Annotated in this window: 53 protein-coding genes and 1 other RNA gene (2 of these 54 cut by a window edge); 29 read left to right on the top strand and 25 right to left on the bottom strand. The window is 39.6% G+C overall.

The window, feature by feature from the left end; genetic code table 11:
• The 3 genes from LU635_RS16660 to recR form a co-directional block, all read right to left on the bottom strand.
• Positions 1-293 carry the beginning of a 3'-5' exonuclease gene (locus LU635_RS16660; RefSeq protein WP_240100722.1) on the bottom strand. 484 nt of this gene lie to the left of the window's left edge, so 293 of the gene's 777 nt are visible here — the first part of the coding sequence; it begins with the start codon at positions 291-293; its stop codon lies off the left edge, out of view.
• Between the two features lie 137 nt (positions 294-430).
• Positions 431-1,750 carry a dihydrolipoamide acetyltransferase family protein gene (locus LU635_RS16655; protein WP_240100720.1) on the bottom strand — a complete coding sequence of 440 codons (1,320 nt, stop codon included), beginning with the start codon at positions 1,748-1,750 and terminating at the stop codon, positions 431-433.
• 216 nt (positions 1,751-1,966) lie between these two features.
• Positions 1,967-2,584 (bottom strand): recombination mediator RecR, encoded by a 618-nt coding sequence (recR, locus tag LU635_RS16650; protein ID WP_240100718.1) that lies wholly within the window; start codon positions 2,582-2,584, stop codon positions 1,967-1,969.
• Positions 2,585-2,661: 77 nt separating this feature from the next.
• Between recR and LU635_RS16645 the strand changes: the two genes are divergently transcribed.
• Positions 2,662-4,107, top strand: coding sequence for a sodium:solute symporter (locus LU635_RS16645; RefSeq protein WP_240100716.1), 1,446 nt, complete (start codon positions 2,662-2,664; stop codon positions 4,105-4,107).
• On the opposite strand, the gene LU635_RS16640 is transcribed toward LU635_RS16645, so the two are convergent.
• Positions 4,078-4,440: a CoA-binding protein gene (locus LU635_RS16640; RefSeq protein WP_240100714.1), complete on the bottom strand. Its 363-nt coding sequence runs from the start codon at positions 4,438-4,440 to the stop codon at positions 4,078-4,080. The genes LU635_RS16645 and LU635_RS16640 overlap by 30 nt on opposite strands.
• A gap of 296 nt (positions 4,441-4,736) precedes the next feature.
• Here LU635_RS16640 and LU635_RS16635 point away from each other — a divergent pair, with 296 nt between their 5' ends.
• Positions 4,737-7,097, top strand: coding sequence for a TonB-dependent receptor (locus LU635_RS16635; protein WP_240100712.1), 2,361 nt, complete (start codon positions 4,737-4,739; stop codon positions 7,095-7,097).
• A 76-nt stretch (positions 7,098-7,173) separates the two neighbouring features.
• Here the strand turns inward: LU635_RS16635 and LU635_RS16630 are convergent, their stop codons facing one another.
• Positions 7,174-8,799 (bottom strand): ABC-F family ATP-binding cassette domain-containing protein, encoded by a 1,626-nt coding sequence (locus tag LU635_RS16630; protein ID WP_240100710.1) that lies wholly within the window; start codon positions 8,797-8,799, stop codon positions 7,174-7,176.
• A gap of 167 nt (positions 8,800-8,966) precedes the next feature.
• Here LU635_RS16630 and LU635_RS16625 point away from each other — a divergent pair, with 167 nt between their 5' ends.
• Positions 8,967-10,379, top strand: a complete 1,413-nt coding sequence (locus tag LU635_RS16625; RefSeq protein WP_240100708.1) for a TlpA family protein disulfide reductase — start codon at positions 8,967-8,969, stop codon at positions 10,377-10,379.
• A gap of 50 nt (positions 10,380-10,429) precedes the next feature.
• Here the strand turns inward: LU635_RS16625 and fsa are convergent, their stop codons facing one another.
• The 3 genes from fsa to ffs form a co-directional block, all read right to left on the bottom strand.
• Positions 10,430-11,086 carry a fructose-6-phosphate aldolase gene (gene fsa, locus LU635_RS16620; RefSeq protein ID WP_240100706.1) on the bottom strand — a complete coding sequence of 219 codons (657 nt, stop codon included), beginning with the start codon at positions 11,084-11,086 and terminating at the stop codon, positions 10,430-10,432.
• 67 nt (positions 11,087-11,153) lie between these two features.
• Complete coding sequence (locus LU635_RS16615; RefSeq protein ID WP_240100704.1) at positions 11,154-11,975, bottom strand: SDR family oxidoreductase; 822 nt, start codon at positions 11,973-11,975, stop codon at positions 11,154-11,156.
• Between the two features lie 43 nt (positions 11,976-12,018).
• An RNA gene (ffs, locus tag LU635_RS16610) (signal recognition particle sRNA small type) lies at positions 12,019-12,117 on the bottom strand.
• A gap of 87 nt (positions 12,118-12,204) precedes the next feature.
• On the opposite strand from ffs, the gene LU635_RS16605 reads away from it, so the two are divergent.
• The 3 genes from LU635_RS16605 (at position 12,205) to LU635_RS16595 (ending at position 14,828) form a co-directional block, all read left to right on the top strand.
• Positions 12,205-13,260: a glutaminyl-peptide cyclotransferase gene (locus tag LU635_RS16605; protein ID WP_240100702.1), complete on the top strand. Its 1,056-nt coding sequence runs from the start codon at positions 12,205-12,207 to the stop codon at positions 13,258-13,260.
• Entirely contained in the window at positions 13,260-13,664 is a 405-nt protein-coding gene (locus LU635_RS16600; protein WP_240100701.1) for an acyl-CoA thioesterase, read from the top strand. The genes LU635_RS16605 and LU635_RS16600 overlap by 1 nt, the downstream gene beginning before the upstream one ends.
• A 138-nt stretch (positions 13,665-13,802) precedes the next feature.
• Positions 13,803-14,828 carry an amidohydrolase family protein gene (locus LU635_RS16595; protein ID WP_240100699.1) on the top strand — a complete coding sequence of 342 codons (1,026 nt, stop codon included), beginning with the start codon at positions 13,803-13,805 and terminating at the stop codon, positions 14,826-14,828.
• 64 nt (positions 14,829-14,892) lie between these two features.
• Here LU635_RS16595 and glyA read toward each other — a convergent pair whose 3' ends face one another.
• Complete coding sequence (gene glyA, locus LU635_RS16590; RefSeq protein WP_240100697.1) at positions 14,893-16,167, bottom strand: serine hydroxymethyltransferase; 1,275 nt, start codon at positions 16,165-16,167, stop codon at positions 14,893-14,895.
• Positions 16,168-16,277: 110 nt separating this feature from the next.
• On the opposite strand from glyA, the gene fahA reads away from it, so the two are divergent.
• Complete coding sequence (gene fahA, locus LU635_RS16585; RefSeq protein WP_240100695.1) at positions 16,278-17,567, top strand: fumarylacetoacetase; 1,290 nt, start codon at positions 16,278-16,280, stop codon at positions 17,565-17,567.
• 45 nt (positions 17,568-17,612) lie between these two features.
• Here fahA and LU635_RS16580 read toward each other — a convergent pair whose 3' ends face one another.
• Entirely contained in the window at positions 17,613-17,804 is a 192-nt protein-coding gene (locus tag LU635_RS16580; protein WP_240100693.1) for a hypothetical protein, read from the bottom strand.
• A gap of 99 nt (positions 17,805-17,903) precedes the next feature.
• Positions 17,904-18,302 carry a bacillithiol system redox-active protein YtxJ gene (ytxJ, locus tag LU635_RS16575; RefSeq protein ID WP_240100692.1) on the bottom strand — a complete coding sequence of 133 codons (399 nt, stop codon included), beginning with the start codon at positions 18,300-18,302 and terminating at the stop codon, positions 17,904-17,906.
• A gap of 178 nt (positions 18,303-18,480) precedes the next feature.
• On the opposite strand from ytxJ, the gene clpB reads away from it, so the two are divergent.
• A complete protein-coding gene (gene clpB, locus LU635_RS16570) occupies positions 18,481-21,096 on the top strand; it encodes an ATP-dependent chaperone ClpB (protein WP_240100690.1) in 2,616 nt (871 codons plus the stop codon).
• Between the two features lie 60 nt (positions 21,097-21,156).
• On the opposite strand, the gene LU635_RS16565 is transcribed toward clpB, so the two are convergent.
• Complete coding sequence (locus LU635_RS16565) at positions 21,157-21,342, bottom strand: CsbD family protein (protein ID WP_240100688.1); 186 nt, start codon at positions 21,340-21,342, stop codon at positions 21,157-21,159.
• Between the two features lie 119 nt (positions 21,343-21,461).
• Between LU635_RS16565 and LU635_RS16560 the strand changes: the two genes are divergently transcribed.
• The gene (locus LU635_RS16560) at positions 21,462-22,574 is read left to right on the top strand and encodes an esterase-like activity of phytase family protein (RefSeq protein WP_240100686.1); all 1,113 of its coding nucleotides are present in this window, start codon (positions 21,462-21,464) and stop codon (positions 22,572-22,574) included.
• A 34-nt stretch (positions 22,575-22,608) separates the two neighbouring features.
• The gene (locus LU635_RS16555; protein WP_240100685.1) at positions 22,609-23,133 is read left to right on the top strand and encodes a SixA phosphatase family protein; all 525 of its coding nucleotides are present in this window, start codon (positions 22,609-22,611) and stop codon (positions 23,131-23,133) included.
• Positions 23,134-23,146: 13 nt separating this feature from the next.
• Here LU635_RS16555 and LU635_RS16550 read toward each other — a convergent pair whose 3' ends face one another.
• On the bottom strand, positions 23,147-23,893 hold the full coding sequence (locus LU635_RS16550) for a DUF6503 family protein (RefSeq protein WP_240100683.1): 747 nt from the start codon (positions 23,891-23,893) through the stop codon (positions 23,147-23,149).
• A gap of 113 nt (positions 23,894-24,006) precedes the next feature.
• Between LU635_RS16550 and smpB the strand changes: the two genes are divergently transcribed.
• The gene (gene smpB / locus LU635_RS16545) at positions 24,007-24,462 is read left to right on the top strand and encodes an SsrA-binding protein SmpB (protein ID WP_240100681.1); all 456 of its coding nucleotides are present in this window, start codon (positions 24,007-24,009) and stop codon (positions 24,460-24,462) included.
• A gap of 40 nt (positions 24,463-24,502) precedes the next feature.
• Positions 24,503-26,968 carry a DUF5686 and carboxypeptidase regulatory-like domain-containing protein gene (locus LU635_RS16540; protein ID WP_240100679.1) on the top strand — a complete coding sequence of 822 codons (2,466 nt, stop codon included), beginning with the start codon at positions 24,503-24,505 and terminating at the stop codon, positions 26,966-26,968.
• Between the two features lie 143 nt (positions 26,969-27,111).
• Here LU635_RS16540 and LU635_RS16535 read toward each other — a convergent pair whose 3' ends face one another.
• The 3 genes from LU635_RS16535 to ruvX are packed head-to-tail and all read right to left on the bottom strand — an operon-like array spanning position 27,112 to position 28,636.
• Positions 27,112-27,534, bottom strand: a complete 423-nt coding sequence (locus LU635_RS16535) for a DUF5606 family protein (protein ID WP_240100678.1) — start codon at positions 27,532-27,534, stop codon at positions 27,112-27,114.
• Positions 27,535-27,591: 57 nt separating this feature from the next.
• Complete coding sequence (gene def, locus LU635_RS16530; protein WP_240100676.1) at positions 27,592-28,182, bottom strand: peptide deformylase; 591 nt, start codon at positions 28,180-28,182, stop codon at positions 27,592-27,594.
• A gap of 46 nt (positions 28,183-28,228) precedes the next feature.
• Positions 28,229-28,636, bottom strand: a complete 408-nt coding sequence (gene ruvX / locus LU635_RS16525; RefSeq protein WP_240100674.1) for a Holliday junction resolvase RuvX — start codon at positions 28,634-28,636, stop codon at positions 28,229-28,231.
• 87 nt (positions 28,637-28,723) lie between these two features.
• Here ruvX and LU635_RS16520 point away from each other — a divergent pair, with 87 nt between their 5' ends.
• The 3 genes from LU635_RS16520 to LU635_RS16510 are packed head-to-tail and all read left to right on the top strand — an operon-like array spanning position 28,724 to position 31,601.
• Positions 28,724-29,539, top strand: a complete 816-nt coding sequence (locus LU635_RS16520) for a 2,3,4,5-tetrahydropyridine-2,6-dicarboxylate N-succinyltransferase (protein ID WP_240100673.1) — start codon at positions 28,724-28,726, stop codon at positions 29,537-29,539.
• 18 nt (positions 29,540-29,557) lie between these two features.
• On the top strand, positions 29,558-30,529 hold the full coding sequence (locus LU635_RS16515; protein WP_240100671.1) for a glycosyltransferase family 2 protein: 972 nt from the start codon (positions 29,558-29,560) through the stop codon (positions 30,527-30,529).
• Positions 30,530-30,533: 4 nt separating this feature from the next.
• Positions 30,534-31,601: a glycosyltransferase family 9 protein gene (locus LU635_RS16510; protein WP_240100670.1), complete on the top strand. Its 1,068-nt coding sequence runs from the start codon at positions 30,534-30,536 to the stop codon at positions 31,599-31,601.
• Here LU635_RS16510 and LU635_RS16505 read toward each other — a convergent pair.
• On the bottom strand, positions 31,598-32,353 hold the full coding sequence (locus LU635_RS16505; RefSeq protein WP_240100668.1) for a lipopolysaccharide kinase InaA family protein: 756 nt from the start codon (positions 32,351-32,353) through the stop codon (positions 31,598-31,600). The genes LU635_RS16510 and LU635_RS16505 overlap by 4 nt on opposite strands.
• Before the next feature lie 117 nt (positions 32,354-32,470).
• Here LU635_RS16505 and LU635_RS16500 point away from each other — a divergent pair, with 117 nt between their 5' ends.
• On the top strand, positions 32,471-33,604 hold the full coding sequence (locus LU635_RS16500) for a CDP-glycerol glycerophosphotransferase family protein (RefSeq protein ID WP_240100667.1): 1,134 nt from the start codon (positions 32,471-32,473) through the stop codon (positions 33,602-33,604).
• Here the strand turns inward: LU635_RS16500 and LU635_RS16495 are convergent.
• Positions 33,595-34,392 (bottom strand): glycosyltransferase family 2 protein, encoded by a 798-nt coding sequence (locus LU635_RS16495; RefSeq protein WP_240100665.1) that lies wholly within the window; start codon positions 34,390-34,392, stop codon positions 33,595-33,597. The genes LU635_RS16500 and LU635_RS16495 overlap by 10 nt on opposite strands.
• Before the next feature lie 178 nt (positions 34,393-34,570).
• Here LU635_RS16495 and LU635_RS16490 point away from each other — a divergent pair, with 178 nt between their 5' ends.
• The 6 genes from LU635_RS16490 (at position 34,571) to LU635_RS16465 (ending at position 40,414) form a co-directional block, all read left to right on the top strand.
• Positions 34,571-35,677, top strand: coding sequence for a glycosyltransferase (locus LU635_RS16490; protein WP_240100663.1), 1,107 nt, complete (start codon positions 34,571-34,573; stop codon positions 35,675-35,677).
• Positions 35,664-36,233, top strand: coding sequence for an L-threonylcarbamoyladenylate synthase (locus LU635_RS16485; protein ID WP_240100661.1), 570 nt, complete (start codon positions 35,664-35,666; stop codon positions 36,231-36,233). The genes LU635_RS16490 and LU635_RS16485 overlap by 14 nt, the downstream gene beginning before the upstream one ends.
• A 4-nt stretch (positions 36,234-36,237) precedes the next feature.
• Positions 36,238-37,683, top strand: a complete 1,446-nt coding sequence (locus tag LU635_RS16480) for a CCA tRNA nucleotidyltransferase (RefSeq protein WP_240100660.1) — start codon at positions 36,238-36,240, stop codon at positions 37,681-37,683.
• A 31-nt stretch (positions 37,684-37,714) separates the two neighbouring features.
• Positions 37,715-38,728 (top strand): COX15/CtaA family protein, encoded by a 1,014-nt coding sequence (locus LU635_RS16475; protein ID WP_240100659.1) that lies wholly within the window; start codon positions 37,715-37,717, stop codon positions 38,726-38,728.
• A gap of 50 nt (positions 38,729-38,778) precedes the next feature.
• Complete coding sequence (locus tag LU635_RS16470; protein WP_240100657.1) at positions 38,779-39,291, top strand: plasmid pRiA4b ORF-3 family protein; 513 nt, start codon at positions 38,779-38,781, stop codon at positions 39,289-39,291.
• 64 nt (positions 39,292-39,355) lie between these two features.
• On the top strand, positions 39,356-40,414 hold the full coding sequence (locus tag LU635_RS16465; protein ID WP_240100655.1) for a nucleoid-associated protein: 1,059 nt from the start codon (positions 39,356-39,358) through the stop codon (positions 40,412-40,414).
• Positions 40,415-40,567: 153 nt separating this feature from the next.
• On the opposite strand, the gene LU635_RS16460 is transcribed toward LU635_RS16465, so the two are convergent.
• The gene (locus LU635_RS16460; RefSeq protein ID WP_240100654.1) at positions 40,568-41,632 is read right to left on the bottom strand and encodes a hypothetical protein; all 1,065 of its coding nucleotides are present in this window, start codon (positions 41,630-41,632) and stop codon (positions 40,568-40,570) included.
• Positions 41,633-41,727: 95 nt separating this feature from the next.
• Between LU635_RS16460 and LU635_RS16455 the strand changes: the two genes are divergently transcribed.
• The 4 genes from LU635_RS16455 to LU635_RS16440 all read left to right on the top strand — a co-directional run bounded on the left by LU635_RS16455 (position 41,728) and on the right by LU635_RS16440 (position 46,937).
• The gene (locus LU635_RS16455) at positions 41,728-42,633 is read left to right on the top strand and encodes an ABC transporter ATP-binding protein (protein ID WP_240100653.1); all 906 of its coding nucleotides are present in this window, start codon (positions 41,728-41,730) and stop codon (positions 42,631-42,633) included.
• On the top strand, positions 42,633-43,469 hold the full coding sequence (locus LU635_RS16450) for an ABC transporter permease (protein WP_240100651.1): 837 nt from the start codon (positions 42,633-42,635) through the stop codon (positions 43,467-43,469). Before LU635_RS16455 ends, LU635_RS16450 begins: the two co-directional genes overlap by 1 nt.
• Positions 43,470-43,622: 153 nt before the next feature.
• A complete protein-coding gene (uvrB, locus tag LU635_RS16445) occupies positions 43,623-45,626 on the top strand; it encodes an excinuclease ABC subunit UvrB (protein WP_240100649.1) in 2,004 nt (667 codons plus the stop codon).
• 93 nt (positions 45,627-45,719) lie between these two features.
• Entirely contained in the window at positions 45,720-46,937 is a 1,218-nt protein-coding gene (locus LU635_RS16440) for a hypothetical protein (RefSeq protein ID WP_240100648.1), read from the top strand.
• A gap of 84 nt (positions 46,938-47,021) precedes the next feature.
• Here the strand turns inward: LU635_RS16440 and LU635_RS16435 are convergent, their stop codons facing one another.
• Positions 47,022-49,079 (bottom strand): acetate--CoA ligase family protein, encoded by a 2,058-nt coding sequence (locus tag LU635_RS16435; protein ID WP_240100647.1) that lies wholly within the window; start codon positions 49,077-49,079, stop codon positions 47,022-47,024.
• Positions 49,080-49,202: 123 nt separating this feature from the next.
• On the opposite strand from LU635_RS16435, the gene LU635_RS16430 reads away from it, so the two are divergent.
• On the top strand, positions 49,203-50,420 hold the full coding sequence (locus LU635_RS16430; protein WP_240100646.1) for an aminotransferase-like domain-containing protein: 1,218 nt from the start codon (positions 49,203-49,205) through the stop codon (positions 50,418-50,420).
• A gap of 75 nt (positions 50,421-50,495) precedes the next feature.
• Here LU635_RS16430 and LU635_RS16425 read toward each other — a convergent pair whose 3' ends face one another.
• The 3 genes from LU635_RS16425 to LU635_RS16415 all read right to left on the bottom strand — a co-directional run bounded on the left by LU635_RS16425 (position 50,496) and on the right by LU635_RS16415 (position 53,585).
• Positions 50,496-51,095 (bottom strand): indolepyruvate oxidoreductase subunit beta, encoded by a 600-nt coding sequence (locus LU635_RS16425; RefSeq protein WP_240100644.1) that lies wholly within the window; start codon positions 51,093-51,095, stop codon positions 50,496-50,498.
• Positions 51,096-51,123: 28 nt separating this feature from the next.
• Positions 51,124-52,746: a thiamine pyrophosphate-dependent enzyme gene (locus LU635_RS16420; protein ID WP_240100643.1), complete on the bottom strand. Its 1,623-nt coding sequence runs from the start codon at positions 52,744-52,746 to the stop codon at positions 51,124-51,126.
• Positions 52,747-53,141: 395 nt separating this feature from the next.
• The gene (locus LU635_RS16415) at positions 53,142-53,585 is read right to left on the bottom strand and encodes an Hsp20/alpha crystallin family protein (protein WP_240100641.1); all 444 of its coding nucleotides are present in this window, start codon (positions 53,583-53,585) and stop codon (positions 53,142-53,144) included.
• A gap of 188 nt (positions 53,586-53,773) precedes the next feature.
• Here LU635_RS16415 and LU635_RS16410 point away from each other — a divergent pair, with 188 nt between their 5' ends.
• Positions 53,774-55,081, top strand: coding sequence for a DUF2254 domain-containing protein (locus tag LU635_RS16410; RefSeq protein WP_240100640.1), 1,308 nt, complete (start codon positions 53,774-53,776; stop codon positions 55,079-55,081).
• Positions 55,082-55,095: 14 nt separating this feature from the next.
• Entirely contained in the window at positions 55,096-55,347 is a 252-nt protein-coding gene (locus LU635_RS16405; protein WP_240100638.1) for a DUF1456 family protein, read from the top strand.
• A gap of 92 nt (positions 55,348-55,439) precedes the next feature.
• On the opposite strand, the gene ettA is transcribed toward LU635_RS16405, so the two are convergent.
• Both ettA and LU635_RS16395 read right to left on the bottom strand, forming a co-directional pair.
• Positions 55,440-57,131, bottom strand: a complete 1,692-nt coding sequence (gene ettA, locus LU635_RS16400) for an energy-dependent translational throttle protein EttA (RefSeq protein WP_240100636.1) — start codon at positions 57,129-57,131, stop codon at positions 55,440-55,442.
• Positions 57,132-57,194: 63 nt separating this feature from the next.
• Positions 57,195-57,671, bottom strand: the 3' portion of a protein-coding gene (locus tag LU635_RS16395; protein ID WP_240100634.1) for a DinB family protein. 3 nt of this gene lie beyond the right edge of the window; the window shows 477 of its 480 coding nt (coding positions 4-480); the start codon falls outside the window, past its right edge; the stop codon is at positions 57,195-57,197.

Raw genomic sequence — 57,671 nt, 5'->3', positions numbered from 1 at the left:
AACCTATTGGAGTTATATCCAGCTAGGTCACAGCCTTTTATGAGATCATATACCCTGGATGCCAGTTCTTTGAAAGTGGGCTCGTTTGCCACCTTTTCATCTGAAATACCATGTATGGCAACCACTTCAGCGGGAATAGGCCGCTCAGGGTTCACCAGCCAGGTATGACTTTCTTTATTTCCGTTAGGAAAAACTTTTAGGATGGCAATTTCAACGATTCTGTCATTAGTAATATTGGTTCCCGTAGTTTCAAGATCAAAAAAACAAATTGGCTTGGTAAGCTTGAGGTCCATTTTTAAAAAATTTTTGTAAAGTTAGTATAATTTAATAGTCCGGATATGACAAGGCTCAGGATTTAAGGAGAATTTTGGAACCGGAAATAAAAAAAGCCACGCATAACGTGGCTTTCAGAATATTATTAAAAAGGCAGTTAAATCTCCCTGTCTTTATCAAAACCTTCAAGGTATTGTGCCACTCGCTGTACAAACTGCCCGCCAAGAGCTCCGTTCACCACCCTGTGATCATAGCTGTGTGAAAGGATCATTTTATAACGTATTCCTATAAAATCACCTTCAGGAGTTTCTATCACCGATGGCATCTTTCTTATGGCTCCAAGAGCAAGGATACCAACCTGTGGCTGATTGATGATCGGAGTTCCCATAATACTACCAAATGTTCCCACATTAGTAACGGTATAGGTTCCTCCCTGGATCTCATCAGGCTTTAATTTATTTTTTCTTGCACGGGCGGCAAGATCGTTTACCGCTTTAGCCATACCTACCAAATTCAGCCTGTCTGCATTCCTGATCACAGGAACGATAAGGTTCCCGTCGGGAAGTGCTGCTGCCATTCCAAGATTGATATCTTTCTTTTTAATGACTTTGGTCACATCTTCATTCACCGAAATATTGACCATAGGAAAATCACGTATCGCCTTGGCAACCGCTTCCATAAATATAGGTGTAAAGGTTAGCTTTTCCCCCTCTTGTTTCTGAAAAGCATCCTTATGTTTATTTCTCCAGTTCCAGATATTTGTAACATCCACTTCTATAAATGACTGTACGTGGGCTGAAGTTTGTATACTCTGCACCATATGATGAGCGATCATTTTACCCATTCTGCTCATCTCAATGATCTGATCTTCACCACTGACCACAGGTTCTGGCTGTTGAGAAACTTTTGACTCCAGGTCACTGGTTTCAACAGATTTTCCAGAGGCAGATGCCGCCTGGTCCTTCTTGTCCCGATTCTCTACATAATCAAGGATATCATTCTTCGTGACACGACCTTCTTTCCCGGTACCTTCTATTTTTTCAAGTTCTTCAAGAGAGATCCCTTCCTCTTTGGCTATATTCTTAACCAGCGGAGAATAAAATCTGGAAGAATCTGAATAATCTTCACTGGCAGAAGTTGAAACCGTGGCTTTAGCCTGCTCTACTGTTTCCTCCACTTCTGTCACTTCTGCCGGTTCATCTTCAATATCAAGAGCGGCAGGTTCCTCAACCTCACTATCTGTCTCAATAATAGCTATGGTTTGTCCCACCTGAACCACATCATCGGTCTCAAAAAGCTTTTCAACAAGTTTCCCATCTACCTCGCTGGGTACTTCACTATCTACCTTATCGGTAGCAATTTCAAGTACCGGTTCATCCATTTCTATCGTATCCCCAACTTCCTTTAGCCAACTAGTAATGGTCGCTTCAGCAACGCTTTCGCCCATTTTGGGCAACTTTAGTTCAAATTTTGCCATATCTTTAAATCGGATGTGATTTTAGTTATTTCTGTTGCGAATTTAATCAAAACACCGCTTAATAAATATTAAAAAATCAATAAAATTGATTTATTCTGAATTTTTTATAGTCAGAGCCTCTATAATAAATCAGGCTAAAATTACGATTTCAGGCACGGAATTGAAAAACTTTGAGACTTTTTAAAAGAAAAAGAAGACCCCGGACCTAAAAAAATCCTATCCTTTCATTGAATTTTCGAAAGGAATCCTGTTAGTGATACTTCTTCCCAGCGTGACCTCATCGGCATATTCCAGTTCATCACCCACCGAAATTCCACGGGCTATGGTAGAAGTTTTAATATTAGTGCCTTCAAGTTGTTTGAATATATAGAAATTGGTAGTGTCTCCTTCCAGAGTACTGCTTAATGCAAAAATGATCTCTTCCACCTTTCCCTGCAAGACTTTTTCGATAAGTGGCTTTATGTTCAACTGAGAAGGCCCTACTCCATCCATCGGACTTATCTTACCTCCCAGAACATGGTAATGCCCCCTGTACTGGCCCGTATTCTCTATGGCCATCACGTCGCGAATATCCTCAACAACACAAACTATTTCCGAAGATCTTGAAGCATTAGCGCATATTTCACATAGTTCAGTATCACTGATATTGTAGCAGTTTCTGCAGAGTTTTATATTCTTCCGAAGGTTTTTAAGAGCATCTGCAAGCTGAATGGTTTGTTCCTCCGGCTGCCTGAGTAAATGCAGTACCAGCCTAAGTGCAGTGCGCTTTCCGATTCCCGGCATTTGTGACATTTCATCGACCGCCTGCTCCAGTAATTTTGAAGAAAAATCCATACGCAAATTTATGATTTTTTTGACTGATGAGATTACTTAAAGCTTAATTTGTAAATTGCCCCGCATAATACCTGCTTATGCAACCATACCAAGTCCTCATTCTTGTAGCCGCCTATTTTGCAGTGCTCATTCTAATCTCTTATTTTACAGGAAGGGGAGGCAGTAATGCCGAATTCTTTAAAGCGAACAAACAGGCGCCTTGGTATCTTGTAGCATTCGGAATGATAGGTGCCTCATTAAGCGGAATTACCTTTATCTCCATTCCGGGAACGGTAGAGGCAGATTCTTTCAGTTATTTCCAGGTAGTTCTGGGATATACTGTGGGTTATGCCGTTATAGGTCAGGTCTTACTCCCGCTTTATTATAAAATGAACCTTACTTCCATTTATACATATTTGGAAAGCAGGTTTGGGAATGCATCTTATAAAACCGGTGCCTCTTTTTTCCTGTTATCAAGAGTGGTGGGAGCAAGTTTCAGGCTGTTCCTCGTGGCAAATGTGCTTCAGCTTATCGTCTTCGATTCAATGGGTGTGCCTTATTACGTAACCGTATCCATTACAATCCTTCTCATATGGCTTTACACTTTTAGAAGCGGAATAAAAACGATTGTCTGGACAGACACACTTCAAACCTTTTTTATGCTGCTGGCCCTGGGCATAACCATCTATTTTATTTCTGAAGATCTCGGGTTCTCCGTAAGCAATCTGCTGGGCTATTTATCGGAAAGTGAGCACTCACAAATATTCTTTTTTGAAGATTGGAAAAGCAAGGATCATTTTGTGAAACAGTTTTTATCCGGGGCTTTTATAGCCATTGTGATGACAGGCCTGGATCAGGATATGATGCAGAAGAACCTTACCTGTCGCAACCTTAAGGATGCCCAAAAGAACATGTTCTGGTTCACGATAGTTCTGGTTTTTGTGAATTTCCTATTCCTAGCCCTTGGGGTATTACTTACCGATTATGCCGATCTGAATGGAATTACCGAACAGAAAGACGATCTGTTCCCGGCCATTGCAACCAGCGGTGACCTGGGCTTTGCCGTGGCAGTCTTCTTTATACTGGGATTGATCGCCGCAGCATATTCAAGTGCAGACAGCGCTTTGACCTCACTTACTACCTCCTTTAGCATTGATATTCTGGATATTGAAAAGAAGTATGACGAACAAAAACAGGTTCGTATAAGAAAGCAGATACATGTGGCAATCTCGGTATTGCTGGTCCTGGTGATGCTGGCTTTCAAATATGCGATCGCAGACAAGAGTGTTATCAATAAACTTTTCCAGTTTGCAGGTTATACCTATGGACCTTTACTGGGGCTATATGCGTTTGGATTATTTACAAAATGGAGTGTAAAAGATAAACTGGTACCTGTAATTGCAATTGCGGCCCCCGTCCTCTCCTACATTATAAGCGTTAATAGCCTGGTATGGTTCGGATTCGAATTTGGTTTCTTTATTCTGATACTTAATGGTTTCTTAACCTTTTTAGGTCTAGTACTGGTGAGTGGAAAGCATGACTAAAGTACAGGCATTCTCAAAACGGATCCCATTTTTTCTAAGAAGATCGTATAATTCAGGATTTTCGGTTCCCGGATTGAAGATTACCCTTTTCGGCTGCAGGGAAAGTATATAATCATAATACTCTTTTTGCCGTTTTGCATTAAGATACAGAGTTATGGTATCCACACTTTTAAAAGGAAGTTTTTCTGTCTCTATATCAACACCATTCACACTTCCTTTTCTCAATCCTATCGCAACTGTGGGTTGCCCGTGCTTAACAAGCCTGTTAATGGCAAGATTTGAATAGCGGGCAGGATTCAAAGAGGCACCAAGCACAAGGGTTTTTTTCTTCATATTTCAAAGTTACATAAAATATAGTGTAACATTCTTAAACAAGAATAGTCTTTAGACTGAGGACCGGCCCTTGCAGAATCATCCTATTAAAATTTGATGGTTAGTGTTAATACCGATGATTTTGCCATGCCTGCATTTCCTCACCGAGATGCAGGCTTTTTTTCTTAAAAATGTAACGAAATTTATTTTTGGTCGTCTTTATAGTACAGGCATTTGCTTTTTTTGCCTTATTGTATTCATCTATTATGTATTGCAAAGTAACTTGTTAAACATATTAATCATCAAATCAATCAAAAATGAAACAGTTAATCTTAAGTTTTTTACTTTTTACATCGACCCTAAGTATGGCATTTAACGATCCTGTGGGCAAAATCTCCGGCTCCGTGATCGATCAGCAGTTAAATGAACCTATCCCTTATGCTACTATTATTATTAATGATATGGAAGGCAACCTCGTTACCGGGATCACTTCTTCTGAAGACGGAAGCTTTCTTATAGACAATATAAAAGCCGGGGATTATATTTTTAAAATCCAGTTTATAGGCTATAAGACCTATTCCAAAGAGGTTCATATAGACAGGAATAATGAAAAGATCGAAATTGGAGTCATCAAACTTGAACCCGATGTAGCCATGCTTGATGAGACCGTGGTGGTAGCCGAAAGAACAACCATCGAACAGCGCGTTGACCGGAAAGTAATCAATATCGGAAAGGATCTTATGACCACCGGAGCGAGTGCTTCAGAGATCATGGTGAACATACCATCTGTGAATGTGGACCAGGACGGGAATATTTCCTTGCGTGGAAATTCCAATGTTCGCATACTCGTAGATGGAAAGCCAACCAACATGGATCCGGCTCAAATATTAAAACAAATCCCTTCAACCTCAATAAAAAGCATCGAATTGATCACCAACCCTTCAGCAAAGTATAATCCTGAAGGAATGAGCGGGATCATCAATATTGTTCTTCACAAGAATGCCAATCAGGGCTTTAACGGAGACCTTAATACAGGACTTACCGTAGGAGAACATACGAGGTTCAATGGTACTGTGAATATGAATTACCGTACCGGGAAATTCAATTTTTACACGAACCTGGGCAGTAACTTTGGAAAAAATGGATTTGGAGGAAGAATTTACCTTCCCGAACAAAACACAAGACAGCAGTTTGATGTAGTTAATCAGAGAGAATCTTACCTGTATAAAATAGGAGTTGATTTCTATCTTGATGAAAAAAACACCTTCTCATTTTACACCAATCAGAATGATTTTGAAGGTGGCCCATACGGTTACATCTCTGTTATGGATGAAAATGATCCATCCAGAAACCTCACTCAATTACTCGACCTGAACTTTAACAATACCAATTCAAGTTATAATTTTCTTTACGATCATGATTTTGAAAAAGAAGGACATGATATTCAGTTTGAGTTGGACTATAATACGTTCGACGAAGAAGAAAACACTTCTGTAAGCTTCAGAAACACCGAACTTGACTTTAATCCTTATGAAGACCTTGTTACAGAATCCCGGGAGAATATCAACGCTAATATCGATTATGTGAATCCTCTAAGCGAAAAATCGAAACTGGAAATGGGTGCTGAAGCCAGACTTTTAGATACTGATAATGACTATAATTCTACTAACCCGGATTTTTCAGATTCAGATTATCAGTATAATCGAGATATCTATAGTTTTTATACCACCTTTGGCCAGAACTTCGAAAAATGGTCATATCAACTTGGAGCCAGGTTGGAAAACTTTAATGTAGATGCAACCTACGATGGAGAAAAAGTCTATGAAGACGATTACTTTACCGTATATCCGTCAGGTTTTCTTAATTATACTCCCGGCGAAAGGAACACATATCAGTTCAGTTACAGTCGAAGGGTGGACAGACCAGGATTTGGTCAGGTGAACCCTATAAGAGAAGTAAGCTCTCCAAGGCTTACTGTTGCCGGTAATCCCGAATTAAGGCCCCAGTTCACAAATTCATTCGAGCTTAATTACACAAGAAATTTTAAGAAAAAAGGAAGTGCCACCGCCGGAGTTTTCTTCCGCAGAACGGTAGATCAGATCAACCAGGTTTTCAATGCGGTTGAAGGTGAGCCCGGGTCTCTCTTACTAACCTTCGCTAACTTTGATACTAATGATTCTTACGGAGTGGAATTCTCAACAAATTATAAATTCACCGACTGGTGGAGCACTAACACCTCTCTGGAACTTTATGGTCAGACTTTAAAGGGAGTTGCCGGAACTGAGTTTATTGAAATTGATAATAAGGCCTATACATTCCGAACCAACCATAATTTTAAGGCTACAGAATCTTTGAGTTTTTCCTTATTCGCATTTTACCGAAGTAAAAATCGCGATCTACAGTTAGATATGGATCCAATGTACTTCACGAATCTTGGCGCCAGATACTCCTTCCTAAAAGATGACAAAGCAACCCTTAGCCTGAATTTTAATGATGTATTCAATACACAGGAATTCAGTGTATATGATGGAAGACCTTTTAAACAGGAAGGAAGGTTCAAAGGGGAAACACAGAACGTATATCTCGGATTTTCTTACAGATTCGGGGGAGGAAAAAACAGAGCTTTTAAGCGTAAAAACCGCGACGAAAATGAAACCGGAGGCGGTGGGATATTCTAGAACATTTGTTTGATAGCCAGAAAAAAGCCCCAGGCTGCAATGCGTGGGGCTTTTTCATTTATATTATTTAATAATATTAAGCTTCAATCGAGTACATTTTCTCTCTCTGAGCCTTGATATTCTTGTCGCTCATATAATCGTCAAATGTTAGATATCTGTCTATCACTCCTCCCGGAGTAAGTTCGATTACGCGATTCGCCACGGTTTGTGCAAACTCATGATCGTGGGTTGTGAAAAGTACAGTTCCTTTAAAGTTCTTCAGTGAGTTGTTGAATGCCGTGATAGATTCAAGGTCCAGGTGGTTGGTAGGCTCATCTAACATCAAAACATTAGCACGAAGCATCATCATCCGGCTAAGCATACAACGAACCTTTTCTCCTCCTGAAAGAACCCTGCAGGTTTTTAATGCCTCTTCACCACTGAATAGCATTTTACCAAGAAATCCGCGGATGTAAACTTCCTCTCTTTCCTCTTCCGTCTTGGCCCATTGGCGCAGCCAGTCAACCAGGGTAAGGTCATTATCAAAGAATTCTGAATTATCTGCAGGAAGGTAAGATTGAGAAGTGGTAACTCCCCATTGAAATTTGCCGTTTACAGGTTCCTGCTTTCCATTAATGATCTCATAAAATGCAGTAGTTGCTCTTGAATCTTTTGAAAAAACAACAACCTTATCTCCTTTTGCAAGGTTGATATCCACATTCCTGAAAAGTGTCTCCCCTTCCAAGCTTGCTTCAAGATTTTCTATATTGAGTATCTGATCTCCCGCCTCACGCTCTCTTTCAAAAATGATGGCAGGATATCTCCGGCTTGAAGGCTTGATCTCATCGATATTCAGCTTCTCGATCATCTTCTTTCTGGACGTAGCCTGCTTACTTTTAGCCACGTTCGCACTAAATCGCTGAATGAACTCCTGAAGCTCTTTTTTCTTCTCTTCAGCCTTCTTATTCTGTTGTGCGCGTTGCCTTGCGGCAAGCTGTGAGGATTCATACCAGAAAGTATAGTTACCACTAAAATGATTGATCTTCCCAAAATCTATATCAGAAATATGCGTACAAACCGCATCAAGGAAGTGACGGTCGTGGGAAACCACGATCACCGTATTCTCATAATTCGCCAGGAAATTCTCCAGCCAGCTGATAGTTTCATAATCCAGATCGTTAGTAGGTTCATCCATAATAAGCACATCCGGATTACCAAATAAAGCCTGAGCCAGAAGCACCCTTACTTTCTGTTTTCCGTCAAGGTCTTTCATCTGAGAATAATGAAGCTCTTCTTTAATCCCGAGATTTGAAAGTAAGGCAGCAGCATTACTCTCGGCATTCCATCCATCCATCTCTTCAAAAGCAGTTTGCAGCTCTCCAATACGTTCGGCATTCTCATCAGAATAATCAGCATACAATGCATCTATTTCTGTTTTCACATCAAACATCGGCTTATTACCTCTCATAACGGTTTCCAACACCGGGTAATCATCATAAAGGTTGTGGTTCTGTTCAAGTACCGACATTCTTTTTCCCGGCTCAAGATGAACATGACCTGAAGTAGGATCTGATTTACCAGATAATATCTTTAAGAATGTAGATTTTCCGGCCCCATTGGCACCGATGATCCCATAGCAATTACCCTGAGTAAAGGCTGTATTAACCTCATCAAACAAAACACGTTTTCCAAACTGTACAGAAAGGTTTGATACTGAAAGCATAAATTGAATTAATTTTTTGCAAAAGTAGTTATAATCAGCATTACTAAGAAAGATTAACGTTTTAAATATTTGATTTAACGCCCGCTTAACATCGCTGACATGAGGGAGCATCTATATTTGTTAAAAATTGGGGCAATCGAAGAGGCCCTTTAGGCCCAATACACCGAATGAAGAATCTATTTTACTTTTTATTATGCTGTGGACTATTATTCACGGGATGCAAGGATAATTCCGTAGAATCCAGTAATATTTTTCTTGGCGGGCAGATCAATAACCCTGAAACCGATTACGTTGTACTTTCCAAAGAAAATGAAACCATAGATACACTTTTTCTCGATGAAGAAAACCAGTTCGGCAAGGATTTTCAGGATCTCGAAAGCGGGATTTACACCTTCAGACACCCACCCGAAAGCCAGATCATGTACATTGAACCAGGTGACAGCATTATCATCTGGCTAAATACCCTCTCTTTCGACGAATCACTCAATTTTAGCGGGGACGGTTCAGAAAAGAGTAATTTCCTTTTGGAAATGTTCCTGAAAAATCAGAAGAATAACGATTATGTTATTAATAACTACAATATAGAGCCAGAAAAATTCGCTAGAATAACCGATTCCATCAGAGAACAACGGCTTCAAAAACTGGAAGATTTAAAAGACAGGAATGAATTCTCTGAGGAGTTTCTTAAAATTGCCAGGGCAAGTATATATTATGAATATTATGACCTTAGAGAACGTTACGCTTTTTTGGTAAAAAAATACAACAGAGGGGTTGCTAATAAAATGCCTGCAGATTTCACTGCCTACAGGGAGAACATCGATTTTAATAATGAGGAGATGCAGGACTATTACGTCTACACCAATCTCATCGATGATTATCTCAGAACGAAGTCTATTGAACATTGCCGGGAATTTCATAAGGATAAAAGAAAATGCTACAACATCAACACTTTCCAAAATATTAAACGCAGGATCATTCTTATAGATTCCCTTTCAAATATTAAGTCATTAAAGAATGAATTTATAGACCGGCTGGCTGCGCAGGCCATCACGATGGCAGAGAACGAAAGCCGTATAGACTCTATACTCAACCTCCTCAATAACATAGATTACAGCAATATTGAAAGCGCCAAGCACCTCGCAGGGATACAAAAGGATTATTTTGTAGGCAATTCAATGCAGGATGTTATGGCTGAAAATACAGACGGAAAGGTTATAAGATATGGCGAGGTTATAAATGGTCCCACCATCACCTATGCCTGGTCCCTGTATGCCCCGGCCCATCATAGATGGCAACACAACATCATTGGTGACCTTAAGGAAAAATATCCTGAACTTGACTTTATAGGGGTTAATATAGACATGGGTGAAAGAGAAGAATGGTTAAGGACAATTGAGACTTATGGCTACGATAAGGATCAGGAGTATCAGATCGCGCGTAGGAAAGCCAGCAAAGAGACTTATAAAAAATACCTTAACAAGGTTTTATTTATCTCCCCCGACGGAACCATAGTTCGTGGAGATATACAACTGGGAAGCCCCGAGTTTGAAGAAGATCTTCTTGAATTTCTGAATAAATAAAAAAGGCTGCAAATGCAGCCTTTTTTAATGTCTGGCAGCAATCCTTAAGATTACTGATTACCTTTCTTATAATCTGCCAGGAACTTTTCCAGCCCAATATCTGTTAATGGATGTTTCAATAGCCCCTCTATAGAAGAAAGCGGGCCCGTCATGACATCGGAACCTATCTTGGCACATTCAAGTACATGTATGGTATGTCTAATCGAAGCAGCAAGGATTTCTGTTTCATACCCATAGTTGTCATATATCAACCTGATATCTGCAATCAGGTCCAGACCATTTGTAGAAATATCATCCAATCTTCCAATAAAAGGAGAAACATAGGTAGCCCCGGCTTTTGCAGCCAGGATCGCCTGCCCTGCAGAAAAAACAAGGGTACAGTTTGTCTTGATTCCTTTATCGCTGAAATATTTCAAGGCCTTCACTCCGTCCTTTATCATCGGAACCTTAACCACAATCTGGTCATGCAGTTCAGCAAGTTCCTCCCCTTCTCTAACAATACCATCGAAATCTGTTGCGATCACCTCGGCACTTACATCACCATCAACAAGATCACAGATCTTTTTGTAGTGTTTGAATATATTATCCTTGCCGGTGATCCCTTCTTTGGCCATCAACGAAGGATTGGTAGTTACTCCATCCAGGACACCCAGATCCTGAGCTTCTTTTATCTGGTCAAGATTGGCGGTATCAATAAAAAATTTCATAGTTGTGTTTTAATTAAAATTTATAATATCGAGATTATAATAATCTATTTTTTTCTGAGTAGTAAAATTACAATTTATAATGCTTCATCAGCATTTTCTCGTAAAGTTTATCTGGTAATAAGGCCTTTAGCTTCACAGATATCTTCTGCAGCCTCTCCCCTACTTTATAATGCACCTTGGGATCTGGCGTATTTATGATCTCATAGATTTTCCTGGCAATAGACTGCGGATCCTTTCCGGCATCTACGTGCTCATCCATTAACTTAAGAGTATTGCCGTAAACTTCTTCGTAAGGGGACCCCGTTTTAACAGGTGCATGATACCTTCCAGAGGCAATATTAGTAGCAAAATCTCCCGGAGCCACATTGGTCATTTTAATTCCAAATTGCTTCAGCTCCATTCGATAGGCCTCAGCTGTGATCTCCAGAGCTCCTTTGGTAGCAGAATAAATTCCACGATATGGAAGCCCCATATAGCCTGCAATTGAAGTGATATTTATAATCAATCCTGATTTTTGGTTACGCATGATGGGCAAAACTCTCTTGATCATATTAAGAGGACCAAAATAATTGGTTTCAAAAACCCTTTTCATTTCCTCTTCCGGGATCTCCTCTATTGGCCCGGTAATTCCCATACCGGCATTGTTTATAAGAATATCTATGCGTCCTTCCTTTTCATAAACTTCTGAAACGGCATTTTCAATACTGTTCTTATCAACAACATCAAGCTGAACAAAATTGAAGGTATGTTCTGATGAATTCTGGGGTTTCCTGCTGGTTCCATAGACCTTGTATCCATTATCACTTAAATAGGTCGCGGTGGATTTTCCAATTCCGGAAGAAGCGCCGGTGATAAGCACCACCTTTTCTGAAGAATTCCCGTTTTTCATATCGCACAAATATGCAATAAATTTAGGACTTTGTAGAAACAAAAAATGGCAAGTGACCCACATCACACCGCTACGACCGCCTACCCTTGCTGCGTTCCCGCCCTGGGGGATTCAGCAGGAGCTGGTTGTGTGGGACTTGCCGGTGCAAATATACAATCTTTGTATCTTTTGGCAAGCTTTTTTTAATGTGAATTGGTTAATTTAGCCCTGTATTTAAGCCTGTTTAACAATGAACAAATTTAACTTACTGTTAATCTTTATTTTAAGCTTTTTGATTTTCTCCTGTGGAAGTAATAATGGCAAAAAAAAATCTGATTTTTCCATTCAGATCCCTAATAACAAGTCTGAATTTACAATAAACGATGACCTGCAGGCAACTATAGTAAACAGTAAAAACAGAACCATAGATTCCATATCCTACTTTTTTGGTGACCGGCATTTAAAAAGTTCACGGAATGAAACCGAACTCCAGCTTCAACTAAAAGATGTACTGTTAGGAAACCAGACTTTGAAAGCCATAGTTTACAGCGAGGAAAACAGCGATACACTCACAAAAACAATCAAAATTCTCAATAATAAGGCTCCCGTGGTCTACACTTATGAGATTGTAAATTCATATCCGCATGATATGACTTCCTACACTCAGGGTCTGGAGTTCCATGATGGTATTCTTTATGAAAGCGCAGGCCAGTACGGAAAATCAAAGCTGAGAAAATTAGACCTTGAATCTGGTGAAGTACTTAAAGAAATAGAACTTGATGATCAGTATTTTGCTGAAGGACTTACTATTTTAAATGGGAATATCTACCAGCTTACCTGGCAGGAAGATGAAGGTTTTATCTATGACCTGGAAAGTTTTGAAAAGACCGGCAGTTTTGCTTACAATCAAAGTAAAGAAGGCTGGGGGCTCTGCAATAACGGAGAGAAAATTTTCAAAAGCGACGGCACCGAAAAGATCTGGATTCTGGACCCTGAAACCCTTGCTGAAAAAACCTATATTCAGCCTACTCACCATAAATCTATCTCTACAAGACTAAATGAACTGGAATGGGTAAATGGAAAAATATACGCGAACACTTATCAAAAAGACGGGGTTGCTATCATCAATCCTGAAAATGGAGCAATAGAAGGCCTTATCAATTTCAGTGGTCTGCGGGATAAAGTCACTCAGCATGATAAACTGGATGTACTTAATGGAATTGCTTACGACCCGGAAACCGATAAATTATATGTAACTGGTAAGAACTGGGATCAAATTTTTGAGGTGAAAATCATCAAAAAATAATGGCACTAAATCCTTATATCTACGAAAAAAAGCTCATTGTACAGAAGCAACATCTCGACAAGCAAGATCATGTGAACAATGTACAGTATGTCCAGTGGGTTCAGGATGTGGCAGAAGAGCACTGGAAAAAAAGAGCTACTCAGGAACAGCTTAAAAAGTATATCTGGGTAGTTGTGAGACATGAGATAAACTACAAAAAAGAAGCATTTTTAGGTGATAATATCTCCTTACAGACTTATGTTGGTAAAGCCACTCATGTTACGTCCATAAGACATGTATTGATCAAAAATTCAGACACAGACAAATTACTGGCAGAAGCAAAGACCAGCTGGTGCCTTCTTGATGCTTCCACGAAAAAACCTTCGAAAATTTCAGAAGAATTAAAAAGGGTATTTCTACAATAACCACTATCGTAAGCTTTTTTTAGCATACGGCTCCTTAATATGTATATATCTAATTATCAGTGAGATAAATTTTATAAATTAGCAGTAAGCTAAATATCTTATTTACCAATCTGAACTTACTTCATAAAAATATTTTCTATGAAGAAATATATCCCTCTTTTAATGAGCCTATTATTCTCGATAGGCATTTATCCCCAGGAGCAACCCTTACCGGTAATAGATATGCATTTACATGCCATCCCGGTTGATATGAATGGACCTCCTCCGGTTGCTATCTGCGCACCACCTACCGAAATGCCAGTCTGGGACCAGTCAAAACCATGGGGAGAAACATTTGTTGGGCTTGCCAAGCAACCTAACTGTGAGAATGCTATATGGAGTCCGGAAACAAATGAAGAACTCTTAAAACAGACCCTCGAGAGAATGGAAGAGAATAATGTGTATGGGGTAACAAGCGGACCTTTTCTTGACCAGTATTTAAACAGGGAAAACAAAAGAACCATTCCTTCCCTTTTCTTTGAAATAAAAGAGGGCGTAACTCCGGAAAACATAAAAAGAGAATTAGCCTCGGGCAAATACAGGGTTTTGGGAGAGGTTGTTATACAGTATAATGGGATCTCCCCTGGAGATTCCATATTTGAACCTTACGCATCCATCGCTGAGGAACTTGACATACCCATGGGAATCCACATGGGACCTGGACCTCCGGGAGCTTCTTACCTGCCTCCCTTTAAAAATTACAGGGCTCAACTGGACAGTCCACTGCTTATTGAAGATCTTCTTATTAAGCACCCTGACCTGCGTGTTTATATTATGCATGCCGGCTGGCCAATGATTGATGATATGATTGCCTTGCTTTATAGTCATCCACAAGTATATGTTGGAATTGGGGTTATAAACTATGCAATTCCCAGAAAGGAATTCTACAGATATCTGCAACGAATTGTAGAAGCAGGCTTTGCCAAACGAATCATGTTCGGTTCAGACCAGATGGTATGGCCGGATGCCATAAAACGAGGGATTGATGCGATAGAAAATGCTGATTTCCTCACGGAAGTACAAAAAAGGGATATCCTGTATAACAATGCAGCAAGATTCCTTCGATTAAATGAAGATGAAATGAAGAACCATTTTGAAGGCACTGCCCTGCAGGTAGATGACTAGAGTTCAGTATAAAAAAAAGGCCATTCGTACGAATGGCCTTTTTAAATATCAAAAACTTCTTTAATTAAGCCTTGAACAGCGGAAGTCCGTGCATCATGGAATTCACCTCTTTCTTTACAGCTTTCAGTTCAGATTCGTTACCGATATTTGTGATCACGCGATCTATCAGCTCCACAATCTTAGCCATATCCTCTTCCTGAAGACCACGGGTTGTAACCGCCGGCGTTCCTATCCTTATACCTGAAGTAACAAAAGGTGATTTGTCATCGAAAGGAACCATATTCTTATTTACAGTGATATCAGCTTTCCCTAAGGCTTCTTCAGCTTCTTTCCCGCTTACGTCCTTATTCCTAAGATCTATAAGCATCATATGATTATCGGTTCCACCGGAAATAACGCCATAACCTTTTTCAACAAAAGCCTGAGCCATTTTTTCAGCATTCTTCTTAACTCTTACCATATAATGTAAGAACTCGTCTGTAAGTGCTTCTCCAAATGCTACAGCCTTGGCTGCAATTATATGCTCCAATGGTCCGCCCTGGTTGCCGGGGAAGATACCTGAATTAAGCATAGCCGACATTTTCTTCAACTTGCCATTCTTAAGTTTTTCACCAAATGGGTTATCAAAATCTTTCCCCATAATAATGATACCACCTCTTGGTCCTCTCAGAGTCTTATGAGTGGTAGAAGTCACAATATGACAGTGAGGTACCGGATCGCTTATCAATCCTTTAGCGATAAGTCCAGCGGGGTGCGCAATATCAGCAAACAGGATAGCGCCTACACTATCGGCAATCTCTCTGAAACGTTTATAGTCAAATTCCCTTGAATAGGCAGAAGCTCCTGCAATGATCATTTTAGGTTTCTCCTTTTCTGCAATTTCGGCTACTTTATCATAATCGATACGACCTGTTTCCTTATCCACTCCATAAAAAACCGGTTGATATAATCTACCGGAAAAGTTTACGGGAGAACCATGGGTTAAATGCCCGCCGTGTGCCAGATCAAATCCAAGGAATTTATCGCCCGGCTTCATGCAGGTATGGTAAACCGCCGTATTTGCCTGCGAACCTGAGTGAGGTTGCACGTTGGCATATTCAGCATTAAACAGTTCCTTTAGGCGATCTATCGCAAGCTGCTCAACCTGGTCTACCACCTCACATCCTCCATAGTATCTCTTTCCGGGGTATCCTTCAGCATATTTATTTGTCAGCACAGATCCTGCTGCTTCCAGCACTGCCTCGCTCACAAAATTTTCACTTGCAATAAGTTCCAAACCGTTTAACTGTCGCTCTTTTTCTTTTGCTATTAAATCAAATAGTTGGGTGTCTCGTTGCATCACAAATGTTTACGTTAAATATTCGGTAAAAGTAACAAATACATTCGGTTAATTACAGGAAAATAATATATTTGAATCAACTAGATTTTAACAAAAAACCAACATTTTTTATGTCAATTAGCGCTAACGATCCAAAAAGAAAAACCTGGCTGGATATCCCTGGCGATACCGATTTTCCTATTCAGAATATCCCTTTCGGAGTGTTCCTTACACGTGACGATGTTATCACTATTGGAACAAGAATAGGAGATTATGCGATAGACCTCGGAGCCTTACACCAACTGGGTTATTTTGAAGGGATCCCATTAACTGACGATATATTCTTACAGGACACTTTAAACGATTTCATATCTGATGGCAAGAAGACCTGGCGACTGGTGAGAAACCGCATTGCTGATATCTTTGATGCCAATAACACCAAATTAAAAGACAACCAGGACCACCGAAACACGGTACTTTTCACGCTTGATGAAATTGAGATGCAAATGCCCGTGCAGGTTGGAGATTATACCGATTTCTATTCATCAAAAGAACACGCAACAAATGTAGGGACCATGTTCAGGGATCCTGATAACGCCCTGCTTCCAAACTGGCTGCATATTCCTGTGGGGTATCACGGAAGAAGTTCTTCCATTATCCCAAGCGGGATTCCGGTACACAGACCACAGGGACAAACCATGCCTGCCGGAGCTGATGAACCAGTCTTCGGACCTTCCAAACTGGTGGATTTTGAGCTTGAAATGGCCTTTATCACCACCGATGCCAATCATCTGGGAGAACCTATCCCGGTAGATGAGGCTGAAGATTATATTTTCGGGATGGTAGTTTTCAACGACTGGAGTGCACGGGATATCCAAAAATGGGAATATGTCCCGCTAGGCCCATTCCTGGCAAAGAATTTTGCATCTTCGATCTCTCCCTGGATCGTAACTATGGATGCTCTGGAACCTTTCAGAACCGAAAGCCCGAAACCTGAAAAGGAACTACTTCCCTATCTTAAATATAGCGGAAAGAAGAGCTTTGATATTAAACTTGAGGTAGCCATCCAACCGGAAGGCGCAGAAGAGACCACTGTTACAAGGTCAAATTTCAAGTATATGTACTGGAATATGAGTCAGCAACTGGCTCACCACACCATCAATGGATGCCCGGTGAACTCAGGAGATATGATGGCTTCAGGAACTATTTCAGGATCAACTCCGGATTCCTACGGAAGTATGCTGGAGCTTTCCTGGAGAGGTGAAAAACCGGTGAAACTTAAGAATGGAGAGGAACGAAAATTTATTGAAGATAATGACACCGTAATCATGCGGGGTTATTGCGAAAATGGAGGTTCCCGTATAGGTTTTGGAGAAGTAAGAACAAAACTTCTTCCGGTCTATCAACCAAAAAAGAAGTAATAATATAAACGAAAAAGCCCCATGCAGTCTGCATGGGGCTTTTTTTTATCTGTCTTTTTTCTTTTTACCTGTTTCTTCTCTTGGCTCGAGCCCTTTAATGGGCTTCTCCTTTTTCAGAGCTTCCGGATCATTCTTATGTTTCTGCTCGCTATCCATGAATTCCCTCTTCTGCCTGTCAGGATCTGGATGCTGAATATCCTTTTTTAATCTTTCCTTTTCTTTATCGCTCAACTTCATAATTCCTGCTTTTATAATTAATATTTAAATTTATAAAGAGCCAGCAGGAATTTCAATTTCTTAATAGAGTTTAACAGCAGTCCTTAAAAAGTATATAAATCACACCATTTCCTTCAGCTTTCCGGCCGAAATACCCTGATGTGAAGCATGATGAACCACTTCCCTGTTCTTTAAGACTATAAGTTGCGGACTTTCATGTCTCACCTTAAATCTATCTGCGATCTCGTTAGAAATTTCGCGGTAGCTTATCAGGTCCAGAAAATACAGTTCTACTGGCTCGTTCTCTTCCAGGTCATAATCAGATTCAAACATTCTCAATACCATACGGCTTACTCCACACCTGGTAGAATGTTTTAAGATGGCAACTGTTTTATCTTCAGAAATCTCTTCGATCTTATCCAACTGTTCCATCGCATTCAGATTGATCCAGGGTGTTTTCGGCTTTTCGGTTTTGGAGTCCTTTTTATCTGATGTAAATAATTTATTCAATATTCCCATAACATGCTTTTCCGCAAAAGTAATTCTAAGTAAATTTAATAGAGAAAATAAGCAATAAATTTTTAAAATCATCCAATAAGACTGCCGTTTTGTCTTTTAAATATCCGTAATACATGTCATTTTGACGTTTATTTTTAATGGTACATGTATTGACATATGAATCTAAAAAACGAAAAAGATGAACTTTAATAATTTTACGATAAAATCACAGGAGGCCATTCAGCAGGCACAGCAGCTTGCTCAGGAAATGGGCCACCAGCAGATCGAAAATGAGCATATTTTTAAGGCCATCACTATGGTGGATGAAAATGTGACTCCGTTTTTGCTGAAAAAACTGAATATCAATGTAAACCTGTTCACCCAGATACTGGATAAAAGCCTCGAAAGCTTTCCTAAAGTCAGCGGGGGAGATATTATACTTTCCAGGGAAGCCGGAAAAACGGTTAATGAAGCTTCTTCTCTGGCAAAGAAAATGAACGATGAATATGTTTCTATTGAACACCTTATTCTGGCAATATTCAAGTCTTCCAGTAAAGTTGCACAAATACTAAAAGATCAGGGCGCGACTGAAAAAGGCCTGAAAGCTGCTATCAATGAGTTACGCCAGGGAGACCGGGTAACTTCCCAGAGTGCGGAAGACACCTATAATTCTCTGGATAAATACGCGAGAAACCTTAACCAGCTGGCTGAAGAAGGAAAGCTGGATCCCGTGATTGGCCGGGATGAAGAGATTAGAAGAATACTTCAGATCCTTTCCCGAAGAACCAAGAACAACCCTATGCTTGTGGGAGAACCGGGTACCGGTAAGACCGCAATAGCCGAAGGTCTTGCTCACCGTATAGTTGATGGGGATATTCCTGACAATCTTAAAGATAAACGTATTTATTCTCTGGACATGGGTGCCCTGATCGCCGGAGCAAAATATAAAGGTGAGTTTGAAGAAAGATTAAAATCAGTTATTAAGGAGGTTACTTCCAGCGATGGAAATATTGTCCTGTTTATTGATGAGATCCACACCCTTGTGGGCGCAGGTGGCGGCCAGGGAGCCATGGATGCGGCAAATATTCTAAAACCTGCTCTTGCCCGCGGGGAATTAAGAGCTATTGGAGCCACTACTCTGGATGAATACCAGAAATATTTTGAAAAGGACAAAGCCCTTGAACGTAGGTTCCAGAAGGTGACGGTTGAAGAACCAGATACTGAAAGTGCGATTTCCATCCTACGGGGGATCAAGGAAAAATATGAGACCCACCATAAAGTCAGGATCAAAGATGAGGCGATTATCGCCGCTGTGGAATTATCCCAGCGATATATCACCAACCGTTTTCTTCCGGATAAGGCCATTGACCTTATGGACGAAGCAGCTTCTAAACTGAGAATGGAGATCAACTCCAAACCTGAAGAACTGGATGTTCTTGATAGAAAGATCATGCAGCTGGAGATTGAGATCGAAGCCATTAAACGGGAAAAGGATGAGGCCAAGCTGAAATCGCTCAGATCAGATCTGGCCAATCTCAAGGAAGAACGCAACGATCTTAATGCCAGATGGATGAGTGAGAAAGAGATGGTGGATAACATCCAGAACCTGAAATCGGATATTGAGAATTTTAAGCTGGAAGCTGAAAAAGCGGAACGCGAAGGCGATTATGGAAAGGTAGCTGAGATTCGCTATGGAAAAATTAAGGAAGCGCAGGAAAAACTGGAGCGACTGCAGGAAAAAGTAGCAGAGAACCAGAACGAAAAATCCCTGATCCAGGAAGAAGTGACCAATGAAGATATTGCCGAGGTTGTTGCTAAATGGACAGGAATTCCTGTAACCAAAATGCTGCAAAGTGAGCGGGAAAAGTTATTAAAGCTGGAAGATGATCTTCACAAGCGTGTAGTTGGTCAGGATGAAGCCATAGTTGCCGTAAGTGATGCCATTCGAAGAAGCCGGGCCGGACTGCAGGACCAGAACAGGCCTGTGGGCTCATTCCTCTTCCTGGGTACAACCGGAGTTGGTAAGACCGAATTGGCTAAGGCCCTGGCCGAATATCTGTTCGATGATGAATCGGCTATGACCCGAATCGATATGAGTGAGTACCAGGAAAGACATTCTGTAAGCCGACTTGTAGGTGCACCTCCTGGATATATAGGATATGATGAAGGAGGACAACTGACCGAGGCTGTTAGAAGAAAACCTTATTCCGTTGTCTTGCTTGATGAGATAGAAAAAGCTCATCCCGATACCTTCAACATACTATTACAGGTACTCGATGAAGGTAGGCTAACAGATAATAAAGGCCGCCTTGCCGATTTCAAGAATACGATCATCATTATGACCTCCAATATGGGGAGCCATATAATCCAGGAGAAATTTGAAAACATCCAGGATCTTGATACTGCGATGGAAACAGCAAAAACAGAAGTACTTGGATTGCTAAAACAAAGTGTAAGACCTGAGTTCCTTAACAGGATAGATGACATCGTAATGTTCAGTCCGCTTACACAAAAAGATATCAAACAGATCGTAGGCCTTCAGTTAAAAGGAGTGAAGAAAATGCTGGCCAAACAAAATATCGTACTGGATGCAACCGAGGAAGCCATCAAATACCTTGCTGCCAAAGGCTTTGACCCGCAGTATGGTGCAAGACCGGTAAAAAGGGTTGTTCAAAGGGAAGTACTTAATAAACTTTCAAAAGAAATACTTGCAGGCAGGATAAGTACAGATAGCATTATTCTCCTTGATGAGTTTGACGAGCAGCTGGTTTTCAGGAACCAGGAACAAATGGCCGAAAACGATCAAAAAGAATAATAGGGCACAAAAAAGGCGGTAGAAATTCTACCGCCTTTTTCATTCTTAATTCATCAATCATCACCATCTATCTATTTCTTTCTTCAATTCTTCTTTGGATCTACCGGTCTTCTCTTGCATTCGGCCAAGCATTTCATCAAACTTGCCTTCTGAAAAAGTAACATCGTCATCGGTGAGTCTTCCATACTTTTGTTTAAACTCTCCTCTTATCTGCTTCCATTTTCCTTCTAACTGATCCTCATTCATAATATATTGGTTTTAGGTGTTAATAATTTAAAGGTATTTATTACACATTTTTTGCTGTCCCAATGAATTCACATATTTATCTTAAACATTTGTTATTTTTGGCTATCTAAACCAAATCCATGAAGAAGCCACTCGTTCTGGGCCTTATTTTCATTTTAACCAGTTGTGCGGTTACCAGAAAAATAGAAAATGAGAATATAGAGATCTCTTTCCTGGATGAATATGTTCTGGATAAAAACCTCCAGTTTAAAAATACACAGGTAGGCGGGCTTTCGGGTATAGATTTCAAAAATGGCAAATATTACCTGGTAAGTGATCAAGCTTCAAAGCCCAGGATCTATGAGGCGGAAATCGAGATTCAGGGAAATTCGATAGATACTATATTTATAAAAGAGCTTCTAAGGATCCATAAAACATCAGAATTTTTAAATAATGTGCTTGACCTCGAAGCCATAAGGTATGATACTGTAAGAAATGAGATAATGGTAACCAGCGAGGGATTGATAGATGATAAAAGGGATCCAGGTGTTTTTCGGCTTAGTGCGGATGGGAATATTATAAATTCCTTCAGCATTCCTGAATATTTTAAGGCTTCAGGTAAGCAAAAGCCCCGGAATAATGGTGTCTTCGAAGGCTTAACCGAAAGCGTGGACCAGCAGGGATACTGGGTTGCAATGGAACTTCCTCTTGAAGAAGACGGGGCAAAACCAAAACTTTATCCTACCAGATCCCATGTTAGAATCACCAAATTCAACGCACACACAGGTGATGCTGTAAAACAATTTGCTTACAAGTTAGATGGGATTTCCAAACTCCCTATAAATTATTTCGCTGTAAACGGCCTTACCGAAATTCTGGAATATGCCGAAAACAAATTCCTAATACTGGAAAGAGCTTATTCTGCTGGTTATGGATCTCATGGAAATACAATAAAAATATTCGATGTTGATGCCAGCAATGCCAGTAATACTTTAGGACTAAAAAGCCTAAAAAATGAGGATTACCAAAAAGCTGAAAAAAAGCTCGTATTTAACTTTAAAACCGTAAAGGATCAACTTACAGACGGGATTATAGATAATATTGAAGGAATGTGCTTCGGACCTGAACTTTCCAATGGGAAACAATCTCTTATCCTCGTTTCAGACAACAATTTCAACAGTTTTGGCGAGCAACTCAATCAGTTTATTTTACTTGAAATAGATATAAAAAGTAAAGGATTTGTAACAGACTGATTAAAAGCACGTCAAACCTGGAAAAATAAAGATAATGGCAAATATCCTAATCCTTTTAACTTCGTTAATTTTAAGCATTGGCAATCCTTCAGATAAAATGAAAGAAGAGCACCAGGAAAATAAAGTCACTACCTATTATCTTATCAGGCACGCAGAAAAGGACAGGACCGAAGTAGGGAACCGCGACCCGGAACTGAATACTGCAGGTCGGGAAAGAGCTCGAAAATGGGCAGAAGTCCTAAAAGAGGTAGACTTCGATGCGATATATAGTACCAACTTTAAAAGAACCACACAAACGGCTCAACCCATAGCAGAACAAAATGAACTTGAAATTCTGAACTACGACCCAAGGAATCTATATAGCGATAATTTTAAAAAAGCTACTGCTGGTAATACCGTTCTGGTAGTTGGTCATAGTAATACCACACCTCATTTGGCAAACGCAATACTTGGCCAAAAGAAATACCACGATATTGACGACAAGGAAAATGGAGCTTTATTCATCGTACAAGTACAGCCAGATGGTTCAGCTTCCTGTCAGGTTCTTTATATAAACTGATTGAACCGGAATGCTAGGAGTTTGAATCCACCTCTACATTCTCCGTCTCTATTAACGAAAGCAGTTCCAGCTCCCGGGCCTCATATAAACTATCCAGTTGAGACAACGGAGTGGAAAGGTCGTCATATTTGTAGTTCTGGTAATCCACAAATCTTATTCCCTTAATGATCCTGGGATTATATGCCTTTCTGAAACGTATTCCTCCATCGTTGGTCTCAAAATTATAAGCCAGGTAATCTACTTTATAGGTTTGGGTATCTATCCAGTAAAGATATTCGTCTTCATGATCGGTTCCTCCTCCGTTTTGAGAAAAAGTTACTTTCACCTCGTAATATTCCCTGCCATCGATGCTATCCTTTCCTATTAATTTCTTATTAGCGGCCGGAGCATTAAGGCCGAATGGAAGATGAACAAAATAATGAACGGAATTTACCGAATTACTAATTTGAGTCTTTAAAGTATCGGCCAGTTGAACGGCAGAATCATTCACGTACCTCTCCAGGCCTTCATTATCCAGAACGTCATGGATCTTATTTCCCGAAGAATCTGTCATGATCCTTTCCAGCTGAAATCTTCCTCCTTCCCGTTTGCTACTATATTTCCTTTTCCTGAAAACGAAATCTATTTCAGCACTTTTATAGCGCTCACCTCCTGCATTCTCAATAGCCTTATCCACAATTTCATTGGCAGTTAGATCTTCACTTTCATTAACGCAGGACGCAAATAGAAAGACAATAAATATTAACCGAACATATTTCATAAGAGGTTATTTAAATGGGGCACAAATATAAATATTTACTCAGTAATACCACAGAAGGAATTTTAAAATCGCTTTAGTATGAAATTAGCTTAAAGCTTGTATTTTTGTGCTATATGAAGAATTCTATCAACATTAAGAACCGTAAGGCAAAATTCAATTATGAATTTCTGGACAAGTATGTCGCCGGGATTAAACTGGCCGGCACCGAGATCAAGGCCATACGGGAAGGAAAAGCGAGTATCGCTGAAAGTTTTTGTGAATTCAATAACCATGAGCTTTTTGTGATAAACATGCACGTTGAAGAATATTCTCATGCCACCCATTTTAACCACAATCCGAAAAGTGAGCGCAAACTTTTGCTTCAGAAAAGAGAGTTGAGAAAGCTGGAAAAAGAAGTAACGAATTCCGGATTAACAATAATTCCGCTTAGGTTATTCATCAATGACCGCGGACTGGCAAAGCTGCAGATAGCCCTTGCCAAGGGGAAAAAGCTTTATGACAAAAGGGAAACCATCAAAGACCGTGAAAGCAAACGTCGCCTGGACCGGATTCAGAAAGAATACCGATAATTTATTTTATCTTCTCATTCATTCTAAAAACCGTATCTGAATGCTAAAAAAGCTATTTAGCCTGATGCTGTTTTTTGTGGTTTCACAGCTGAGCTCACAAATAACAGGTCTGGTGAAAGATGAGAATGGCACACCCCTGCCCTATGTGAATATCTATACTGAAAATGGGTCTACGGGAACAACGACCAACGAAGAAGGCCTCTATGAACTGAAAATAAAAGAACAGGGAAACTACACTATCACATTTCAGTTCCTGGGCTACAAAACCCGGAAGAAAAATATTGAATTCAAGGGCACTCCCCTAAAAGTTGACATAAACCTAAGCCCGGAAAGTACTACACTTGATGAAGTAAGTGTAAATAGCGGAGAAAATCCCGCAAACCGCATCATCAGGAAGGCAATAGAATTACGAAAGAACAATTCTAACAAACTTGAGTCCTTTACAGCCGATTTCTATTCCCGGGGTTTGTGGAGAATCAAAAACGCTCCGGAAAAAATACTCGGTCAGGACGTGGGCGATCTTGGCGGAGGACTGGATTCCACCCGTAGCGGGATTGTCTATTTAAGCGAAACCATCTCGAAAATAGCTTATCAGAAGCCAGACGATTTTAAGGAAAAGATCATTGCCTCTAAGGTAAGTGGAGATGATAATGGTTTTAGTTTGAATTCGGCGCAGGAGGCTTACTTCTCTTTTTATGAAAATACACTGGAGATCAACAGCGAGATCATTTCCCCGATTGCCGAATATGCCTTTAACTACTATCGTTACGAACTTGAAGGAACTTTCTTCGATGACAATGGAAATATGATCAACAAGATACTGGTCGTCCCGAAAAGGAAGAAAGATCGCGTATTTTCAGGTAATATCTATATCGTTGAGGACCTGTGGCAGATCTATGGAGTTGATCTCACAACCACCGGGCAGGCGGTACAGGTTCCCCCAATCGAGGAACTTATCTTCAGGCAGAATTATAAATATTCTGAACAGAATAAGCTCTATATACAAATATCCCAGAGTGTAGATTTCAGTTTTAAGATTTTTGGCTTTGGTGGTGACGGAAGGTTTACCGCTGTTTACAGCAACTATGATTTCTCACCCGAATTTGACAGAAATACTTTTGGACCGGAGATCTTAAGTTTTGCCAGTGAAGCCAATAAGAAAGATTCATTATACTGGGAAGAAGTAAGACCTGTGCCTCTCACCACCGAAGAAATAAGCGACTATGTAAGGAAAGATAGTATTCAGGCAGTAAGAGACACCAAAAAATACCAGGATTCGGTAGATGCTGTAAACAACAAATTCGGGCTTACCGATATTATGTTCGGTTACACCTATACGAATTCCTGGAAAGACCGAAGTTTCAGCTTAAGTGCTCCGGTTTCTGGAGTGGCCTTTAATACCGTACAAGGCTGGAATATTGATCTGGATGTAGATTATACCCAAAGAACCGGTGAAGATCAGGAAAATTACTGGAAAATCTATACCAATCTTAACCATGGTTTTAGTGAGGATCGTTTCAGGCTTAGTGGAGGCTTTGAGAAAAAATTCAACAATTTTTCGAGACCTTTTCTTAAAATTGAGGGAGGCTCCATTATAGAACAGATCAATAACCGGAAGCCAATTTCAACTATTCTTAATGATATCACCACTATTTTCTTTGAACGTAATTACCTGAAGCTATATGAAAAGAACTATGCCTCTATAGCTTATGGACAGGAGATTCTTAACGGCCTGCGTTTATTGGGCGAACTGAGCTGGGAAAACCGGCAGCCGTTGATAAATAATAACGAACATGTTTTCATCGACTGGGATGAAAGAACCTATACTTCAAACAATCCGTTAGAACCAGCAAATTTTGGTAGTCTTCCTTTTGAGGAACATTCCCTGGCAAAACTCAATCTTATTGCCAATATCACTTTCGGTCAAAAATATATGAGCTATCCAACCGGTCGCTACAGGATGTATGACTCCAAATACCCGAACCTGAGATTAGGCCTTGAAAAAGGCTTTGGAGGTAGTGATGAAAAATACAATTATAACCAGTTAAAAGCTGAAATTAATCAGACATTAAAACTCGGAAATAAAGGGGAGTTCAGATATCTTGCGAATGGAGGAATCTTCTCGAATGCCGAAAAAATAAGCCTGGCAGACTACAGGCATTTTGACGCGAATCAAACCAGGATAGGTTTTGGAAGCTACGTTGGCAAATTCAACCTAATGCCATATTATAATTTCAGCACTAACCAGAACTATGCCGAGTTACATGCAGAACATGACTTCCAGGGATGGATTCTGGGAAAATTACCCTTGATCAACAAACTGAATTTTAATCTTATTCTTGGTGCACACAGGCTTACTACTGAAGCGAGATCCCCATATTCTGAATATTCCTTCGGAATAGACAACCTTGGTTTTGGCAAATACCGCTTTCTAAGACTTGATTATGTTATTTCTGAATATAATGGAGCAAGGAAAGGAGCTTTTATCTTCGGGCTGAAATTATAGTACAAAAAAAAGGACTAAAAAGTATTTTTTCGTCAAGCCTTCTTTGGTAAGATCCTGGCCTCTCGATTTCGTACGAGAGGACATTTAGGATGACGATACTATTACTTTTTAATCCTTAATAGTTTTTACTATGCTTAAGATTTCTATTCTTCCCCGTCTTTAGTTTGCTCTTTTTCTTCTTTCGAAAAATCGGTAAACCCGTTTTTAATTAAGATATTATACCACTGAACGATCTTTTTTATATCACTGGCATAAACCCTGTCTTCATCATAATCCGGCAATATCTCAGAGAAAAAGCCTTCCAACTCCTTTTTAGAGGATTTATGACTTATGGTTTCTTCTCCATTTTCCTTTTCCTTGATCTTTTCAAAAACCTCACCCAATGGAATCTCTTCGGTATAAGTATATATGGCAATTTCACTTAAAATACTCACATTGTGACGCATATTCACCGCGAGCTTCTTTTCATCAAGCAAAGATTTAGCAATAAATCCGCCTCTGGTTTGTGCGGTAAGTTCATATAGACCGGGTTTTCCCGAAATAGCAAGAATTTTATCTAATCCCATAGTATTTTTTTATTTAGGATGGCAAATATCATTTGCCTGAATCAATTATCAAAACCCTTAACGGGCTTTTTTCGCCAAAGGAAAGCGCATTTTGTAATCTACATTGATCTTGCCCTTGGAGATATTTGCAAGTTTACTTTTTATAAGCCTCTTTTTCAGACTGGAAAGTTTATCGGTGAAAAGAATTCCTTCAATATGGTCATATTCATGCTGAATTACCCTTGCCACAAGTCCGGAATATTTTTCAGTATGCTTTTCGAATTTCTCGTCGTAATATTCAATAGTGATCTCGGGTTGTCTGAAAACATCTTCACGAACTTCCGGAATGCTCAGGCAACCTTCACTAAATGCCCATTCTTCCCCTTCTTCCTCAATGACCCGGGGATTGATGAAAACCTTACGCATATTTTTTAATTCTTCCTGCTCTTTTTCTTCCAGTTCTTCATCTTCAGCAAAAGGAGCGGGATCTATAAGAAACAACCTGATAGATAAACCTACCTGAGGGGCTGCAAGTCCAACACCATAGGCATTGTACATGGTATCCCACATATTGTCTATCAATTCATCCAGTTTTGGATAATCCTTATCTATCTCTTTCGCTTTCTTCTTTAAAACCGGATCTCCGTATGCTACTATTGGTAAAATCATTTTTAATAAGTTTTCAGCTTAAAGTTTTAGGCTTACAGCTTTTTAATTATTCATACAGCCAGGTTTGCAGAATTATAGTTGCACTAATCTCATCAACCAAAGCCTTATTCCTCCTTTTTTTCTTTTTAAGTCCACTGTCTATCATGCTTTGAACGGCCATTTTACTGGTAAAACGCTCATCCACACGCTCTAATGGCATTTCAGGAAATTTTTCAGAAAACTTCTTCAAGAACTCCTGAATATGGACTTCGCTCTGAGAGGGGGAATCATCCATTCTTTTAGGTTCACCGACCAAAACGCGTTCCACTTTTTCATTTCTGAAATAATCTTCCAAAAAATCTAAAAGCTTAGGAGTTTCAACAGTGGTAAGTCCAGATGCGATCATCTTGAGCTCATCGGTAACTGCGATTCCCGTGCGTTTTGTTCCGTAATCCAGTGCTAGAATCCTGGCCATTTTCAAAAATTTAGGCAAAGGTAAGGTTTATATTGGTTTGTCCATAAATATTGATTCATAGCTGTTATATTTGAAAAAAATTTGAAAATGGACCAATTACAAGCTAAAATTGAAAATGCCTGGGAGAACAGGGAATTATTAAAAGATTCAGAAACCACCGATGCCATCAGACAAGTGATCGACCTTCTTGACAAAGGAGAACTGCGCGTAGCAGAGCCTACTTCAGATGGCTGGCAGGTGAACGAATGGGTAAAAAAGGCAGTAGTGCTGTATTTCCCTATTCAGAAAATGGAGACCCTGGAAGCCGGAATTTTTGAATATCATGATAAGATCCCTCTAAAAAAAGGATATAAAGAAAAAGGAATTCGCGTGGTTCCCAACGCTGTAGCCCGTCACGGTGCTTATATCTCTTCAGGTGTGATCATGATGCCGAGTTATGTAAATATTGGTTCTTATGTAGACGAAGGAACTATGGTGGACACCTGGGCAACGGTAGGTAGCTGCGCTCAAATTGGAAAGAACGTACATTTAAGTGGCGGTGTAGGAATTGGAGGAGTACTGGAACCATTACAGGCAGCACCTGTAATTATTGAAGATAATGCTTTTCTTGGATCAAGAAGTATCGTGGTTGAAGGAATTAGAATAGAAAAGGAAGCCGTTTTAGGTGCAAATGTAGTGCTCACCGGTTCTACAAAAATCATAGATGTTACGGGAGACGAGCCTAAAGAATTCAAGGGATACGTTCCATCCAGATCTGTGGTTATCCCTGGCAGCTATACCAAAAAATTCCCTGCAGGAGAATTTCAGGTTCCATGTGCCCTGATAATCGGGAAACGCAAGGAAAGTACCAACAAAAAGACCTCATTAAACGATGCCCTGCGCGAATATAACGTGGCTGTTTAAATAGATTTTCAATCTCTTTTGGATATATCAGTCATAATAGTCAACTACAGATCCTGGGATTCTTTAAAGGAATGCCTTGAATCTTTTGGAAAAACAAGTTCTTCGGACTATTCCTTTGAGGTTATAGTAGTTGATAATGACTCGGCCGATGGCAGGCTGGAAAATTTCAAAGACGAATATCCGGAAGTAAATTTCATAAAAAACTCCGGCAACAACGGTTTTGCCAACGGATGTAATACAGGAGCTTCCCATGCCAGGGGAAGCTTCCTTCTTTTTCTCAATCCGGATACCAGAATAGAACCGGGTGTTCTTCCGGAATTACTGAAATCTTATAAAAGTAACCCAAAAATAGCGGTCCTTTCCTGTTTACAGATAAATGAAGCTGATAAGTATTATAACCAGAAGAACTCCTTTCCCTCATTCTCCCGGTTTTTTGGATTGACCAGAGCAGTTTACCGGCTTTTCAATAAAAGCTCACTTCGGAAGAAATTCGAAGTAAAGGGAAAACTTTTTTATCCGGATTGGGTGACGGGAGCAGTTGTGTTTATCTCCAAAGAATGGTTTGAAAAGATAGATGGCTGGAATGAAGATTACTGGATGTACCTGGAAGATGTGGATATCTGCAAAAAAGCGGTTGCTATGGGAGGGAAAATTGCGGTCACAACAGAGGCCACAATTTTTCATAAGCATGGAGGAGCCTCGAGAACCAATTACAGGACCAAGGCGATCACAAAGTCGGAAGTGGTCATTTCAAAACACGTTTATATCTCCAATCACTTTTCCGGGATCAAACGACCGGTATTGCACCTTCTTTTAATCATAGGTGTGCTCTCAGAAAAGATCTTTCTGTTCCTCATACTTCTTTTATTCGCACCTTCAAAAGCCAAACTGAATTTCCTTATTTTAAGGAAGCTTCTATCCTATTACAGAAATGCAATGAGCAAAAACACCTGGCTGAGCAAAAGATCTGTCAATTATCAAAAATTATGAAGCATTGAAAATACTGATCATACAACAAAAAATGATAGGAGATGTACTGGTTAGCAGTATTCTTTGCAGAAATCTTCGCAAGGCTTATCCCACGGCTCAGATAGATTATATGGTTTATGAATCTACCACTCCGGTACTTCAGGGAAATGAAGATTTCGATCATCTGATCTTATTTAAGGAAAAGCACCGCAAAAACAAACTGGCTTTTTATAAACTTCTGAAAGATATAAGAAAAGAGAAATATGATATTCTGATTGATGCCTATGCAAAGATGGAAAGCTATCTCATAAGTGTTTTTTCAGGTGCAAAAAAAAGAATCACCTATAAAAAACCGGTCACAGATATACTTTATACAGATACGGTTGGGCGTGAGGATATCCCTGATTCAAAACCGGGACTGATCATCGAGCACCGTTTGGCCCTCCTGAGGCCTCTGAAGCTAAATACTGAGCTGGAAACCAGGCCACAGATCCATGTTACAGAAGAGGAAAAAGCTTTTGCTCGGGACCTGTTCAGGAAAAATGAGATAGACAGTTCCAAGATTAACATTATGCTTAGCATTACTGGAAGTATGGATTCCAAAACCTACCCTTTTGAATATATGGCAAGGCTTATAGATTATATCTCCAGCCAGGGTGAAATGAACCTTCTTTTCAACTATATTCCTTCACAAAAACAACAGGCACAATTGCTTTTTTCTATGTGTGAAGAAAGTACCAGGAAAAAGATCTATTTTGAGGTATTAGGGCATGACCTAAGGGAATTCATTGCTATTATGAATGAATGCGATATGATCATAGGAAATGACGGCGGAGCCATAAATATGGCCAAGGCTCTTGGAAAACCATCATTCATCATTTTTTCTCCCTGGATAGACAAAAAGGGCTGGGCTACTTTTGAAGATGGAGTTAACAATGTTTCTCTACACTTGAAGGATTTCAAGCCTGAGAGATTTGAGAACAGGACTCCTTCAGAAATAAAAAAGCACAGCACTGATCTGTATAGGCAATTCACACCAGAGCTCATAATCCCGGCACTTTCGGAATTCTTAAGAACTCATTTGAGATCCTAATTCTTCTTAGGCTTTAGAAAACTTTTGAGTTTTTGTTTCTTCCAGTATTTTTTCTGAAATCTATCGGTGAAAAACCACATTTTAGCGAATACTTCAGAGGATGGCCTTCCTATTAGTTTTGCATATTCATCAGCCATCACCTCTACCATTTCCCTTTTGGGAGTAAGCCTGGAAAAATTCAGGAATCGCTCGGTATCGGTAAGTTTCGTAAAGACCATCCGGTTAAGGTCTACCAGGTAGAACCTGTAATCTCCGTTGTTGAGTTGTATAAGAGTATTTCCCGGAGAATGATCCAGAAAAAGAACATCGTTCTCATGTAATGAAAAGGTAAACCTCGTAAAGGCACGAAGTATATCTTCGTGCTGAGGAAAATCCGGTTCGCTGACCAGTTCGCGATAAGTGAGATCATAATCTACCTGGCGGCTCACATAAAAGCTGCGTTTAAATGTCAAGCCTGAAGTCTCTTCGAAATAAGCTATGGGATCAGGAGTCCCAATCCCCTTTTCCTTTAAAATACTTGCATAGACAAAAGATCTTTCAGCCTTGGATTTTCTAAAGAAACGGTAAGCAATCTTATTGACGAGATTAGGTACCCTGAATGATTTGATATTTATTTGCACACCCTCAACCTCAAAGGTTTTGATCACATTTCTCCCCTCATAAAGGATCTCACCTTCCGATTGAAAATTTTCAATACATTCGTAAATCTTTGGTTTCTTGGTCTCGTATTCCTGATTCCAGGTAGCTTTCATATTGCAAATTTACTATAAAGGAATTATTAATATTCCTCATGACGAAAAGAAGCCATAGAAAAATATTATTTCTTTTAAAGCTAAATTCGTATTCTTACCTCCACAGAAATTGATCTTATGCAAGCTAAAAAAAAGAGAATTGGCTTTTTATACCTGGATGAAATACATCATCTTTTTCATTTTATAAGCGTTGCAGTTGAACTCTCAAAGACTGAAGATATTGAAATTTTAACCCATCCCAGGTGTCATGACCTCCTTTTCGAAAGTATTGAGAAATTAGGCGGTACGAACCTCAAAGTAAAACGTTTAAAAACCAAACGTTTTAGAAGGTTTACCGACAAACTGAAAAAAAGGGATCTGCCAAGAAAAGGATTCTGGATAAAAAAACATAAGAATTATCTTCTTGAAAATTTCGATGCCCTGATCTTTACCGATTATTTTCATCATTACCTTTTAAAATCACGAAAGGAACTCTACCCTAAACTCATCAAATTTGGCCATGGCCCACCGGGGAGAGCTTATAGCTATAAAAAAGATCTGTTGGATTTTGATGCCCAGTTACTTGTTGGACAGTTCAACTATGATCAGTTTGAAAAAATGGGAATTCTGGGACCAAAGCCGATAACCATTGGATATCCCAAAATTGATGTGGTAGAGAAAGATGAAAAAAAAGAATTTTTTAAGAATAACAAGCCAACGGTATTTTATAATCCGCATTTTGATCCGGAATATACTTCCTGGGATAAGGAAGGTCTGAAAGTGCTGGAGTATTTCTATAACCAGGATAAATTTAACCTGATCTTTGCCCCTCATTTAAACCTCTTTCAGGAATTAAAAGGGGACCGCAACCTAAGTGAGATCCCGCCAAAATTTTTTAAGGTCGATAATATCCTGATCGATCCCGGAAGTGTGGATAGTGTGAATATGAGTTACACAAAATATGCTGACATTTATCTGGGTGATGTTTCAAGCCAGGTTTTTGAATTTATAATCGAGCCCAGACCCTGTATCTTTCTTAATCCAAACAATTTTGATTATACAGACGATATATCCTTCAGATTCTGGAAAATCGGTGAGGTAATATCAGGAGTGGAAGAACTGGATCAGGCCTTGGAAAATATAAATTCCGTCTTTGAAGGTTACAGGCCCGTGCAGGAAAGGATGACTGCAGAGAATTTCTATACTGAAGAAGGCAGCACAGCTTCAGAAAGGGCAGCAAAAGCAATACTCGATTTTTTAAATCATTCCTGATTTATAGAGAGGTACTGATCAATTCCTTTTTCACAGCGGGTTATTTTATTGGCTATGGCTTCGGCCTGAATTCCGGTATTTATCAGCTCCCTTTCCCTGGATTTTTCAATATGCCAGATATGATAAACGATCCCTGCATATCGCAACCTTCTGCCCTTTATACCATAATTAAGGAGCCTAACCACCATTTCAGAATCTTCCTTTCCCCAACCCGTCATATTTTCGTTATACCCATTAATAGCTATAAAATCCCGGCGCCAGTAAGAAAGATTACATCCACGCACCTTCTTACTTAATTCTCCGGTCTCTTTATATAAGGTACTCAGAAAAGGAATACGGATGTTGCGGGTTCTACGGGATACCTCGGAAGAAAAGAAACTAAAATTTATTTTTTGTTCAGGTAATACATGTTCAATTGCCGTTTCCTTAATATTAACTCTGCTCCCAAAAAGAAAATTGCCTTTTCTCGCATTGAACTTATGGTCTTCAACATAATTCCTGTGAAGTATACAATCTCCGTCAACCTGAATAATATAATCTGAAGTACTGGCAGCTATAGCCTTATTCAGGATCGCAGATTTCCTGAACCCCCGGTCTTCCTGCCAGAAATGCCTGATTGGAAGCCCGGAACCCTTATATTTTTCAATAAGTTCAAGGGTAGTACCGGAAGAACCGTCATCTGCCACCAGGATTTCATCTGGCATAACCGATTGATACTGAACGCTCTTTAGAACGAGGTCCAGTGCCTCTGGCCAGTTATATGTGGAAATAAGAAGAGCTACAGTCATAACTGTTAATTAGTAATATATCCAACAGTCAAAACTGTTGCAACGGGCCAAAATTAACAATAAATCTGATCATCATTAAGATTTCATTAAACGGAAAAAGAAATCAGTAATATTATTTTAATGAATGGATTACTTTAGCTCTTCTTATCTTCGTGATCACCTTAAGTATTTTGCTGATATGAAAGTTTTGCATTTATCTGCTGTGAGAACCTTTGGAGGTGGGGAAAACCATATTCTTAACCTTTGCAGTGAAATTAACAATATCAGTAACATTGAAAATCTGGTACTGACGGTAACAAACTCTGATTTCTCCCGAATTTTAGAGGAATCCAAAATCAGGAGGTTTAATGCGCCGCTCAGTATGAAATTCGACCTCCGCTATACTTTTAAGATCATAAACCTCTGCAAAAAAGAAAGAGTGGACCTTATACATATTCATGACACCACTGCCCTTACCCTTGCGGTAATGGCAACAAAACTGGCAAAACTTCCTCCTTTTATTTTCAGCAAAAAAACATCTTTCCCTATCAAGAACAGGAAGAGAACCTTGTACAAATACAATCATCAAAACATTAAAAAAATTCTGTGTGTTTCAGATGAAACCAAAAAAATAACGATTAATGGGATCGGGGACGCTTCCAAACTGGTGACCATCTATCATGGCACCACGGTCAACAAATCCAGCTTCACCCCTTTTCAGTTAAGGGAAAGACTGAATATCCCCTCAGATAAGATCATTGTCGGGACTATTGCAAATCATATACGTGCCAAAAACCTGAAGACATGGGTAAAGCTCATAGACTACCTGGTTAATGAAAAAGGACAAAAACAATTTCACTTTGTCCAGATTGGGAGTTTTACAAAGCGAACCCGGATCTATACTGACATGATCAAAAAATACAAACTGGAAAACTCCGTAGATTTAATGGGATTCCTCCCGGATGCCTCCAGTTATATTCCGCAGTTTAATATTTCCCTTCTAACCTCGCAGAGTGAAGGCCTGCCACAGTTTCTGTATGAGAGCTTTTACCATAAGGTACCTGTGGTAAGTACGAATGTGGGAGGTATTCCGGAAATTATTGAGGATTCTGAAAACGGTATGTTAAGCAATCCTTATGAAGCGGAATGTTTAGCAGATAAATTGATAGCTTTGTCCCAGAACAGAGAATTGCAGCAAAAGTTTACTGATAGATCTTACAAACTGCTTCAGGAAAACTTCACCACCAGAATAATGGCCGAGAAGACCCTCTGTGAATATAAAAAAGTGCTCTATGGAAAAAATTGATCAGGAAATAAGAAATTGTCTGGAAGTGATAAAAAAGGGAGGAATCATTCTCTACCCTACCGATACTGTATGGGGAATAGGTTGTGATGCAACCAATGCCGATGCCGTTGATAAAATCTATAAATTAAAGAAGAGAGAAGAATCTAAAGCGCTTATCTGCCTGGTTTCAAATTTCAAGATGCTGGAGCAATATGTTGAAGATGTTCCCGAAATGGCCTACGACATTCTGAAATATGCTAAAAAGCCTACTACAGTGATCTACGATAAACCAATAAGGATTGCAGAAAATCTGGTAGGCGATGACGACACTTTGGGCATTAGGGTGGTAAGGGATAAATTCTGCTCTGAGCTGATAAAAAAAATGCGTAGACCGCTGGTTTCTACCTCTGCAAACATAAGTAGCCAGCCTACGCCGCAATCCTTTGATCAAATCACCCCACAAATTTTAAAAGGTGTGGACTATGTAGTAAATTTGCAGCGTTCAAAAAAATCACCCAGTCCGTCGGCAATTATTAAATTGAGTAACGATGGTCAGGTGAAAGTGATACGCAAATAGACAGATGCCGAAACACCACAATTACAGTAAAGCTTTACATCATCCTGTTTTCAATATTATTTCAGAAGCTGCGGAAGAACTTTCTGTAGATGCCTACGTAATAGGTGGATTTGTTCGTGATCATATCCTTGATCGTGGCGAGCCCAAGGATATTGATATCGTTGCTGTGGGCAGTGGAATTGCACTTGCGAAAAAGGTCTCTGAAAAGCTGCCAAATAAACCCAAAGTCCAGATTTTCAAGAATTTTGGAACCGCGATGTTACGCGCCAGCGATCATGATATTGAATTTGTGGGGGCACGGAAAGAAAGCTACCGCAAAGACAGTAGAAAACCCATCGTGGAAGACGGAACTCTGGAAGACGACCAGAATAGACGTGATTTCACCATAAATGCTCTGGCTCTAAAGTTGAACAAAGATGGATTTGGAGATCTGCTGGATCCTTTTAATGGGTATGATGACCTGAAAAACAAGATGATCCGAACCCCGCTGGATCCAGATATCACCTATTCTGATGATCCTCTTAGAATGTACCGCGCAATAAGGTTTGCCACCCAGCTCAACTTTATCATTGAAGCTGAATCGCTCAAAGCCATCAAAAGGAACCGCGAAAGAATAAAGATCATTTCAAAGGAGCGTATTGTAGACGAACTTAACAAGATCATTCTTAGCCCAAAACCTTCTAAGGGATTTGCCCTTCTATTTAAAACCGGCTTATTAAAGAAAATCCTTCCTGAACTTACCGCCTTACAGGGAATAGATGAAGTGGAAGGTCAGAAACACAAGGATAATTTCTGGCATACCCTGGAAGTCGTGGATAACATTTCAGAAAATACAGAAGATCTTTGGTTAAGATGGGCGGCACTTCTACACGATATTGGAAAAGCGCCTACAAAAAAGTTCCACAAAAAAATTGGATGGACCTTCCATGGCCACGAGTTCGTTGGAGCAAAAATGGTCTTTAAACTATTTAAAAGATTAAGATTACCGCTGAATGAAAAGATGAAATTCGTTCAGAAAATGGTATTATTAAGTTCCAGGCCTATAGCCATTGCCGATGAAAATGTGACCGACTCTGCTGTGAGAAGACTGGTGTTCGATGCCGGTGATAATATTGAAGATCTTATGACATTGTGCGAGGCCGACATCACTACCAAGAACCCTAAACGTTTCAAAAAGTATCACAATAACTTCAAAAAGGTAAGGGAGAAAATCCAGGAAGTTGAGGAACGCGATCATATACGCAACTTCCAGCCGCCTGTAAGTGGGGAAGAGATCATGGCGACCTTTGGAATAAACCCCAGCCGTGAAGTAGGCCAGATCAAAGACGCGATAAAGGAAGCTATATTAGAGGGGGACATTCCAAATCAATATGAACCGGCGCGTGATTTCATGTTGGAAAAAGGAAAAGAATTAGGCCTAACTGTTAAAGACAATCCAACCGCCAAATGATTTTGAGTTTTATATACTTAACCTTATTTCGATGAAAGACAACAAAAAGGTAGTTTACTGGCTGCTTACCGGATGTTTACTCATTTTTATAATGGTAATAGTAGGTGGAATAACCAGACTTACTAATTCGGGCTTATCAATTTCTAACTATAAACTTATAAGCGGAACCATCCCGCCAATGAATGACCAGGAATGGCAGGAAGCTTTTGAACTTTATAAACAGTACCCTGAATACCAAAAATTACATTATCATTTCAGTCTTGAAGATTTCAAGAATATTTATTTCTGGGAATGGATACATCGTGTTATAGGAAGACTCATAGGAGTGGTTTTCCTAATTCCTTTTCTCTATTTCCTTATCAGAAAACAACTTTCACGGTCTATCATAAAAAAGTCATTAATCCTACTGGCTTTAGGAGCATTCCAGGGTTTTCTTGGCTGGTATATGGTGAAAAGCGGACTTGTGGATATGCCTTGGGTTAGCCATTACAGACTGGCGATGCATCTTACCACTGCATTTGTCACTTTTGCTTATGCCCTCTGGGTTGCGCTGGATATTATTTATCCAAACCGAAAAAAAATCGCTCCCGGTTTTCGAAATCTTATTAGAATCGGGATGGCTATATTGCTCGTTCAAATCGTTTGGGGTGCTTTCGTGGCTGGACTCGATGCCGGTTTTATTCATAATTTCTGGCCTATGATGGCAGAAGGCAAACTAATTCATGAAACGGTTTATATCGAACAATCTCCTGTATGGCGTAATTTTATTGAAGGTAAGAGTGGCGTGCAGTTCATTCATCGTTACCTTGCCTATATCGTGGTGGCCGTGATCGGGTATATCTGGTACAGATCCAGGAAAATGCAGCTGTCAACACCTCAAAAGAATGGGATTAATTTCCTCCTGGTGATGGTATTTGTCCAGTTTATTCTGGGGGTTTACACACTTATCTATGCTGTCCCAATCTGGCTTGGCGTTTTACATCAGGTGGGGGCATTTCTGCTTCTTGCAGGTATGACCTTTACTCTCCACAGATTTAGTAAATAACTTCGGTTTTCTATCTAAATACGTATCTTTGTAATCCAAATTTATTAGTTATGGTCTATAGATTCAGAGTAATTCTCGATGCAGATGAAGATGTGTTCAGAGATATAGAGATGCTTCAGGAAAGTACCCTGGAAGATCTACATAATACCATTGTCCAGTCCTTTGGTTTTGACGGAACCGAAATGGCCTCTTTTTATATAAGCGATGAAGAATGGAACCAGGGGGAGGAAATTCACCAGTTCGATATGAGCGGTCATGATACTTCCATTAAACTTATGAACGAGACAACCCTGGATAGCGTAGTTTCAGAATCTCAGACCAAGCTTATCTATGTTTATGATTTTCTGAAAATGTGGACTTTCTTTGTGGAGCTTGCTCAGATAGCTGAAATAGAAGAAGGCCGCGATTATCCTAATCTCATGTTCGTTCATGGCCAGATCCCGGAGAACGCTCCTGATAAGGAATTTAAAGGTGAAGATGAAGGCTTCCTGAACGGGGATTATAATGATGACTTCGATTCAGATGACCTGGACAACTTATCTTTTGATGAGAACTGGAGTTAACTAGCGATCCGGGACTCATACCTCTTTTTTACTTTTTAACTTTTAACTCATTTACCTTTTATAAATGATCAATCTTTTTAACGCTCAAATTGAATCACTTTCCATACACCGTGTAGGAAATAAAAGCCGAGGTGAGAACATTTTCCTTTCGGCCTCTACTTATCATTTGAATGACGAGATAAAGCCCCTTATCAAGGAGTATTTTCTGAAACCTTTTCGGGAAAAAGAGGAGTCTTATTATCGCTTTCATCATGAAAGTGATCTTGAATTCCATGAGCTTTATAATCTTTCAAATTCCATTTTTGACGATCCGTTGAATAGTCACGAATACTCGAAAAAGATCGCAACTCTTTTGTATGAGCAGTCCAGCCATCCGCACATAAAAAGCGGGGAGGTTTATGTGGTCTATTTCGATAATCTTCAGATTGACAACGAGAAAGTTTCCGGGATCGGGATCTTTAAATCTGAATTGAAACACGACTTCCTACAGTTTGAACAAAAAGGAAGTAATCTAGATATGATCGTCCAGCAGGGTGTAAACCTCAACAAATTAGACAAGGGTGCGATCATTTTCAATAAAAACCGGGCTGAGGGCTATAAAATCCTTTCTGTAGATTCCAATCGCTATGATGCCAAATACTGGCTGGAAAATTTCCTTGGAGTGGATGTGCTGGCAGACGAAAATTACTTTACCAAGAACTATTTGAACTTCGCCAAGAACTTCGCGAAAGATGTGGTTCTGCCTGCGGAAGACAAGAAGCAGGAAGTGCTTTTCATGAACAGAAGTATGGATTATTTTGCCAAGAACGACGATTTTGAAGAATCGAATTATATCAATTCGGTAATAGATAATCCGGCTTTGATACCTGAATTTCAGAATTACAAGGTCGAAAAGGCCCCAAAATATAAGGTTGAAGACCTTACCAATTTCCCAATCGCCAATAAAGCGGTGACTGATGCCCGAAAAAAGATCAAAAATGTGATCACGCTTGATACGAATATCCAGATCAAGATGGATTTCGTGAATGCCGAGTCTGCCGATAAATTCGTGGAAAAAGGCTGGGATGAGGAAAAACAGATGTATTACTACCTGGTCTATTTCAATAAGGAAGAGAAGAAATAGTTATAAGCTTTAAGAGCAGCAAGTTTTAAGCTATATGCTTAAAGCTCATTCGAACTGTCGTTCCGAGCGAAGCGAAGGAATCTTATAATTAGACTGCTTCACTCCGTTCGCAGTAACGACTTATAGAAGCATTTTTAACTTAAAGCTTAAAAACTACTCCAGCATGCGCTGCGTATTCACATTCTCATAATTGCGTTTCACGAAATCCAGCGCTGTTCTTAAGATCTGTCCCATGGTACTCGCACGTTTGAACTTCATATCCTTTGAAAAAGAATACAGATCATTTCTTAATTCCTTCACATTATCCTTAGTAGAAACGTGATCGTTTATCATACATCGTATGAGCTCCTTGTACCTGCTCTTCGTATTGATCATCCTTTTGGCAAGGAGGGAACGTTCTTCCTTCCGGTATTGTTCGATCGATGATTCTTCCAGCTTTTCGGAAACCAGTTTTACCATCTTGAAATTTTCCTTGAAGAACTGCGGACGGTACACCTTCAGATTTCCCTCATAGCATTGCTGATCGAAATCTATTGCCCGTATCTGATATTCAACATGGTCAAAATCGTGGGTTGGGATCACCACATAGTTATATGAACGCATATCGCCCAACAACCTAACCGTACATCGCTCATTGAATTTAACGAATTGCTTGGCGATCTGGGTCTGCGCTCTAAGGTCACATTCAGGTAGATGATCATCTATGAAAACATCACCGGGAATTCCGGCAATATGCTCTTCGATAAGCGTGTCTTTATAGACCAGGAAATTAATTCGATGCGGGGAAAGTAAATGCTCAAATTCGAGTCCGTACAAACGCGAGGCATCGGCTTTTTTTACATAGAAATAAGTAAAACTGTCGTTCAGGATATTTCTTACCTTTATTCTGAAAGGCTTGGAATTTCCGAAAGTACAGTAATCTATAGCATCCACATTCAGCCATTCCAGAGAATCCTCACTACCATCGGAGTGCAGTATGGTATATACCTTTTTCAGGCTGTTATCCATTTCTATTCGTTCATGGTCGGGATAATAACAACGCACCCAAAAGGTGTCTTCATCATGCTGATCATAAACCACGATAGATCCTGAGAACCTCAGGAGATCATCATAAAAAACAGGGATCTTGGTATTTCGGTTATATTTTGCCAGATATCGGTTAAAGCGTTCATTTACTGGAAAAGAAGGCTTTTTCTTTGACATCAATTTTTCTTCCATAGGTAAACCTCGTTTTTCTCAAAATTAAGCTTATTATAGGGAAACCTGTAACAAAATCCTATTTTAGACGTCGTATTTTAAACACTTCATCAATCTTGGAAACAATTTTAAGCTTAAACAACCTTACCAAAAGATTTGGCAAACTCACTGCCGTTGATAATCTAAGCTTCAGCATAGAAAAAGGGAATGTCTATGGCATTTTAGGCCCTAACGGAAGCGGAAAATCAACTACGCTTGGGATGGTACTGAATGTGGTCAATAAAACATCGGGAGATTTCAAATGGTTCGATGGTACGCTTTCAACCCATCAAGCCCTTAAAAAGGTAGGAGCAATCATAGAGCACCCGAATTTTTACCCTTATATGACTGCGGAACAGAATCTTGGTCTGGTATGTAAAATAAAGGGAACCAATACTCAAAAGATCCATGAGAAACTTGAAATTGTAGGACTTTTAGACAGAAAAGACAGTAAATTCAAGACCTTTTCACTTGGAATGAAGCAGCGTCTTGCCATCGCTTCTGCTCTTTTGAACGACCCTGAGATCCTGATCCTGGATGAGCCCACCAACGGACTCGATCCTCAGGGAATCCATCAGATCAGGGAGATCATAAGAAAGATTGCAACTGGTGGCACCACAATTCTATTAGCTTCTCACCTTCTGGATGAAGTGGAAAAAGTATGTTCCCATGTAGTAATTATCAGGAAAGGAGTAAAACTCTACAGCGGTCCTGTTGACGAAATTGTAAATAGTCACGGATTCTTTGAGTTAAAGGCAACTGATATGCGAAAGCTGGAGGAGCTATTAGAAGCCCATCCGAAAATTGAAAAAATAACCAATAAAGATGGTGTGTTTACTGCTTTCCTTAATGATCCAATGGAGGCTGAAGAGATCAACTCTTACCTTTTTGAAAAGGGTCTTTCCCTCTCCTATCTGATCAAACGTAAAGAAAGCCTTGAAGAGCAATTCCTTCAATTAACCAACCAAACTACCCAGAACTAATGCTACGTTTACTCGATATAGAATATAATAAATTAAGATATAGCCGTTCAGCAAGGATTCTGATCATCACCTATTTTATCTTAATCACTTTCATTGCTCTTATTGCATCCATTGAATTCAATATCGGCCAAATAGAGTTCCGTGTAGCCGATCAGGGAATATTCAATTTCCCCTATATATGGCATTTTAACAGTTATATCGCCGCGCTTCTTAAACTGTTCCTTGCTATTGTAATCGTCTCCATGATGTCCAATGAATACAGTAACCGCACCATTAAACAGAATCTGATCGACGGACTTAGCAAAAAGGAATTTATCATGTCTAAATTCCTGACGGTGCTGGTGTTTTCAGGAATTTCCACACTTTTTCTATTTGCGGTTTCCCTGATCCTGGGTTATTCATTTTCAGATTTCACTGAATTCTCCATTGTCTTTTCAGACCTTGAATACCTGGTTGCCTATTTCATCAAACTAACCGGCTTCTTTGCCTTTTGTATGTTCCTGGGAATCCTTGTAAAACGATCGGCCTTTGCATTAGGCTTTCTTGTGGTGTGGTATATATTTGAAAACATACTTTTTGCAGTGCTTAATTTTAAGGTATTCCGAAACACCGATATTGCTGAAAAGATCATGCAGTTCTTTCCACTGGAGTCTATGAGTAATTTGATAGTAGAACCCTTTACCAGACTTAATGCAGTACAAACTGCCGCCAGCCAGATAGGTTCTGAATTGGATAAAGATTACAGCATTCACTGGTATCAGCTACTTATTGTTATCATCTGGATCGCGATATTTGTATATCTGTCTCTGGCCTTATTAAGAAAAAGGGATCTTTAATCTTAAAATTGATTTCGGTTCGATAATTGCTTAATTTCGTAAGGCTATGAAATGAGCCATATAAATTTCTTACATTAACAAGAATAGTTATTGGCGAATTGCACCTGACCGGTAAATAAAATCATGTTACCAGGTGAAAAGAAAAAGGGCTGAATGAAATTCAATATAAAATCAGATTACCAACCTACGGGCGACCAGCCTGAAGCTATAAAACAACTGGTCTCCGGGATCAACAGGAATGATCAGTATCAAACTTTACTTGGAGTAACGGGCTCAGGAAAGACCTTTACCGTGGCAAATGTCATTGAGGATGTTCAAAAGCCCACACTGGTACTGGCACATAACAAAACCCTTGCTGCGCAGCTTTATTCAGAATTCAAGGAGTTCTTCCCCGATAATGCGGTAGAATATTTTGTAAGTTATTACGACTACTATCAGCCGGAAGCATTCATTCCTACCTCAGGAACTTATATAGAAAAAGATCTTTCCATCAACGAAGAGATCGAGAAACTCAGACTAAGCACCACTTCTTCTCTTTTAAGCGGAAGAAGGGACGTGATAGTTGTGGCTTCTGTCTCCTGCCTTTATGGTATTGGGAATCCGGTTGAATTCCGTAAAAATGTAGTTTCCATTGAACGAGACATGCAGATTTCCAGGACCAAATTCCTGCACAGTCTTGTGCAAAGTCTTTATTCGAGGACCGAAGCAGAATTCAGCCATGGAAATTTCAGAATAAAAGGGGATACGGTGGATGTATTTCCAAGTTATGCCGATAATGCCTTCAGAATTCATTTCTTCGGTGATGAAATCGAAGAAATTGAAGCTTTTGATCCGGGAACAAATGATGTGATCGAAAAATATGACAGGTTGAATATTTACCCTGCGAATATGTTCGTAACCTCACCTGACGTCCTGCAGAACGCCATTCACGAAATTCAGGATGACCTGGTAAAACAGGTGGATTATTTCCGGGATATAGGAAAACATCTTGAAGCCAAACGACTTGATGAAAGAACTAATTTTGACCTGGAGATGATCCGTGAACTTGGTTATTGTTCGGGAATTGAAAATTATTCAAGATATCTGGATGGCAGAAAACCGGGAACAAGACCCTTCTGCCTGCTTGATTATTTCCCGGATGATTACCTGATGGTGGTTGATGAAAGTCATGTGACAATCCCGCAGGTGCATGCCATGTATGGTGGTGACCGCTCCAGGAAGGAAACCCTTGTGGAATATGGTTTCCGATTGCCGGCGGCGATGGATAACCGTCCGCTGAAATTTGAAGAGTTTGAAGCACTTCAGAATCAGGTGATTTATGTAAGTGCAACTCCCGCTGATTATGAACTTCAGAAAAGTGAGGGAGTTTATGTAGAACAGGTAATACGCCCAACAGGCTTACTGGATCCCATTATAGAAGTTAGGCCAAGTCTTAATCAGATAGACGACCTCATTGAAGAGATCCAGGTGAGAGTTGAAAAAGACGAAAGAATCCTGGTGACCACCCTGACTAAACGAATGGCTGAAGAACTTACAAAGTACCTTACAAGGATCGATATTCGCTGCCGTTATATACATTCTGATATTGACACCCTTGAAAGGGTTGAGATTATGCAGGATCTTCGGAAAGGGCTTTTTGATGTTCTTGTGGGAGTCAACCTGTTGAGAGAAGGGCTGGATCTTCCGGAAGTTTCATTGGTAGCCATCATCGATGCTGATAAGGAAGGTTTTCTTAGAAGTAACCGTTCACTTACCCAGACAATTGGACGTGCCGCGCGACATGTAAACGGCAAGGCGATCATGTATGCCGATAAGATCACGAATAGCATGCAGAAAACTATTGATGAAACCGAATATCGCAGGGGAAAACAAATTGATTACAATAAAGAAAATAATATCACCCCTAAACCCCTAGTCAAGAAATTTAACAGCGCATTGATCAAAGAAAAACTTGACATCTATGAGCACGAGAAGCGTCCTGATCTAAAAGCAGCAGAAGAAGAAGCCGAGTATCTTACCAAACCCCAGATGGAGAAGAAGATCAGGGAAAAACGAAAAGCCATGGAAGCCGCAGCGAAAGAGTTAGATTTTATACAGGCAGCCAGACTAAGGGATGAGATCAAATTGCTACAGGGAAAAATTAACGAAATGGCTTAAAATATTTTCTACACGCATTAGAAAATAATCTATATTTGGCTGAACCTAAAGCATTTGAATATTACTTAAATGACAAACAAAACCTGTTTGTCAATGAGAAATTTTTATGTTTTTTTATTCCTGCTGCTTAACAGCTATCTTTCTGCACAGGTAGGAATTGGCACTTCGAATCCGAAGGCCCAACTCGATATTATTGCAACCGATAAAGATAATCCTGCCAGTATTGACGGTATCCTCATCCCCAGAATTGAAAAATTTCCGGCAGAGAACCCGGGAAGTGATCAGCATGGAATGTTCATTTTCCTGAACAATAGTATTACCGGGTACAATTCCGGTTTTTATTACTGGAATGCGGTGGAGACAAAATGGAAACCCATGTTAGCTGACGCTTCTTCTGCTAATTTTTATAAACCAGGCACTACTAGTAGTCCAAACAACCTAAGCGATCTAATATACAGGGATGCCAGTGTAGGAATTGGCACTGACCAGATCAGCTCCAGATTACAGATCGCAATTAGCGCAGGAAGAGACCTGACTTTAAAGAAAGGTCTTGAGGTGGATAACGCTAATTCCGCAACGGATAATTTGACCACTTATGGAATTATCAATGATAACCGGAGCACAACCAATGGAACCAAATACGGTATTAAAACAAATGTTGGCGGAGTTGGAACAGGAATTCATTATGGCATTTTCAATGAAACCTATCAGAATACCGGAACCAATGATATCTATGGAATATTTAACCGGGTAGGACGCACTTTTGGAGCGAAAAGCAACAACTATGGGATCTATTCGGAAATTGGAAGTGTTCAGGGTGTGGGAAATATTTATGGGATATACAGCTTAGCCCTGGGAGATGCCAACAGTAATGTATTTGCCGGTTATTTTGCAGGAAGGCTTGGAATTGGACTCACTCCCGAAACAGAATATGTGTTACCCACAGCAAGAGGGACTGAGGGTCAGGTTATGATGACCAATGCGACTGGCCAGGTTTCATGGGTCAATGCGGGTTTTGAAAATTACTCCTCCACCACCAGTTCAACCGGAGATTTTACAATTACAGATGAAATTGGAACCCTCAGGATTAATAACCAGATATCCGGATTGATAATACCGCCATCGGGACCAAATAAAGGCAGGATCATCCGGCTGTTGAACTGGCCCGGGAATACTGAAAAGCCCTTAATATTTCAGGGTGCAGACGATCTTTTCGATATCCGTAACAACACCAAGATCCTAAGCATCAAACCTCAACAGGTATTTACCATACAAAGCGCGGGAAATCGTTGGATCCTTATCGGGAATTAAAAAGAAACCTCACTATATGTGAAAATGAGTTTACCTGGAGAAGCCGGCTTCAAGATCTCTTAACCTGGTCAAAGAATTAATTACCTATTTTTCTAAACGAATTCTTACATCCACAGCCGTCAGTTCATCTTCAGCAGCCATTAGAGGATTGAGGTCTAATTCTGCAATTTCAGGAACCATAATCAGGAGATTTGAAATGCTTATAATAGCTTGAGCAAACAATTGGATGTTTATCCCACTTTGACCTCTCACACCTTTTAATATTGGATATGCTTTTAGTTGAGTGATCATTCTCACAGCTTCCGCTTCTGAGACAGGAGTCATGGAAGCACTTAAATCTTTCAATACTTCAACGAAAATACCTCCCAGTCCGCATAAAATGACATGAGGATAATTAGTTTCCTTTTTTGCTCCAATAAATAGTTCTGTTCCCCTGACCATGGGCTGGATCATAACCGAAGTTGCACCTTCAATCTGCATCAACTTTTGAAAACTGTTATGTAATGCTTTTTCATTTGAGATATTTAAAATGACTCCGCCAACATCTGATTTGTGCAAGGGTCCTTCAACTTTAAGGACTACGGGATAAGCGACAGACTCTGAAGCTTTGTTAAGCTCTGCTTTATTCTTAATATAAAACGGAGTCGCAAATCTGACTCCTGTATACTCCAATAATTTAACGGCTGATTCTGTTGGCATGTATCCGTTTGGAAGCACATCTATCAGTTTTCTTATTTTCTGATAGTTTTTAAGAACAGGGTCTTTTATTTTTTCACTCCCCGGGGCATGGTTGTAAACCTTTGCTAAAGCATTCCCGAATAAGACTTCATCATTAAATGCAATGTTGCCTTTCTTTACAAACTCCTGGATTTCATTTTTCACATTAACCACTGATGGTAAAATGGCATAGATCGGTTTTTGAGACGTCCTGATATTTTTATCCAGAACTTCATATACATCATCCACACCTGATAAACCGGGGCTCCCAAAAATGACTGCCATGGCATCAATTTCGGGACATTTATTTTCGCAAAAATCAATAATTGCAGCTAATTGCTGGGCATTTCCTGTGGCCAAAAAATCAATTGGGTTCGATACGGAGGATCCGTCGAACAACTGGCTCAACAAGACTTCACTTTCTTTACTCTCCAAATGGGGAATTTTAAGTCCGTTCTTTGACAGGACATCTGTGAGCATTACGGCAGGCCCTCCGGCGTGAGTGATGATCGCTATATTCTTTCCTTGGGATTCCTTTTGCAAGAGTATCCCGGCAACCGTAATAAGTTCGTTTCTACCATAGCAGCGTATTATTCCGGCTTTTTTAAATAAAGTATCTACAAAAACATCTGAATTGGCTATAGCTCCCGTATGTGATGAAGCCGCCCTGTTTCCTTCTTCTGAACTACCAGCCTTAATGGCTGCTATTTTGCAGCCTTTACTTATTAATGAAGTTGTATGTTTTAAAAACTTAAGTGGGTTTTTAATGCTTTCTATATAAAGCAGTTTTACTTTTGAACTTAATCCCTCTTCAAAAGATTGATCTAAATATTCCAAAACCTCCTCCACTCCTATCTGAGCACTGTTCCCAACGGTATAAATACCGGAAAATGTTAGTCCCATGCTTTGTGCCGCTTCGATTATAAAAACTGCAGTTGCACCGGAACCTGATATGAAATCAACTCCTTTTTCATCCATTTCAGGGATGGGAGTTGTAAAAACTCCAGTATAATGCTTATTTATTAATCCGATGTTATTCGGGCCCAATAAACTTCCACCTGCATCATCGATCAACTCAACAATTTCCTTTTCCAACTTTTCGCCATTCTCATCTTTTTCACTAAAACCTGCAGAGAAAATTATAAAGCCTTTCGTGTTTTTGTGTTGAGTTAGAACCTTAACCGTTTCCAAAACATATTTTGCTGAGATGGCAATTATAGCCAGGTCTACTTCCGGAACATCATTGATATCATTATAAGATGTAACTCCCTGAACACTTTTCTGTTTGGGATTGACCACAAATAATTGTCCCTTAAAATCATGATCAAGTAAGTTTTTTAAAACTCTTCCGCCAGGACTGTAAATATTATCAGACCCCCCAACGATAACAATGCTTTTTGGATGAATCAGTTTTGAATGAAGCATAAAAACCCAGGAATTTAATAATTGTAAAGGAAGACATTTGAAATATGATTTTAACTGACATTCATCAGAATATGTTTGATTTCCTTTTTGTTATTTTGATGAAACAGCTAAACTTTTCAGGCTATGTATGCATTTTCGAGGGCAGTCAATTCCATGCATTCCGAAGACATCAAACAATTAATGAAACAGGCTTCCGGAAAAAACCTGATTTCATTTGCCGGTGGTATGCCAAACAATGATTTGTTTCCTGTAAAACAAATTGATGAGATCTATAATTCTTTACCTGAGGACCTGAAAAAATTATGCTTTCAATACGGCCCAACCTCAGGATATCCCCCACTTATAAAGTCACTCAAGAGTTATTTAAAAGAGAAAGGATTGCCCGTAGATGAAAATAAAATTTTGATCACTACCGGCTCGATTCAGGCCATCTCCATAGTTACCCGGGAATTTGTGAACGAAGGAGATATTATTTTAACCGAAAATCCAAGTTTTGTAGGGGCCTTGTCGGTTTTTGAAACTGCCGGAGCTAAAATCCACAGTATCCCCATAGATAAGGACGGGATCGATATTAAAGCCTTAAAAAGTAAAATTGAAACCTTAGACCGAAAGCCTAAATTCTTATATGTCACGCCTAATTATCATAATCCGGCCGGCATCATGTATACTCCCGAAAGAAAAAAAGAACTTTTGGAAGTCTTATCGGGAACAGGAATTATATTACTGGAGGATGATGCTTATAGTGACCTGTACTTCAATGAAGATGAAAAACACCTGACTAAACCTATGAAATCATTTGGCGTTAAGGAGGTGGAAATTATTTATACCGGATCATTTTCAAAAATACTGGGTCCTGGTTTCAGGTTAGGCTTTATGCTGTCTTCAGAAGAAATTTTCGAGAAAGCAGAAACAGTCAAACAAGCCATGGATGCCTGTACTTCAAATTTCATGCAGATATTGGGGAATGAATTTCTAGCACAACATAAACTGAAACCTTATCTGGAGTATTTGAGAAGTGAATATTCAGAGCGCAAGAATTTGCTTCAAAAACACCTGCAAGCCTATATGCCAAAAGAAATTACCTGGAACGAACCTAAAGGAGGCTTTTATATCTGGCTAAAATTACCGCCTCATATTAAATCGACGGACATATTCAAAGAAACTGTTACCAAAGGAGTTGTATTTGTAACGGGCAGAACCTTTGACCCGGCAAGCAAAAAAGATGACAGATTGCGGCTTTCTTTTTCAAATATGCCAAAGGAGCAAATTGAAAAAGGAGTTATCATTTTATCTGAAACGATAAAAAGAGCAATCGAAAATTCAAAAATCACACTCTCATAGCCTTTCGGCTATGAGAGTGCAAACAAGTCAAACTAGATAGAAAAGTATTTTGGATTCGCTTTTTTCTGTGTCATTCTATTTACCGGCAGCAACATCTGTGATCCCTTCGGCTACTTTTTTTCCTTTAGAAAAAGCTTCCAGGTTTAGTTTTATAATTCTTTCACTTTTATGCTGAAACAATTTCTTGATGGCTTCGATCATGCTGCTTTCCGATAAAGGTATTATGGCTGATGCAGCTCCCAGTATTACCATGTTGGCAACTTTTGAATTTCCAATGTATTTTGCAATTTCTGTTGCATTAACAATAATGTGATTCGGATGTTCTTTTATCTGATCAAACAGATCACTTTTTTCAGGATAATTGGAAGTATTGACAAAAGATTCTGAATCTGTAACCAACCAGCCGTCTTTCTTCAAAAAAGGAATATACCTTAACATTTCCATCGGTTCTACAGATAAAATTAAATCAGCCTGTCCTTCCGGAATAAGATCAGAAAATATTTCCTTATCAGATATTCTTACATGTGATTGAACGGCACCACCGCGCTGGCTCATTCCATGAACTTCAGATTGTTTAATGAACAAATCTTCGATTAAGGCAGCTGTATCCAGAATCGCGGCGATAGTCAGAATACCCTGACCACCAACACCTGATAAAATAATATTTGTTTTCATTTGTTTCTGTTTATATGGTTTTAACCGGTCAAACACTCTGATTTAATGATGCAATCCTGGCTTTTATTTCTTCTTTCTGATCTCTGGATAATCTTACGCAAGGTCTCTCAGAAATAATGACGGAAACACCTTTGTATTTTAGTTCGTTTCGCAATAATTCCACATTCTTTTCGTGATTCTTTTTTAAAGGTACCATGGTCTTCAGATGATCCGGATGTACACCGATTCCTAAACAAATCTTATGTAGCCTTCCCACGGCGGTTGATTCCTGAGCTCCTGTCATGGCAACAGCAGAGTTATCTGAAATAATAACCGTTATAGGGGAGTTTTCATAAACTGCATCCAGAAGCCCCGTCATTCCCGAATGTGTAAATGTTGAATCGCCAATAACCGCAATGGCATTTTCCATCCCGGCATCTGCAGCTCCTTTTGCCATAGTTATGGAAGCCCCCATATCTATCAGAGTATTGATGGTATTCAAAGGAGGTAAGGCACCAAGAGCGTAACAACCAATATCCCCAAAAACATTTTTGTCCCCGATCTCAGGAATTAGTTCATTTATGGTGTTAAATAGATCTATATGACCGCAGCCTTCACAAAGCTGTGGCGGTCTTGGAGTAACAACAGAAGGAACAGGAGTAATTTTATCCTGATGTAAACCTAAAGCCTTACCGACTATTTTAGGGTTCAACTCTCCGGTTCTAGGTAAATCACAGGATAACTTTCCTTTTATTTTATCATTCTCATCAAAATAGTTATGTAACAACTCCTCTACTACAGGATAGCCTTCCTCCAGCACCAGAATATTATCACAATGGCGATATAAGGCTTTAATCTTTTGTTTAGGCAAAGGGTATTGAGATATTTTCAGAACAGAATATGAAGATTGATCTTCCCCAATATTCTCCATCAAATAGTTATAGGCTAACCCACACGCTATGATCCCTATGCCTTTATCGTCACTTAATTTTAAGGTGTTTAAATTAGAATTTTCAGAATGTTCAATTAAAATGTCTTTCTTATCAACCAGAAGGTCGAACTGCTTTTTAGCATTTAGTGGAAGTAAAGCAAAACGTGTCGTATCCTCCGGTAGATTTTTATCGTTTTGGTTACGCTTTTTCCCGGTTTCTATACCGGCCCGGGAGTGCGATAAACGGGTGACCATCCGTAATAAAACAGGCAATTGTGATTCTTCGGAAAGATCAAAGGCGTACGACATGACATCATAGGCTTCCTGCTGATTTGAGGGTTCAAGAATCGGTATCATCGCGAATTTGCCATAGAATCTTGAGTCCTGTTCATTCTGCGAGGAGTGCATGGAAGGATCATCTGCCACTACAACTACAAGTCCGCCATTAATTCCCGAAACAGCCATATTCATAAAAACATCTGAAGCCACATTTAATCCTACATGCTTCATGACCACCATAGCTCGCTTACCAGCATACGACATACCTAAAGCAGCCTCCATCGCCGTTTTTTCGTTAACAGACCACGTGGTATGTATCTTTAACTCCTTTGCAGGTTTTGACTTCTGAATATATTCAGTTATTTCAGTTGAAGGTGTGCCGGGATAAGCATAAACACCTGATAAACCAGCATCAATAGAGCCTTGAGCAAGTGCTTCATTACCTAATAGTAAACTTTTCATCTGTTCATAGTTTGTTGGTCGGATGGAACACCCTGTCAATCACGGGCATTTCAAAAAACACTTTTAGTTGGCAGACTAATTTAAAAGTATCAAGGCTTTTAGAGTATGATTTTGGTCATCCCAGGTTGTATTAAAATTTTTTCATCTCACTTCTTATATCCCTTTCAGGCATTCTGTGAGTTTTTTATAATTAAAAATATGGTCTTAGAAATGTCAATAGCTTATAACCTGTTTTATTAGGCTCAATTCGCCTAATGGGCTATTAACTTTAAAGATGCCGGATCTAATTGAAGTATGATCTAAAGTGAAGATGATAGACGGATACTGTTGAACTATTAAAAAAAGAAAGCGTCCAAGTGGACGCTTTCAACTTAACTAATCAAATCTATTCAGGTTTAAGATATATCGATCATTCTCTTAGCCTGAACTTTAGCTTCTTCTTTTTTAGGAAGAGCTATTTCCAGAACTCCATTATTATAGGAGGCAGAAATCTTAGAACTATCTACCGATTCCGGAAGGCTGAAAGCTCGTTTAAAATTACTGTAACTAAATTCTTTTCTTGTAAATCTTCCGTTCTTATCGGTAGTCTCGTTTTCTTTCTTCTCCTCGGCAGAGATTGTCAATACATCATTATCTAATTCAATATTGAAATCTTCCTTGGATTTACCAGGTGCTGCAACCTGAACATTGAAACTATCATCATCCTCTCTGATATTCACAGCAGGAATACTTGTACCAATGCTGTTTACATTAGTAGTTCCACCTAGCCAATCAGTTCTGAACATATCGTCAAAAACTGATGGCAACCAATTTGTGTCGTTTCTTTTAATTAGACTCATAGCTTTATGTTTTTTAAGTTATTGTTCAAATTCTTAATCCATAAAAATATTAGCAATTCAAATACCACTTGTAAATAACTGTCTTTTTGTCGGTTATCAGGTAATTATTAATGTCATTTTGTCTTCTATTAATATCTATATTATCCCGCAATGCATAAGTTTATTTACCTTTATAAGAAATTCAATCAATGAAACACCTTTTTAACAAGCTTATTACCTTCATCAATTCTATTAGAAGTAATATAGCTTTTTACCCTACCCTACTTGCTGCCTTCGGTTTCAATTTTGCCTTTTTCATGATCTACCTGGAGGATAGGGGAATTTCCACATATCTTCTGGAAGCCGTCCCTGTACTGGTAGTGGACAACGGAAACACCGCCCTCGCCTTACTAAGTTCTTTTATAACCGGGCTTATTTCCATGATGGTGTTCAGTTTCTCCATGGTAATGGTGCTTCTTAACCAGGCATCCAGTAATTATTCGCCCAGATTACTGCCAGGTCTGATCTCCGATAAGAATCATCAGGTAATTCTTGGAATTTATTTATTCACTATCCTTTATTGCATTTTCATTCTTTTCTCCATTCAACCAACGGGAGACAAATACCAGATCCCAGGGTTTTCGGTTCTGTTAGGTATTCTCTTTACGGCTGTTTGTATCTGTGCTTTCATCTATTTCATTCATAATATCTCTCACAATATTCAGATCAATAATATACTCGATAAAATATTCCACCTGGCTGAAAAAAGATTGAAACATCTCATAGATTCTGAAGAAATGGGTGAGAAGGACTTTCCGGACACATCGGGTTGGTATGAATACCATACTGAAAAGACGGGATATTTCCAGAATATTGCTCTTACGAATGTTGTGGATATCTGTGAGAAAAAGGAAACAAAGCTGGAGATCCTTCCCGTGAAAGGGATCTTTGTATTAAAAGGAATCCCGGTCTTTAAATCGGAAAAAGAACTGGATAAAGAAACTATTAAAGATTTTCTCTCTAATTTCAATTTTGCCCGCGGTGAACTTGTTGAGGACAACTACACCCTCGCTTTTAAACAGATTACAGAAATAATAGTTAAAGCGATGTCCCCCGGTATTAATGATCCCGGAACCGCCCTTAATGGAATAGATTATCTTATGGAACTTTTCGCCCTCCGAATGAAGAAAAAAGATGAGAGCATAATCTCAAGGGATGAAAAGAATTATGTGAAACTGACTACAGTAAATTTTGAAGAATTGATGTACAATGTAATCTCTTCCATCAGGGTATACGGAAAACATGATGTTAGTCTTGTCCAAAAACTAAGCACTATGTTTTTATACCTGAAATCTCAGGAAGCCGTACATTCCTATTATTATGAAATAATAGACAAAGAAGCTACAACTCTTCTGGAAGATGCTCGTGATGCCATTACCAACAAAAGTGACCTTAAAATCATAGAGAAGCTGGCCAGAAAACTTAGTCTCAATACAAATAAGTTTCAGTTGGAATAAGCTACCTTTGAACTATGGGATTAACCAATAACGACATATTCAAAAAACTACGGGTTGCACATAAACTCACCAACGATGATATTGTAAAGATTTGTGAACTGGTAGATTTCAAGGTTTCAAAAAGTGAACTTGGAGCAATTTTCAGAAAAGAAGGGCATGAAAAATATATGGAATGCGGGGATCAGTTCCTACGGAATTTCCTTGATGGCCTTATCATACACCTCCGGGGACCAATGCCTGAAAAGAAGGCTAAAAGCACTAAGTAAGCTTTTAGTGAAAAAAGAAACGAGACATTAGACAAAAGAATAAAGGAGTGATTTTTCAATCACTCCTTTATTCCTTATAGCTTAAAGCTTTTTTATCTAACCAGCTTTTTATACTTGATTCGCTTAGGCATTACATCGCCACCAAGTCTTTTCTTCTTATTCTCCTCATAATCTGAGAAACTACCTTCAAAGAAATACACCTGGGAATCACCCTCAAAAGCCAGGATATGCGTACAGACCCTATCCAGGAACCAACGGTCGTGTGAAATAACTACCGCACAGCCCGCAAAGTTCTCCAGACCTTCTTCCAGGGCTCGAAGCGTATTCACGTCAAGATCATTGGTAGGCTCATCCAGCAGAAGAACGTTCCCTTCTTCTTTCAGGGTCATCGCCAAATGAAGTCTGTTTCTTTCTCCTCCGGAAAGCATGCTCACCTTCTTGTTTTGCTCGCTTCCGCTGAAATTGAATCGGCTTAAGTATGCTCTTGAATTTACCTGACGGCCTCCCATCATGATAAGCTCCTGCTCGTCACTGAAGTTCTGCCAGATGGTCTTTTCGGGGTCTATATTAGAATGGCTCTGATCCACATAGGCAATCTTAGCAGTTTCTCCAACCTCAAAGCTCCCTTTATCAGGCTCTTCCTCTCCCATGATCATTTTGAAAATCGTGGTCTTTCCGGCACCGTTAGGACCAATGATCCCTACGATCCCTGCCTGAGGAAGTTGGAAATTAAGGTCTTCATAAAGCAATTTATCACCAAAGGCCTTGCTTACGCCTTTGGCTTCTATAACATTAGTACCAAGTCTCGGACCGTTTGGAATATAAATTTCCAGTTTCTCGTCCATCTGCTTCTGATCCTGGCTTAGAAGTTTATCATAATTATTAAGCCTTGCCTTCTGCTTGGTTTGTCTGCCTTTAGGGCTCATTCGTGCCCATTCGAGCTCACGCTCCAGAGTTTTCTGACGCTTGCTGGCCTGCTTCTGTTCCTGTGCAAGTCGCTTGGATTTCTGATCCAGCCAGGAAGAATAATTTCCTTTCCATGGAATACCCTCTCCCCGGTCAAGTTCAAGGATCCATCCGGCAACATTATCAAGAAAATAACGGTCGTGAGTCACGGCTATTACCGTCCCCTTATATTGCTGTAAATGATGTTCCAGCCAATGTACAGATTCTGCATCAAGGTGGTTGGTAGGCTCATCCAGAAGTAGAACATCAGGTTCCTGAAGCAATAACCTGCAAAGAGCAACCCTCCTTCTCTCTCCTCCTGAAAGAACCGATATCTTCTTATCTGGCTCCGGAGTTCTAAGGGCGTCCATCGCAATTTCCAGCTTGGTATCCAGCTCCCAGGCATTGCTGGCATCTATCTTATCCTGAAGTTCAGCCTGCTTATCCATTAACTTCTGCATCTTATCGGCGTCTTCATATACTTCAGGCAGACCAAACATATCGTTGATCTTATTATACTCGTCCAGGATTGCTACCGTTTCAGCCACCCCTTCTTTCACCACTTCAAGCACGGTCTTTTCCTCATCTAATTCAGGTTCCTGCTCAAGAATTCCTACACTGTATCCTGGTGAAAAAACGACATCTCCCTGGTAATTCTGGTCTCTGCCGGCTATTATATTTAGGAGGGTAGATTTTCCCGAACCGTTGAGTCCCAGAATTCCTATTTTCGCTCCGTAGAAAAAACTCAGATAAATATTCTTCAATACCGGAGTGTTGGCCCTTGGAAAAGTCTTGGTCACTCCAGACATTGAAAAAATCACTTTTTTATCGTCTGACATATATTTTTAAAATTTAATTTCTAATGTTTTGAGAATGCAAATATCCTGAAATTTTCAGAGAATTCAATTATCATAGACTCCTAATAATCTCTGGATCAACACCAGTTGACCGGTGTGATAAGCAGAGTGTTCTATCACCAAAAGTATTTCCCTTAAAAGGCTGTGTTCTTCAGAATTCCTTACAGGAGAGTCCACGTCATTATTCAGGTCCAGAATAAAATCCCGTAATATACGACGATCTTCAAAATAATCAGCTTTAAGGTCTTCCCATTCCTCCTGGCTACCAGGTTCGGGCTTACCGGGCCAGTAATCCTCCGGCCAGCTGGCGGTTTTGTAATCACCCGAAAGGGTATATTCCAGTATATCCTTTTGAGCAAAAGCTATATGAAAAAAAACTTCATAGAATGAATATGGCAATCCTGCCGGCCTCACGCCAACCTTTTCGAAAGGGATGTTATCCAGAAAACTATCGATAGAAGCAAATGCGAGTCCGCCATCCAGGTGCTTTGTTAGTTGATCTCTTTTTTCCTTTTCTTTGGT

Origin of the sequence: Christiangramia crocea (assembly GCF_022410465.1) — a bacterium.
Classification (GTDB): domain Bacteria; phylum Bacteroidota; class Bacteroidia; order Flavobacteriales; family Flavobacteriaceae; genus Christiangramia; species Christiangramia crocea.
Note: the sequence above shows the minus strand (reverse complement) of the source record. Positions and strands in the feature narration are given on the sequence as shown.

Excerpts from the sequence above, each read along its gene's own strand:
- LU635_RS16535 (WP_240100678.1), bottom strand. The coding sequence starts at position 27,534 with ATGGGATTAGATAAAATTCTTGCTATTTCGGGAAAACCCGGTCTATAT.
- LU635_RS16520 (WP_240100673.1), top strand. The coding sequence starts at position 28,724 with ATGGACCAATTACAAGCTAAAATTGAAAATGCCTGGGAGAACAGGGAA.
- LU635_RS16565 (WP_240100688.1), bottom strand. The coding sequence starts at position 21,342 with ATGAATGAGGATCAGTTAGAAGGAAAATGGAAGCAGATAAGAGGAGAG.
- LU635_RS16450 (WP_240100651.1), top strand. The coding sequence starts at position 42,633 with ATGCTACGTTTACTCGATATAGAATATAATAAATTAAGATATAGCCGT.
- def (WP_240100676.1), bottom strand. The coding sequence starts at position 28,182 with ATGATTTTACCAATAGTAGCATACGGAGATCCGGTTTTAAAGAAGAAA.
- LU635_RS16475 (WP_240100659.1), top strand. The coding sequence starts at position 37,715 with ATGAAAGACAACAAAAAGGTAGTTTACTGGCTGCTTACCGGATGTTTA.
- LU635_RS16655 (WP_240100720.1), bottom strand. The coding sequence starts at position 1,750 with ATGGCAAAATTTGAACTAAAGTTGCCCAAAATGGGCGAAAGCGTTGCT.
- recR (WP_240100718.1), bottom strand. The coding sequence starts at position 2,584 with ATGGATTTTTCTTCAAAATTACTGGAGCAGGCGGTCGATGAAATGTCA.
- LU635_RS16630 (WP_240100710.1), bottom strand. The coding sequence starts at position 8,799 with ATGCTTTCAGTATCAAACCTTTCTGTACAGTTTGGAAAACGTGTTTTG.
- LU635_RS16635 (WP_240100712.1), top strand. The coding sequence starts at position 4,737 with ATGAAACAGTTAATCTTAAGTTTTTTACTTTTTACATCGACCCTAAGT.
- LU635_RS16430 (WP_240100646.1), top strand. The coding sequence starts at position 49,203 with ATGTATGCATTTTCGAGGGCAGTCAATTCCATGCATTCCGAAGACATC.
- fahA (WP_240100695.1), top strand. The coding sequence starts at position 16,278 with ATGTCAATTAGCGCTAACGATCCAAAAAGAAAAACCTGGCTGGATATC.
- LU635_RS16420 (WP_240100643.1), bottom strand. The coding sequence starts at position 52,746 with ATGAAAAGTTTACTATTAGGTAATGAAGCACTTGCTCAAGGCTCTATT.
- LU635_RS16625 (WP_240100708.1), top strand. The coding sequence starts at position 8,967 with ATGAAGAATCTATTTTACTTTTTATTATGCTGTGGACTATTATTCACG.
- LU635_RS16415 (WP_240100641.1), bottom strand. The coding sequence starts at position 53,585 with ATGAGTCTAATTAAAAGAAACGACACAAATTGGTTGCCATCAGTTTTT.
- LU635_RS16580 (WP_240100693.1), bottom strand. The coding sequence starts at position 17,804 with ATGAAGTTGAGCGATAAAGAAAAGGAAAGATTAAAAAAGGATATTCAG.
- LU635_RS16505 (WP_240100668.1), bottom strand. The coding sequence starts at position 32,353 with ATGAAAGCTACCTGGAATCAGGAATACGAGACCAAGAAACCAAAGATT.
- LU635_RS16490 (WP_240100663.1), top strand. The coding sequence starts at position 34,571 with ATGAAAGTTTTGCATTTATCTGCTGTGAGAACCTTTGGAGGTGGGGAA.
- LU635_RS16480 (WP_240100660.1), top strand. The coding sequence starts at position 36,238 with ATGCCGAAACACCACAATTACAGTAAAGCTTTACATCATCCTGTTTTC.
- LU635_RS16645 (WP_240100716.1), top strand. The coding sequence starts at position 2,662 with ATGCAACCATACCAAGTCCTCATTCTTGTAGCCGCCTATTTTGCAGTG.
- LU635_RS16485 (WP_240100661.1), top strand. The coding sequence starts at position 35,664 with ATGGAAAAAATTGATCAGGAAATAAGAAATTGTCTGGAAGTGATAAAA.
- LU635_RS16605 (WP_240100702.1), top strand. The coding sequence starts at position 12,205 with ATGAACAAATTTAACTTACTGTTAATCTTTATTTTAAGCTTTTTGATT.
- ettA (WP_240100636.1), bottom strand. The coding sequence starts at position 57,131 with ATGTCAGACGATAAAAAAGTGATTTTTTCAATGTCTGGAGTGACCAAG.
- ruvX (WP_240100674.1), bottom strand. The coding sequence starts at position 28,636 with ATGGCCAGGATTCTAGCACTGGATTACGGAACAAAACGCACGGGAATC.
- LU635_RS16495 (WP_240100665.1), bottom strand. The coding sequence starts at position 34,392 with ATGACTGTAGCTCTTCTTATTTCCACATATAACTGGCCAGAGGCACTG.
- LU635_RS16410 (WP_240100640.1), top strand. The coding sequence starts at position 53,774 with ATGAAACACCTTTTTAACAAGCTTATTACCTTCATCAATTCTATTAGA.
- LU635_RS16435 (WP_240100647.1), bottom strand. The coding sequence starts at position 49,079 with ATGCTTCATTCAAAACTGATTCATCCAAAAAGCATTGTTATCGTTGGG.
- LU635_RS16595 (WP_240100699.1), top strand. The coding sequence starts at position 13,803 with ATGAAGAAATATATCCCTCTTTTAATGAGCCTATTATTCTCGATAGGC.
- LU635_RS16550 (WP_240100683.1), bottom strand. The coding sequence starts at position 23,893 with ATGAAATATGTTCGGTTAATATTTATTGTCTTTCTATTTGCGTCCTGC.
- LU635_RS16465 (WP_240100655.1), top strand. The coding sequence starts at position 39,356 with ATGATCAATCTTTTTAACGCTCAAATTGAATCACTTTCCATACACCGT.
- LU635_RS16440 (WP_240100648.1), top strand. The coding sequence starts at position 45,720 with ATGAGAAATTTTTATGTTTTTTTATTCCTGCTGCTTAACAGCTATCTT.
- LU635_RS16405 (WP_240100638.1), top strand. The coding sequence starts at position 55,096 with ATGGGATTAACCAATAACGACATATTCAAAAAACTACGGGTTGCACAT.
- uvrB (WP_240100649.1), top strand. The coding sequence starts at position 43,623 with ATGAAATTCAATATAAAATCAGATTACCAACCTACGGGCGACCAGCCT.
- LU635_RS16460 (WP_240100654.1), bottom strand. The coding sequence starts at position 41,632 with ATGGAAGAAAAATTGATGTCAAAGAAAAAGCCTTCTTTTCCAGTAAAT.
- LU635_RS16540 (WP_240100679.1), top strand. The coding sequence starts at position 24,503 with ATGCTAAAAAAGCTATTTAGCCTGATGCTGTTTTTTGTGGTTTCACAG.
- LU635_RS16640 (WP_240100714.1), bottom strand. The coding sequence starts at position 4,440 with ATGAAGAAAAAAACCCTTGTGCTTGGTGCCTCTTTGAATCCTGCCCGC.
- LU635_RS16560 (WP_240100686.1), top strand. The coding sequence starts at position 21,462 with ATGAAGAAGCCACTCGTTCTGGGCCTTATTTTCATTTTAACCAGTTGT.
- smpB (WP_240100681.1), top strand. The coding sequence starts at position 24,007 with ATGAAGAATTCTATCAACATTAAGAACCGTAAGGCAAAATTCAATTAT.
- LU635_RS16600 (WP_240100701.1), top strand. The coding sequence starts at position 13,260 with ATGGCACTAAATCCTTATATCTACGAAAAAAAGCTCATTGTACAGAAG.
- LU635_RS16555 (WP_240100685.1), top strand. The coding sequence starts at position 22,609 with ATGGCAAATATCCTAATCCTTTTAACTTCGTTAATTTTAAGCATTGGC.
- clpB (WP_240100690.1), top strand. The coding sequence starts at position 18,481 with ATGAACTTTAATAATTTTACGATAAAATCACAGGAGGCCATTCAGCAG.
- LU635_RS16470 (WP_240100657.1), top strand. The coding sequence starts at position 38,779 with ATGGTCTATAGATTCAGAGTAATTCTCGATGCAGATGAAGATGTGTTC.
- LU635_RS16500 (WP_240100667.1), top strand. The coding sequence starts at position 32,471 with ATGCAAGCTAAAAAAAAGAGAATTGGCTTTTTATACCTGGATGAAATA.
- ytxJ (WP_240100692.1), bottom strand. The coding sequence starts at position 18,302 with ATGGGAATATTGAATAAATTATTTACATCAGATAAAAAGGACTCCAAA.
- LU635_RS16425 (WP_240100644.1), bottom strand. The coding sequence starts at position 51,095 with ATGAAAACAAATATTATTTTATCAGGTGTTGGTGGTCAGGGTATTCTG.
- LU635_RS16615 (WP_240100704.1), bottom strand. The coding sequence starts at position 11,975 with ATGAAAAACGGGAATTCTTCAGAAAAGGTGGTGCTTATCACCGGCGCT.
- fsa (WP_240100706.1), bottom strand. The coding sequence starts at position 11,086 with ATGAAATTTTTTATTGATACCGCCAATCTTGACCAGATAAAAGAAGCT.
- glyA (WP_240100697.1), bottom strand. The coding sequence starts at position 16,167 with ATGCAACGAGACACCCAACTATTTGATTTAATAGCAAAAGAAAAAGAG.